Origin of the sequence: Micromonospora sp. NPDC023814 (assembly GCF_040639595.1) — a bacterium.
Taxonomy (GTDB): domain Bacteria; phylum Actinomycetota; class Actinomycetes; order Mycobacteriales; family Micromonosporaceae; genus Micromonospora.
Genome location: NZ_JBFAAF010000033.1, coordinates 1 through 54,614 on the forward strand (window position 1 = coordinate 1; position 54,614 = coordinate 54,614).

Below are 54,614 nucleotides of genomic sequence, written 5' to 3' on the forward strand. Positions count from 1 at the left end.
GACGTGTTAGGTAGTGTCACGATGATCCTCTTCCTGTCTCCCATCGAGCCTAGCTCGCCCGGGAAGGCTGTCTCCTCTCAGCCTGACAGACAGGGCGGCGGCGATGCCGATGTCTGTCCTGACCCTACGAGCTCACATCCGGCCCCTGCCTAACCCAGTCGTCGGTTCGGCTGGCTGCCGCTGCGCGCGTCGTTTGTCCCAGCCGAGAAGACCGGCCCAAGGAGACGTGCCGATTGGTTCGCCACTACGGCTCGTCCACGACTATGCCCGCTTCCCAATCCCTCTTCAGGAAGGCTCGCGCATGTTTGAACAGGATGAGCTGGCCCGGTACGGCTACCGCCAAGAACTAGCCCGGAAGCTGCGGTTCCGAGACCTGATCGCGTACGGGCTGGTGTACATGGTGCCGATCGCGCCGATGGCGATCTTCGGCAGTGTGTACGTCGGCTCCGGCGGGATGGTGGCCCTGGCGTACGCGGTCGGTGTGGTGGCGCTGGTGTTCACGGCGTCCTCGTACGCGCAGATGGTGAAGGCGTTCCCGATGTCGGGCAGCGTCTACAACTACGCCGGCCGCGGCATCAGCCCGCCGGTCGGCTTTCTGGCCGGCTGGGTGATCCTCCTCGACTACGTCCTCGTGCCCGGGCTGTTGTATCTGGTGGCGTCGGTGGCGATGCACTCGACCGTGCCGGCGGTGCCGATGTGGTTGTGGCTGGTCGGTTTCGTCGCCGTCAACACGGTCGTCAACTCGGTCGGGATCCGGATGACCGCGGTCGTAACCCGGGTGATGCTGGTCGGCGAGCTGATCGTCCTGGCGATCTTCCTGGCCGTCGCCGGCTGGGCCCTCGCCACGGGGAAGGGCCGGTTCAGCTGGGACGCCTTCTACAACGCCGACACGTTCACCTGGTCCCTCGTCGCGGGTGCGGTGTCGATCGCGGTGCTGTCCTTCCTCGGCTTCGACGGCATCAGCATGCTTGCCGAGGAGACCAAGGGCGGCTCGCGGCAGGTCGGCCGCGCTATGGCCGCCGTCCTGGTGCTGGCCGGCGTGCTGTTCATCGCGCAGACGTGGCTGGCCGCGATGCTCATCCCCGACCCCGGCACCCTCCTGGCGGAAGGCGATCCGAACGGCACCGCCTTCTACGACGCCGCCGCCGTGGCCGGCGGCGGCTGGCTGTCGACCTTGTGTGCCGTGGCGACGGCGATCGCGTGGGGGCTGCCGAACTCGATGGTCGCCCAGGTCGCCACCTCCCGGCTGCTCTATGCGATGGCCCGCGACCGGCAACTGCCGGCGTTCCTGGCGAAGGTGTCGATCCGCCGGAACGTGCCGATCAAGGCGACCCTGCTCACCGGCGTCGTGTCTCTCGCCCTGGGCCTGTACATGGCAACCAGGGCGGACGGGATCACGCTGCTGTCGTCACTGATCAACTTCGGGGCGATGGTCGCCTTCCTCGTCCTGCACGTCTCCGTGGTGGTGCACCACCTCATCCGAGCGCGTAGCGGGAACTGGTGGGCGCACTTGGTGATGCCCGGCATCGGGTTCGTGATCCTCGCTTACGTGGTGGTCAACGCCAACATCGCCGCCCAGCGTCTCGGCCTGGCCTGGCTGGCTCTCGGCGTGGTCGTCCTTGCCGGCCTGTACCTGTCGGGGCGCCGGCCGGTGCTGTCCGGCCTGGCACCCGCCGCGCCGCAGCACCTGCGTGATGTGGAGAGGGTGTGACCGGCATGGAGAAGATCACCTACCGGCCGGCGCGGGACGAGTTCGCCTACACCTTCGGCGGTCGGATGCCGGTTGCGCATGTGCGTTCTGGTGATGTGCTGGAGGTGTTCACGGAGGACTGCTTCGGCGGTCTGGTGCGGGGGCCGGGGGACCTGCCCTCGCAGGTGTGCCGCATGCCCTATCTCAACCCCGTGTCGGGGCCGTTCTTCGTCGAGGATGCCGAGCCCGGCGACACCCTCGCCATCCACCTCGCCTCGATCATGCCGGCCCGGGATTGGGGTGTGTCGTCGACGTTCCCGCACTTCGGTGCCCTCACCTCGACCTCCCACACCGCCACCCTCCAGCCACCCCTGCAAGAGCGTGTGTGGATGTATGGCATCGACCGTCAGGCCGGGACGGTGCGGTTCCAGGCCACCGACACCGACCACACCGTCGACCTGCCCCTGGACCCGATGATCGGCACGATTGGTGTCGCGCCCGGCGGCATGGAGGCCCGGTCCACCGTCGTTCCGGACATCCACGGCGGGAACCTCGACACGCCCCATCTGAGAGCCGGGAGCACCCTGTATCTCGGGGTGAATGTGCACGGGGCGATGCTCGCCCTCGGCGACGGCCACGCCTGCCAGGGCGAGGGCGAGGCCTGCGGCGTCGGGGTGGAGATCGCCACCACCACAACCCTGATCATCGAGGTCATCAAGGGTGCGCCGATGGTCTGGCCGCGCCTGGAGACCAATACGTCGATCATGTCGATCGGGTGTGCCCGGCCGCTGGAGGACGCCTACCGCATCGCCCACCACGACTTGGTCGGCTGGGTCAGCACGCTGACCGGCCTGGGCACCCTCGACGCCTACCAGCTGGTGTCACAGGCGGGCAGGGCGCCGATCGGCAACGTGTGCGACCCGAACTACACGATCCTCGCCGCAGTCGACAAGGCGCTGCTCCCGGCTCCTGCCGCCGCCTATGACGGGGTGCACGCCCGGCTGCGCCAGTCCGCGGCGGGCTGCGGTAGGGGCGACGGCAGATGAGCATGCCTCGACTGCCGCTGCGCGACGAGCTGTTCCTGCTCGGCCACAACGACGACACCGGCCAGCCGCACATCCACCGCCAAGCCCTCGCCCTCGGTCTCGCCGGCGCGGTACTTATCGACCTGTTCCTGGCCGGACGGATCGTCCTCGGCCCGAACGACGACCGCCCCGCCGCGGACCGGTGGCTGCGTATGCACCTCGACCGACCGGTCGGTGACCTCATCGCCGACGCCGCGCTGACCTCCATCCGCTACGCCCGCACCGCCCCACGGGTGAAGGTGTGGCTACGCGGTTTCGCCGACGACCTGTACGAGCGCACCCGCGCCGGCCTGGTCGCCGCAGGCGTCCTGCGGCACACCGCCCGGCGTCGCTTCGGCGGCATCGTCCGCACCGACACCTACCTCGCGACCGATAACAAGTGGGCGGTCGTCGCCCGCGCCCGCCTGCGCTACCTCGCCGCCGGCCGGGAACAACCCGACAACCACACCGCCGCCCTCGCCGGCCTCGTCGCCGTCCTCGGCCTGGCCGCCCACCTCTACCTCGACGACGACACCACCACGCTGACCGCGCACCTGAAGACCATCGCCGGCCAGCACCACCGCCCGGTCCGCGACATCACCGCCACCGTCGACGCCGCGGTCGGTGACCTCGCCACCGCCACCTACCGCTAACCCATCGGAGCACAACCATGTCCTCGCGCAGTCGTGTTCGTGCTGCCCGCTGGTCGGACCGAGAGGCCGTCGCCGGGCTGATCGCCGACGCCCTGAACCCCACCCCGCTCGCCGCCTGGCTGGTACCCGACCCGGCACGACGGCGCCAGGCCCTGGCCGCCGTCGCCGTGATCTGGGTGGAGCACGCGATGTTCTTCGGCGACATCCACCTCACCGACGACCTCACCGCCACCACCGTCGGCTTCCACCGCTACCGGCCCATCCCACCACCGGCCAACTACCACACCCGACTCCGCGAGGCCGCCGCGGCGCACGCCGACCGGTTCGAGTTGCTGGACACGCTCGTTGCCGACAGGCAGCCCACCGAGCCGCACTACCACCTGGCGATGCTCGCCGTGCACCCCGACGCCCGCCACGCCGGGTTGGCCAGGGCGATGCTGCGCTACCACCGTGACCGCCTCAACCGCGTCGACCTGCCGTCCTGCACCACCATCCTCACCGGCGGCGACCGTCTGCTCGCACGCTACGGCTACGCACTCCGACCCGCCGTCACCCTGCCCGACGGCCCGACCCTGCACCCGATGCGCCGCAACACCCACCGCGACAACCCCGCGATGCCCATCAACGCCACCCGCCCCGACGCCCACTGGCACGACCTCCACGCCTAACCGCCGGCCGGACCCGGCCGAAACCCCGGGACGGACCGACCACAGCCATCCCACGGACACGACATCACCCCATGGCCTTCCCCCGCAGATACCCGCCAGACCTCATCGACACCGTCGTCCAGCGCGTCGCCGACGCCCGCGCCATCCGCGCCTACGGCGCCATCACCACCGTCGCCCGGCAAATGAACCTCGACCCCCGCCTCGTGCAGAAGTGGGTCACCAAAGCCACCACACCACCCGCCGCCACACCCGCCGAGGCCGGTGACCCGTGGGAGGTGTACCTGCCGGCGGGGCTGCTGCACTGCCGGTTCTGCCACCAGGACATGAACCCGGCCGAGCCGCCGGACCCCGCGCCCGGCTACCAGTGCCCGGCCGGCTGCCGACCCCGACCCCTCGCCGCTGTCACCCTCGCCGACACCGTCGGTCGGGCGATCCTGCACCACGCACCACGTCTCACACCCCGGACCGGTGTACCGACGCCTCCACACCTGCTCGCCATCCACGCCGAACGGGTCCTCGCCCGCATCACCGCCGGCGCCACCGCCTGGGACCTCACCCTCACCTGGCGGTCCGAACCACTGCGCGCAGTCGACCAGCACGATGCCGAACGCGGACGGCGACTCGCCGCCGCCCGCATGCTCGCCGCCACCGACCCCCTACGCGCCCGGCGGCTCCTGCGCGACACGCTCGCAGGCGTCGACCCCGCCACCGCACCCCCTCACCCGCTACACGCCGAGGCCGCAACCCTCCTGGCCGAACTACTTCTGCGCCTCGACCAGCCCACCGACGCCGTCGGCTGGGCCACCTACGCCCACCACAGCATGTGCCACCTCCACAGGCCAAGCCAGCCGCGCGTCCTGGATGCCCTTCACCTCCTCGCCCTCGCCCACCGGCGGGCCGGACACCCCCAACGCGCCCACCACCTCTACCGGCAACTCGCCGAGCACCTCGCCGCCACCGAAGGCCCGCATGCCCACCGCACCCTCGCCACCCTCGCCAACACCGCCCTCGTCCTGCACGATCTCGGCCACTGCCACGCCGCCCGAGCCCTGCTCGCCGACACCATCACCACCCACCGCCGCCACCACCCCGGCCATCCCGCTACCGCCCGCATGACCCACCACCTGACCCGCATCTGGCGCGACTGCGCCGCCCAGGGCCACCACCACGATCAGGACACCTGACCCCGGCCACGGCGTGCCCGCGAAGATCCAGATACACGAGCGAGCGCCCACGCCAGGCCCACACGCTTCGGGTAACCTGTGGGCCTGCGGGCCGTTAGCTCAATGGCAGAGCTGAGGACTTTTAATCCTTAGGTTCTGGGTTCGAGTCCCAGGCGGCCCACCTATAGCGCATGACCTGGGAAAGCGTAAAACCGGATGGGCGGTACGCGAACCGCCTTGGCGAGGCGCGCTGCGACCTGGGTAAACGTGTCCCGGTGGAGCTGTCGTGGGTCGTGTGGTGACGGCGGGCGGTTCGAGGGCACGTTGATCGGGCGGATCGGCTACTGCTCGGGTGCACTGACGCCGGCGGGCGGCTCGTCGGTAAGCAGCTGGCACTTGACTGAGCCGGCACCGAGCCTCTTCCGCGGCAGAAGTGCGGGTCAAGGGATCGAAGCGGCGGTGTGGTCGCCAGCTTGGTCGAGCGTTTTGGGCTCCTACCAGGCAGTTCAGCCTGATCGCAACGTCGTCTCCGCCGAGGCGTAGCCGACGATCACGCGAGAAGCCCAGAGTCGTGGCGGCTTGGGCCGATTTCGAGGAACAGCTCGTGACGATGAGGGTTCATGTGCCCGGACCGTCCGCGATCGTTCCGGCGCTGTTGATCACCTCGTCCACCCAGCCGTCGTAGCGCAACCGGATCAGCATGATGTGGACTCCGACGCCGAGTGGCCCGTTCCGAAATCCCTCGGTATTCAGCGTTGCTATCTACCGGTACCTAGCGATACTGTCTACCGGTAGCTAGCGTCGCTTGGTAGTGAGGGGATGGTGGCATGGGCAACCAGATGACAGAGATGCTGAAGGGCACTCTCGAAGGCATCGTCCTGGCGATCCTGGCCCGCAGATCCGCATACGGCTACGAGATCACCGCGTGGCTGCGCGACCGCGGATTCTCGGACATCGCGGAAGGCACGATCTACGCGCTGCTCGTCCGCGTCGAGCAGCGCGGATTCGTGGACGTGGAGAAGGTTCCCTCCGAAAAAGGGCCCCCGCGGAAGGTGTATTCGCTCAACGCGAAGGGGCGGGACCAACTCGCCGAGTTCTGGAGGACGTGGAGCGTCCTCGCGGAACGCATCGAGCAACTCCACCACAACGACAACCAAGATGACGAAGGAGCATGAGGGTGGCCGCGAAGTGGATCGAGACGCTCGTCGGGTCGTTTGAGCAGAAGAAGCAGTACAAGCACCACATGGCCCGGATCGAGGCCCTGCCGGAGCCCTATCGCAGCGCGGCCAAGGCTCTTCAGCGGTACCTCATGTACCACGGAGGGATCCTCGACGGCGACACGCTCATCACGATGCTCGGCGACTTCGTCGACCTCTGGGAGCGTGCGGTCGCCGACGGAACGCCGGTCCGCGCGATCGTTGGCGACGACCCAGTCGAGTTCGCCGAGACGTTCCTGCGGGCGTACTCAGGCAAGCAGTGGATAGACAAGGAACGCGAGCGCCTCCGGAAGGCGATCGACACCGCCGCCGGCGACGACGGCGAGGAGAAGAGCGCATGACCACCGAGACGCGCGAACCCGCGATCAGGGTGAAGGCCATCACGAAGTCCTACAAGGACCTGCACGTGCTGCGGGGCGTCGACTTCGACGTGGCAGCCGGTAGCATCTTCGCTCTGCTCGGCTCGAACGGCGCCGGAAAGACCACGCTGGTGCGGATCCTGTCGACGTTGCTGAAGGCGAACACCGGCACCGCGACCGTCCACGGCTTCGACGTCTCCTCGGCCCCGGGCGACGTACGCAAGTCGATCAGCCTGACCGGCCAGTTCGCCGCAGTCGACGAAGTGCTCACCGGCCGGGAGAATCTGGTCCTGGTCGCGAAGCTCCGCCACCTGAAGAACCCGGGTGCGATCGCCGACGACATGCTCGCCCGCTTCTCGCTCACTGATGCCGGGAACCGTCGGGCGGCGACGTACTCGGGCGGCATGCGCCGGCGGCTGGACATCGCGATGAGCCTTGTCGGCAACCCGCCGGTCGTATTCCTCGACGAGCCGACCACCGGCCTCGACCCGCAGGCCCGCATCGAGGTCTGGCAGACGGTGAAGCAGCTCGCCAAGGATGGCACGACCATCCTGCTGACCACCCAGTACCTCGACGAGGCCGAGCAACTCGCCGACCGGATCGCGATCCTGCACAAGGGCACGATCATCCAGAACGGCACTCTCGCCGAGCTGAAGCAGCTCCTCCCGTCCGCCAAGGTCGAGTACGTCGAGAAGCAGCCGACCCTCGAGGACGTCTTCCTCGCCCTCGTTGGCGACACCAGTGACACCGCCGACAAGGCAGCCATGTCCGCAGGAGAGGAATCCCGATGACCGCCCACGTCCTCAGCGACACCGGAACCCTCACCGGCCGCTCCCTGCGTCACATCCTCCGCAGCCCGGACACCATCATCACCACAGCGGTCACCCCCGTCGCGCTGATGCTGCTTTTCGTGTACGTGCTAGGCGGAGCCATCAACACCGGATCCGCCGAGTCGTACATCAACTACATGCTCCCGGGCATCCTGCTCATCACCATCGCCTCCGGCATCGCCTACACGGCGTACCGCCTGTTCCTCGACATGCAGGGCGGCATCTTCGAGCGCTTCCAGTCGATGCCGATCCCACGGCCCTCCGTGCTCTGGGCGCATGTTCTGACCTCACTCGTCGCCAACCTGGCCTCGCTCGTGATCGTCACAGGTGTCGCGCTGATCATGGGGTTCCGCACCGGCGCATCCGTAGCCGACTGGCTCGCCGTCGCCGGCATCCTGATCCTGTTCACCCTCGCCCTCACCTGGATCGCCGTGATAGCGGGCCTCTCCGCCAAGACCGTCGACGGCGCGAGCGCCTTCAGCTACCCGCTGATCTTCCTGCCCTTCATCAGCTCGGCGTTCGTCCCCACCGACTCGATGCCTGGCCCGGTCGCGTGGTTCGCCGAGAACCAGCCGGTGACGTCCATCGTGAACACTCTCCGCACGCTGTTCGCGCAGCAACCCGTCGGCAACGACATCTGGATCGCCCTCGCCTGGTGCGCCGGCCTGCTCGTGGCCGCCTACGCCGCCGCGACAGCGATCTACCGCAAGAAGATCAGCTAGCCGATCGCAAGAAGACAGCGCCGCATCCGCATGGATGCGGCGCTGTTTTCTGCGCAGGTCTGCCCCTGTGCGCGGCACAGTTGATACGCGCAGCTCGCCGAGGGTGCGCCGAGGTGCGGCCACGGAGGCACCCGCCCCGGTCGGGGACGGGCGCTTCCGGGCGTACGGGATGGGCGGTCAGGCCCGTCCGGCGGTCCGGGCGACGAAGGCGCGCCAGGCCGTGGGGGCGAAGGTCAGGGCCGGGCCGGTCGGGTCCTTCGAGTCGCGGACGGCGACCACGCCGGGCAGGTTGTCGGCCACCTCGACGCAGTTCCCGCCGCTCGAACCGCTACGGCTGGACTTGCGCCACCGGGCGCCACTGAGGTCCATGATGGCTCTCCACTTCCTTCATGAGGTCGATGGACTGCCGACGCGGGAGCGCTTCGTTTCGCACGCCCTCCCACTTCGCCAAAAGACTAGCGACATCATCCTTGCTGTCGGCCACCACGCCGCCCAGTTGGTTTTCCAGATGCCCGACCCACCCGCCGTCGGCCGACCGAGCCAGCGCGAAGGGACCGGACAGGCCGATGTGCAGCCCGGTCGCTGCCGGGATCACGTGCACGTGAACGTGGGGCAGTTCCGCCATCGCGACGAGGTGCGCGATCTGCTCGGCCATGATGCCGCTGAATCCGTCGCCCGTCCTGCGCAGTGCGGATTCGTCCAGGACCGCGACCAGTTGCGGTGGGTTCTCGCCGGTCAGAATCTTCTGCCGGTCCATGCGGGTGCTCACCTGCTGGTCGACCTCCGTCGCCGACATCAGGTCGTTGAGGCGCATGACGACGCGGGCGTAGTTCTCGGTCTGCAGCAGGCCGGGGACCAGCAGTGGCTCGAACAGCCGGAGTTGCCGCGCTGCGCGTTCGGCGTCGAGCCAGGGGAGGAACCAGGAGGGCGCGCCGACGCTGGCGACGAGCCGTTCGAAGAGCCCGCCGGTCTTGAGCGCCCGGTCGGCGCCCTTGATGAAGTCCATCGTCAGGGCGCGGGTGCCGCCCTCGACGGCGCTGACGTGCGACGCGCTGAACCCGGCACCCCGGCCGAACGTCTCCTGCGTCATGCCGGCACCACCTCGGGCGCGGCGGATCTCGGCCACGACGAAGGCGGCGAGCGGGCTCGGCACGTCGGCCATTCAGAGCCTCCCAGTTTGAAGATCGACTACCCACGGCGCCACCCGCCGGGCGCGGGTTCGGCCAGCCCCACCCGGACGCCCGCAGAGCCTTCCGAGCGTAGTCGCCTACACAGCAGAGTGTCACCAGCGAGGGCCGCTCGTGGAGCACTGGCCGGGGGCGGTCCTCGCGGGGGCCGCCCCCGGGCGAGCATCCGTCGGCGGCCCCCATCCGAGCACCGGACAGGCAAACAGACAGGGCGACGGACGGGAGGCAGGCGTGACGGGCGACGGGCCGCGCCGGGAGGGCGCGATCGTGACGGGCGAGGTCATCCGCGTGCCGGAGGACTCCTACCGGTTCGGCACCGGGATTCTCACGCTGTACGTCACCGAGATCCTCAGCCGGGGGCCGTTCGAGGGCGCGGAGTGGGTCGAGCTGCGCGGCCGGGAGCTGGCCCTGGACGGCACGCTCCGGCGACGCGAGCGGTACGCCTTCGTCCGGGTGGACCGGGCGACCGTCGTCACGGTGCCGGCGCGGTGACCCGCCGCCGCGACCACCTGCCGTCCCGGCCCACCTGGCGCTGCGCGGCCTGCGGGATCGCCTGGCCCTGCTCGGCGGCGAAGCTGCGGCTGCTCGGCGAGTACCGCACCGACCGGACCGCGCTGCTGGTCTGTCTCGGCACCCTTCAGGCCGAGGCGGCCGGGCAGCTCGCGGAGCTGGACGGCGAGCGGCCGTGCACCGACCTGGCCGAGCGCTTCACCGGCTGGGCTCGCCCGCGCGGGCAGGACGCCCCCTGATCCCGCCCGGGCCGGTCTTCCCGTGGGCCGGCCCGGGCGGTCCCCTCGTCGTGCGGTGGACGCTCGCTTATCGGGTCGAGCGGTCCGGCCATGGCCGGGAGGATCACGCCCCGGTTGACTGGCGGGGACGACGACGGGGGAGGAACACCTATGTCCGAGACGATCCGCACGGCCGCCCTGGCCGGGGCGACCCTGACCACCGGGCTGGTGGCGGGGCTGTTCTTCGCGTTCACCTGCGCGGTCATGCCGGGTCTTGGCGCGACCGACGACCGGACGCTGATCGGCACCATGCAGTCGATCAACCGGAAGATCCTCAACGGCTGGTTCCTGGGCGCGTTCCTCGGCGCGCTGCTGCTGCTCGCCCTGGCCGCCGCCCTGCACCTGACCCGGGGCGGCCCGGCCCTGCTCTGGACCGTCGCCGCGCTGGCCTGCTACCTGGTCACCTTCGTCGTCACCGTACGCCTCAACGTGCCGCTGAACGACCGGCTGGAGGCCGCCGGCCCGGTGGACCGGATCGGCGACCTGGCCGAGGTGCGGGCCTGGTTCGAGGTGGCCTGGGTGCGCTGGAACCTGGTCCGCACGCTCTCCTCGGTGGCCGCGTTCGCCTGCCTGATCGGCGCCCTGCTGACCCGGCGCGGCTGACCCGCCTCGCCGGCTCCTTGCGCGGCTGAGCGCCCCTGCCGGCCCTGGCGCGGCTCGCCGACCCGGCACGCCGGCACCGCCCGTCACCCACTACCGCCACCGCCGGGAGACCAGGAGGCCAGGAGGCCAGGAGGCCGGGAGGTCGGCAGGCATGGGCGGCCCGGCGCGGGGAACCGTGCCCGCATGAGGATCAGCAGCACCCCGGCCGTCGCGGCCTCCGGCGAGGAGACCGGCCCCGACGGCGTACGGGAGCCGGCCGGCGAGGTGCACGCCTGGCTGCCGGGCCAGAACCAGACCGTCTGCGGGCTCCCGCTCAGCCGGACCCGGCTGCGCCGCTTCCCCCACGTGCGGTTCGAGTACCGGTCGACGGACGTGCTCACCGAGGCGGACCCGGTCGGCCGGATCTGCCCGCGCTGCCTGGCCGCCTCCGACGGCCGGCGCCGGGACGAGAAGAAGAGCTGGGTGCGCCACTCGCCCCGCCCCTGACGGTCGCCCCGCCCCTGACGGCCGCCCTGCCCCTGCCGGCCGCCCCTGATGGCTGCCGGGCGCGGCGATTGGCGGGCGGCTGACCGGGTACGGGGTCGGGTATGCGGATCGTGGTGGTGGGCGCGACCGGCAACGCCGGCACCGCCCTGTTGCGCCGGCTGCGCCGGGAACGCGGAGTGGATCTCGTCGGGGTGGCGCGCCGGCTGCCGGGGCCGGACGCCGGTGAGCCGTACGACCAGGTGGAGTGGCACTCCTGCGACGTCGGGCTGCCGGGCGCGGCCGACCAGCTCGCGGAGGTCCTCGCCGGGGCCGACGCGGTGGTGCACCTGGCCTGGCAGATCCAGCCCAGCCACGACCAGCGGGTGCTGCGCCGGACCAACGTCGGCGGCAGTGCGGCGGTGGTCGACGCCGTGGTCCGCGCGAACGTGCCGGCCCTGGTGGTCGCCTCGTCGGTCGGCGCGTACGCGCCCGGCCCGAAGGACCACCCGGTCTCCGAGCGCTGGCCGGCGACCGGGGTGCCCGGCTCGTCGTACAGCCGGGACAAGGCCGAGGTGGAGGCGTTGCTGGACCGGGCCGAGCGGGAGCACCCGGGGCTGCGCGTGGTGCGGATGCGGCCCGGCCTGAACTTCCAGCGGGCGGCGGCCACCGAGATCACCCGCTACTTCCTCGGCCCGTTCGCGCCGGTCCGGCTGCTCCGTTTCGGCCGCATCCCGCTGGTGCCGACGCACCGGCGGCTGCGGATGCAGGCGGTGCACACCGACGACGTCGCCGACGCGTACGCCCGGGCGGTCCTGGGCGACGCGCGCGGCCCGTTCAACGTCGCGGCGGACCCGGTGCTGACCCCGGAGCTGGTGGCCCGGCACTTCCACGGCTGGACGGTGCCCGTGGCCGCCCCGGTGCTGCGCGCCGCCGCCGCGCTCACCTGGCGGGCGCGGCTGCAACCGATCGACGCCGGCTGGGTGGAGCTGGCCCTGAACGCGCCGCTGATGTCGAGCGAGCGCGCCGAGGCGGAGCTGGGCTGGCAGCCGCGGCACGACGCGGTCAGCGCGCTGAAGGAACTCTTCGCCGGGATGGCCGACGGCGCGCGCACCGCCAGCCCGGCGATGTCCGCCGCAGGGGGCCGCCCCGCCGCCCTGCTGCGGGGCCGCCCCGCCGGCCACGGCAACCCCTACTGACGCACGTCGCCCCGACCGGCCCCGGAAATCAGGGGCGGGCGCCCCGCCGGGGGCGGGTCACGGGCGGGAGAGGGCGAAGGCGGTCAGGAATCCGGCCACGGTGACGAGGCCGACCAGCAGGTGGGCGTCCTCGAACGCCTCCGGGACCATGGTGTCGGTGATCATCGCCAGGATGGCGCCGGCCGCCAGCGCGGTGATCGCCGCGAGCGCCGCCGGCGGGGCGTCGCCGAGCAGTGTGAAGCCCGCCACCGCCGCCACGCCGCTGACCAGGGCGATCGCCGACCAGAGCGCGAAGACGTACCGCCGGGAGCGGCCGGCCCGGCGCATGCCGGCCGCGCTGGACAGTCCCTCCGGCACGTTGCTGAGGAAGACCGCGACCACGGTGACCAGGCTGACCGGCCCGCCGGCCAGCAGACTGGCCCCGATCACCACCGATTCGGGTACGCCGTCCAGCAGCGCGCCGACCGCGATCGCGGAACCCGAGCCGGGCCGCTCGCCCTCGGAGGGCTGCCGGTCGCCGGAGCGTTTGCGGTGCCGCGCGCCCCACCTGGCGAGCAGCACGTTCGCCAGGGTGTAGGCGAGCGCGCCGCCGGCCGCGCCGAGCGTCGTGGGCAGCAGGCCGCCCTTCTCGTGCGCCTCCGCGATCAGCTCGAACGAGACGGCGGAGAGCAGCACCCCCGCCCCGAACGCCATGACCGACGCGATGACCCGCTGCGGCACCCGGGCGAACCAGCCCACGGCCGCCCCGAGCAACAGGGCGGACCCGGCCAGCAGCCCCCACCCACCCGCCTGCAACCACTCCGGCATTCCCGGGACCGTACCCCGTCGGCGCGCCCGCCAACCGGAGTCAGAAGTCGGCGAACAGGTATGGCAGGTGACGCGGGAAGAGGCGGCGCAGCTCCGCCGCCGCGTCCGCCGGCACCTCGCCCAGCCCCCGCAGGCCCACCTCCACCGGGTCGAGCACCCCGTATGCCAGGGCCGAGATCCCGGCGGCGGTCAGCGTGGCGCTGGGCGGCTCCCCGGCGGTGGCGGCGGCGCCGGTGACCAGTTCCAGCGCGCCGGTCGTGCCGTCCAGCAGGTACGACCCGGCCAGCCAGCGGTCACCGGTCAGCTCGACGCGCACCCGGCCCGGCCCCGTGGGCAGCCCGGCCAGCGCGTCCACCGACAGCAGCCGGGCCATCGGCGCCGACGAGCCCGGCCGGGCCACCCGCGCCTCGACGTGCACGGCCAGGTCGGTCAGCCACAGCTCCGGCGCCTCGTCGACGGGGAGTTGGACGCTCACCCGTTCCACCTGGTCGACGTGCTGGGCGAAGAACCGCAACAGCAGCGCGCGGGCCACCGGGTCGGTGACGAGCAGGTCGTCGGCGACCAGCGTGCCGCCGTGGTCGTCGATCCGGTAGGTCACCGCGCCCGTGACCGTTCCGCCGACCCGGGCGGTGAGCAGCCACCGCTCGTCGCGGTCGCGCAGCCCGACGTCCCGGTAGTCGGGGAAGATCGCGAAGCCGTGTCGCTCGCGCAGGCAGCGCTCGGTGAACTCGCGCCAGGTCGGGTAGCCCGCGCCGATCCGCTCCCAGCCCACCTCGCCGGGCAGGTCGGCGCGGAGCAGTTCGCCGAGGTCGGCCGGCGAGAAGGTGGCCGTGCGGGCCTTCGGCAGCCCGACGTAGCCGAACCGGGCGTAGAACGACGACCGGAACGGCCAGAGCGCGGTCAGCGCATGCCCCTCGTCGCGCATCTCGTCGAGCAACTGGTGCAGCAGGGCCCGGACGTGTCCCTGCCGGCGGGCCAGCGGGTGGGTGGCCACGCCGGCGACGCCGGCCATCGGCAGCACCGTGCCGCGCAGGTTCTGCCGCATGGGCACCGCCGAGGCGGCGGCCACCGTCGTGCCGTCGGACTCCACGACCAGCGTCCGGTTGCCCTCGTTGTAGGGCAGGTAGTCGCGGTACTCCTCCGCCCGGCCGGCGCGGGCCGGCGACGTCTCGAACGCGTACGCCTGGAGCGGGAAGCTGGTGGTCAGGCGCTCGTCGGAGTGCACCTGGCGGATGGTCATCCGCCAATCCCATCCCGGCTTCCCGGTCGGCGCAACCGTAATCTGGGGAACGGCCGGGCCGCGCCTCGCCGCGAGGGTCGCCGATCGGCACCTGACACCACCCGGACGGCACGATTCCCGCGTACGGGGAACCGGGCCGCGTCAGACGGCGGTGACGTCGGAGACCACGACGGTGACGTTGTCCGGCGCGCCGGCCTGGTGGGCGAGCTTGACGAGCTGCTCGCCGCACTGCTGGCGGTCGGCGTACATGCTCAGCGCCGCGGCGATCGTGGCGTCCTCGACGTAGTCGGACAGGCCGTCGCTGCACAGCAGCAGCCGGTCGCCGGCGGCCACGGTCAGCATCCCGATCGCGGGCGGCGTGTCCGCGCCCTGCACCGCCCGGGTCACCAGCGACCGCTGCGGGTGGTGGCGTGCCTGCTCCGGCGAGAGCGCCCCCTGGTCCACCAGCGCCTGGACGAAGGTGTCGTCCCGGGTGAGCTGGGTGAGCTGGGCGTCGCGCAGCAGGTAGCAGCGGGAGTCGCCGACCTGGGCCAGCACCAGCGCGTCCCCGGCGAGCAGGGCGGCGGTGAGCGTCGTACCCATGCCGTCGCGGGCCGGGTCGACGGTGATGGCGGCGTGGATGCGCCGGTTGGCGGTGCTCACCACGGCCCGCAGCGCGTCGGCGGCCTCGTCGGGGGTGGTCGGCGGGCTCAGCTCGTCGAGGATGCGGATGACGATCTCGCTCGCCACCTCGCCCGCGGGCAGGCCGCCCATGCCGTCCGCGACCGCGACGAGGCGGTCACCGGCGAGGGCGGAGTCCTCGTTGTTGGTGCGGACCAGGCCGATGTCGTTGAGGATGGCCGAGCGGAGGATCAGCGTCATGGGGTCAAGCTTGCCAAGAACACCCTGCCGCCGTCTCTACGCACTACTGCGTAGGGTGTGGGAATGATGCCGGTGTCCATGGTCGGGCGCGCCGGTGAGCTGGCCGAGCTCGACCGGGCGTGGTCCACCGTGGTCGATTCCCGACGCTCCGCGCCGGCCGTCGCGGTGATCACCGGTGAGGCCGGGGTGGGCAAGTCACTGCTGGTCGCGGCCGCCCTGGACGCCTTCGCCCCGCGGCCGGCGGTGGTGCTCTCCGGCGCGGCCCGGGTGCACAGCCCCGCCCCGTACGACTGGCTGGCCGCCGTTCTCACGGGTCGGGACACGAGCGGGCTCGACCTGCCGCCGGACGCGCTGGCCTGGCTGGCCCAGCAGCCCACCGCGCCGCGCGAGCGCTACGCGCCGGGCACCCTGCTCCGGCTCGCGGTGCGGGTCGTCCGGCTGCTGGTCGGCGCCGGCCCGGCCGTGCTGGTGGTGGAGGACCTGCACGCCCTCGACCCGGCCAGCCTGAACCTGGTCGGCGAGCTGGCCACCGCCGCCGACCTGCCGGCGCTGCTGGTCGTGGCCACCCGGCCCGCCGCCGACGCGGTCGCGCCGGACCTCGTGGTCCGCGCGCTGGCCCGGCTCTGCGGCGTCCGGGGCGCCGTCCGCCAACACCTCGGACCGCTGCTTCCGGCCGAGGTCGCCGAGGTGCTGACCCAGGTGTACGCCGACCGGCGCCCGTCCGGTCGCCTGGCGCGCGCGGTCTGGCGGCGCACCGGCGGCAACCCGTACGCGCTGACCGAACTGCTCGCCGCGCACGCCGGCCAGGGGCCCGAGGCGTTGCTCCGCCCGCCGCCGTCGGCACCGCCGGCCCGGTCGGCGCCGGCCCGGTCGACGGCGGTGGCCCGGCCCACGGCGGCCCGCTCGGCACCGGCGCGGTCGGCGGTGGTGGCGCCCCGGCCGGCCGACCCGGTCGACGCCGAGCTGACCGGGCGGGAGATCGAGGTGCTGGGCTGCCTGGTCGCCGGGATGTCCAACAAGCAGGCCGCGCGGGCGCTCGGCATCTCGGTGCGGACGGTCACCGTGCACGTGTCCAACCTGCTGCGCAAGACCGGGTCGGCGTCGCGTACGGAGGCGGCGATCTGGGCCGTGCGGCGGCGGTTGCCGGCGCCGACGCCGGTCGACGGCTGAGCCGCCCCGCGCGACCGGACCGCCAGGCCGGCCGCCCCCACCGCGCGTGGCCGGACCGTTGAGCCGCCGTGCCCGACCCCGCCGCCGGCCGGCCGCCCCGGCGCCGTCGGTGCTGCGGGGTCAGCGGCGGGGATAGCGGAGCAGGAGGCTGGCGGCGACCTCCTCGTCGCCGACGGCGGCGTACACGTGCGGCACGTCCGAGGCCCAGCGCAGGTGCTCGCCGGCGGCGGCCGTCAGCGGCGCGTCCACCGGGCCGGCGCGCAGCACGCCCGCGAAGACGGTGACGTGCTCGGTGACGCCCGGCTGGTGCGCGGGGGAGAGCTGCTCCGGGCCGGGTGCGACCAGCATCCGGTACAGCTCGTAGGTGGCGTCGGTGTCCTCGAAGACCTCCAGCAGGATGGCGGTGACCGCCGCGCCGCGGACGGTCGGTCCGGCGGCCGGGCCCGAGAGCACGGCCGTCAGCGGCACGCCGAGCTGCGCCGTGATCGCGTAGAGCGTCTCCAGGGTCGGGTTGCGGGTGCCGTTCTCCAGCCCGGAGAGGGTCGCCTTCCCCACCCCGGCCAGCCGGGCGAGGGTCGACAGGGACATCCCCCGTTCCTCGCGCAGCGCGCGTACCCGGCGGCCGACGGCGTCGGCGCCCGGATCGGGGTGCGGTGGGCGGGCTGGTGACGGGTGCGGCACCCCGCTATCGTGCTACAGGTTCTTGTTCCGTAAACGGAACGATCGGGGTGGGGGATGGCGGGACGGACACAACCGTTGCTGGCGGGCGTGGTGACCGCGCTGGTGGGGTTCGCCAGCTCGTTCACCGTGGTGCTGGCCGGCCTGCGGGCCGTCGGCGCCACCGACGCGCAGGCCGCCTCCGGGCTGCTCGCGGTCTGCGTCGCGTCCGGAACCTCCGCCGTCTGGCTGGGCCTGCGGCACCGGATCCCGATGAGCGTCGCCTGGTCCACCCCGGGCGCGGCGCTGCTGGTCGCCACCGGCCCGGTGCCCGGCGGGTGGCCCGTCGCGGTCGGGGCGTTCCTCGTCTCGGGCGTGCTGATCGTGGCCGCCGGGCTGTTCCCGGCGCTCGGTCGGGCCGTCGCGGCGATCCCCCGGCCGATCGCGGGCGCCATGCTGGCCGGCGTCCTGCTGCCGCTGTGCACCGCCCCGGTCCGCGCGCTGGTCGAGGTGCCCCGGCTGGCCGCGCCCGTGGTGCTGGCCTGGCTGCTGCTGCACCGGTTCGCGCGCCGCTGGGCGGTGCCGGGCGCGCTGGTCGTGGCGGTGGCGGCGATCGCGCTGACCGCCCCGGTCGCCGGCCTCGGTGGCGCGCGGCTGCTGCCCGCCGTCGAGCTGACCGCGCCGGCCTGGAGCGTCTCCGCCCTGGTCGGCCTGGCGCTGCCGCTCTTCCTGGTCACCATGGCCGCGCAGAACGTGCCCGGGATGGCGGTGCTGGTCGGCTACGGCTACCGGCCGCCGTTCGGGGCCGCGCTGCGGGCGACCGGGCTGACCAGCCTGGCCGCCGCGCCCGCCGGCGGGCACGCGGTCAACCTCGCGGCCATCACCGCCGCGCTGGCCGCCGGCCCGGACGCCCACCCCGACCCGGACCGGCGCTGGATCGCCTCGGTCACCGCCGGCACGGGGCTGGCCCTGCTCGGCCTGGGCGCCGGGGCGGCCACCGCGTTGATCGCGCTCGCCCCGCCGGTGCTGATCGAGGCGGTCGCCGGGCTGGCGCTGCTCGGCGCGCTGGCCACCGCGCTCACCTCGGCGCTGGCCGAGCCGGCCGCCCGGGAGGCCGCGGTGGTCACGTTCGTGGTCACCGCCTCCGGGGTGAGCCTGCTCGGCGTGGGCGGCGCGTTCTGGGGCCTGGTCGCCGGCGGGCTGATGCTCCTGCTCTTCCGCCGTCGCTCCGTCGACCCGGCCGCGTCGCAGCCCGCCCCGCCCGAGCCGGCTACCGGGCCCGAGCCGTCTACCGCGCCCGAGCCGGTGGCCGCGTCGCTCCGGCCGGCTCCGGTCGGGTCGGACTCCCCCGCCGGCGCCGCGTCGCCGCGCGGCGCCCGGGTCGGCGGCGACTGACCCTCCGGGCCCGGGTCGGCGGCGACTGACCCTCCGCGCCCGGTCGGGCTGGATCGTCCACGACATCAGCTCGACAGCGTGCGGGCGTACCGGCCCGGGGCGGGCCGGTGCGTCGGCGTCACTCCTCCGGGGGCAGGGCGCCGGCGGGGACGTCGAGGCGTACCCGGCCGTCGGCGACGGTGGCGATCTGCTCGGCGAGCACGTAGACCGCGCCGGTGCGCGCCAGGTCGGTGGAGACCTTCAGGTAGCCGCTGTGCAGCAGCCGGGCCGCCAGGTCGGCCGGCACGTCCGGCTCCTCGACCGCCGTCGACTCGATCAGCTCGTCCAGGCTGCTGCCCGGATCGGCGGTCGGCGCCTGCACGGTCACCGCGTTCGGGTCGCCCCGCTGCACGAGGTCGACCGTGCCGACCTCGGTGCCGTGGACGTCGACCACCCGCATGCCCGTGGTGACCCGGGAAACCATCGCCTGCTGCTCGGTGCCCTGATTCATTCTGGCGCGGTTCCCGGCCCCCGCTCCGGCTAAACCGCCCGCGCCGCGCCCAGCGCCCGCCGGCCTTCTCACAGCTCGGGGGACCAGGCGCTCGGTGGCCGGGGGGAGAGTTCGCGCCAGCTGCCGGTGCCCTGGAGCAGCGCCCGGACCGTCTCCTCGGCCTCCTCGGCGCTGTCGTACTCGTAGAACTGGGAGACGCCCTCGGAGCCGCCGGCGCGCTGCTCGACGTGCCACCGGTCGGCGTCCACCCGGAGGAACACGTCCCGCCGCGCCAGCCGGCCCCATTTCCCGTTCCACCAGTGCTTCCGCTGCTCCATGGCGGGGACTCTATCGAACATGCGTACGAAAAAGTGCGGCCCCCGCGGGATTCCCGCAGGGGCCGGTGTGCCTGTGCCGGATTCAGCGCGGAGTGGGCGGTTCCGGCCGGCGGCCGAGCACGTCGTCGAGCGCGCCGCGCTGCTGCCCGGGGGTGGTGCGGCCGGCGGCGACCAGGGCGTCCCGGATCTCGGTGAGCAGCTTGACCTCCTCGCTCGGCGCCTTCGGCGGCGGCTCCTCGCCCCGCTTGCGCCGCTCGGCCAGCCTGTTCATCGGGTAGACGACCAGGAAGTAGAGCGCCGCCGCGGTGAGCGCGAAGGTGATGATCGCGTTGATGAAGCTGATCCAGTCGAACTCGACACCCCGGACCTTCCACGCCGCGCCCTGAAGGCCGCCCTCACGGCCCGTGGCCACGAGCGTGATCAACGCGATCAGCGGCTTGAGGAACGAGTTGGTGAGCTGCGTGACCACCGCCGTGAACGCGGCGCCGATGACGACGCCGACCGCCAGGTCGACGACGTTTCCGCGCATGATGAAGTCTTTGAAGCCCTTGAGCATCCGTACTCCCGAGGTGTCCGGTCTTCCGTCCGGCACAACCTATGCCCCGGGTGGCGGCTCCAGAAAAGCACCGGCCTCGATCGCCGCCCGGCCCGGGTCGCCGGCGCGGATCGCCGCGACCAGCCGGGAGTGGTCGACGTAGCGCTCCGGCTCCAGCGCGCCGCCCATCGACTGGGTGATCGTGCTGCGCAGCGCGGCGCCGACCGAGGCGTACAGCTCGGCGAGCATGCCGTTGTGCGCGGCCGCCACCACGGCGGTGTGCAGCGCGGCGTCGGCCTCCACGAACTCGTCGACCCGGCCGCCGAGCCAGGCCGCCTCGCGCACGGCGAGCGCGTCGTCGAGCGCGGCCAGGTCCTCGGGCGTACGCCGCAGCGCGGCGAGCCGGGCCGCCTCCACCTCGAAGGCGCGCCGCACCTCGACGACCTCGGCCGCCCGGTCGACGGTGAGCCGGCGGGCCACCACCGGGGCCAGCTCGTCGGTCGACACCACGTACGTCCCGGAGCCCTGCCGGCACTCCAGCACCCCGGCGTGCACCAGCGCCCGCACGGCCTCGCGGACCGTGTTCCGCCCCACGCCGAGCGCCGCGACCAGCTGCGGCTCGGTGGGGATCCGACCGCCCACCGGCCACTCGCCGCCGAGGATCCGCTCCCTGAGCTGCGCGATGGTCTGCCGAACGCGGTGCCCACGGGGCGGCGCGGTGGCGGAATCAACCGACGGTGGCACTGGTTACAACTCCTGCCCGGAATTCATCCCATGATTGTAGGTTCAACGGTATGACCCCGCCACCGCCCACCGCCACCGCCGGCGTCTCCGCCGCCACCGCCGACCCGATCCCGGCCCCGGACGGCGTGCCGGTCACCCCCACCGTGGAGCGGGCGAAGCCGGGCCGGCCCGCGCACCCGGCCACCGGGGGCGTGCTGGTGCTGGTCGGGATGCTGCTGGTCGCGGTGAACCTGCGGGCCGCCGTGACCAGCCTCGGGGCGCTGCTCGACGAGGTGCGGGACGGCCTGGCGCTCTCCGGGGCGATGGCCGGCCTCGTCACCACCCTGCCCACCATCGCCTTCGCGGGGCTCGGCGCGCTCACCCCGTGGCTGGTCCGCCGGTTCGCCCCGGCCCGGGTGCTGGTGGTCGCGATGCTCGCGCTCGCCGCCGGTCAGGTGCTGCGGGTGGTCACCGACTCCGCCCTGGTCTTCGTGCTCACCAGCGCGCTGGCGCTGGCCGGCATCGCGGTGGCGAACATCCTGCTGCCGATGCTGGTCAAGCAGCACTTCCCGCACCGCACCGGGCTCGTCACCGGGGCGTACACGATGGCGCTCACCGCGGGCACGACGGTGGCCGCCGCGTCGGCGGTGCCGGTGGCGCACGCCTTCGGCTCCTGGCGGGTCGGGCTCGGGGTCTGGGCCGGGCTGGCCGCGGTGGCCGTGCTCCCGTGGGTGCCGCTGGCGCTGCGGGCGCGGGCCGCCGCGCGGCGGGCCACCCCGACGGAGGCCGTCGCGCCCCGCATCCGGATCCGGCCCGGCCGCACCCGGCTCGGCTGGGCGATGGCGGTCTACTTCGGAGCGCAGTCGCTCAGCGGGTACGCGATCATGGGCTGGCTGGCCCAGCTGTTCCGGGACGCCGGCTACCACCCCGAGACGGCCGGGCTGCTGCTCGCCGGGGTGACCGCCCTCGGCGTGCCCATCGCCCTGCTGATGCCGACGCTGGCCGGCCGGCTGCGGACGCTGCGCCCGCTGGTGCTCTCGCTGACCGTCGCGTCGACCCTGGCCTACCTGGGGCTCGCCCTGGCCCCGCATGGCGCGGCGCTGCTCTGGGTGGCCCTGCTGGCGATCGGGCAGGGCGCGTTCCCGTTGATCCTGACGGTGATCGGCCTGCGGGCCCGGACCGCCGAGGGAACCGTCGCGCTGTCGGCCTTCGCGCAGAGCACCGGCTACGTCATCGCCGCGCTGGGGCCGCTGCTGGTGGGCATCCTCTACGAGGCGACCGGCGGATGGACCGCTCCGATCGGGTTCCTGCTGGCGGCGCTGGCCGTGCAGACCGCCGCGGGCCTGGTGATCGCCCGCCCCCGGCACATCGAGGACGAGGCGTGAGGAGGAACGGTCAGGAGGAGGCCGGCGTGGGGTCGCCCGCCACCGCCTGGTCGACCGTCGGGTAGGTGTGCAGCACCTCGACGAGGCCGCTCACCTCGAGGATGCGGAGCACCCCCCGCTGCGGGGCGGCCAGCCGCACCACGCCCCCGGCCTCGTCGCAGCTGTTCTTGGCGCGGACGAACACCGACAACCCGGTGGAGTCGCAGAACGAGACGTTCGCCAGGTCGAAGACGAGCCGGCTGTGGCCCTTGTCGAGCAGGTCGGTGATCTGGTCCTGCAACTGCGGCGCGGTCGCCATGTCCAACTCGCCCGCGACCGACACGACGACCACGTCGCCGCGCTGTTCCGTGTGCACCGTCAAGGACATTCGCCAGACCTCCCGTTATCGGGGAAACGGTATCCCACGAACGGGGTGGTACGCAGAACGGGAGACCGTATCCGGTGGCCACCGTCATTCGCTTGCCGTGCGGCAACTAGCGACCCGGCCTCCGGTGATAGAGTCCGCCGGTCCAGGTCGAAGGGGGTTGCCATGGCGCTGAGCGCCGAGGAGCGCGGCCGGCTCGCGAGTCTGCTGACAGGTCATGCCGAGCGGATCACCCAGCGCTGGACGGAGATCGTCGCCGGGTCGCTGCGCGGGCGACTCAGCCAGGGGGAACTGCGCCGGCAGGTGCAGGAGCTGCACGGCAGCATGGTGACCGCGGCCGAGCACGGGGCCGTCGACCTCGACGCCGAGCAGGCCACCGAGCTGCGCGCCGTGCTCGCCGAGCTGTCGCGGGGCCGGGCCCGGCAGGGCTTCTCCGCCTCGGAGACGGCGATCAGCGTGTTCGCGCTCAAGGAGGCGCTGCTGGAGCTGATGGAGGCCGAGGGCGGCTCCGGGACGCTCCGCGACTACGTCGCCTTCTCCGGGCTGATCGACCAGATGGGCCTGTTCACCTTCGAGAGCTTCGTCCGCACCCGCGAGAGCCTCATCGCCGACCAGGCGGAACAGCTGCTCGAACTCTCCACCCCGGTGGTGAAGCTCTGGGAGGGCGTCGTCGCCGTGCCGCTGGTCGGCACCCTCGACTCGGCCCGCGCCCAGGTGGTGATGGAGCGGCTGCTCCAGACCCTGGTCGACACCGGCTCGCCGTACGCGATCATCGACATCACCGGCGTACCGGCGGTGGACACCCAGGTCGCCCAGCACATCCTGAAGACCGTGGTGGCCGCCCGGCTGATGGGCGCGGACTGCATCATCTCCGGCATCCGGCCACAGATCGCGCAGACCATCGTGGCCCTGGGCATCGAGTTCGGCGACATCGCCACCAAGGCCAGCCTCGCCGACGCGCTGCGGCACGTGCTCCGGCTCACCGGGGTCGAGACCGGCCGCCGGCTGCCGCGCCGGGAGGCGTGATGGAGCGGGTGCCGATCCTCAAGATCGGCGAGATCCTGCTGGTTTCCATCCAGGTCGACATGTCCGACCAGACGGCGGTCCAGCTCCAGGAGGACCTCGCGGAGCGGATCGTCGCGACCGGCTGCCACGGCGTGATCATCGACATCACCGCCCTGGACATCGTGGACTCCTTCGTCGGGCGGATGCTGTCGACCATCGCCTCGATCTCCAAGGTGCTCGACGCCGAGACGGTGGTGGTCGGGATGCGGCCCGCCGTCGCCATCACCCTCGTCGAGCTGGGCCTGTCCCTCAACGGCATCCGGACGGCGCTCAACGTCGAGCGGGGCATGGAGCTGATCGCGGCGGCGCGCGCGGACGAGTACGAGTTCGCGTTCGACGACGAACCGGACGCCGATACGACGGCCTCGTCATGACCGCGGGCGTCGACCTGGGCCAGCCGCAGGCGCAGGCGATCCGCAGCGACGAGGACGTGGTGCGCGTCCGGCAGCTGGTGCGTATGGTGGCGGTGGCGGTCAAGCTCTCGCTGGTCGACCAGACCAAGGTGGTCACCGCGGCGAGCGAGCTGGCCCGCAACACCCTGGTGTACGGCGGCGGCGGCACGGTCGAGGTGGGCACGGTGGACAACGGGACGCGGCGGGGCGTACGCATCGTCTTCGCCGACTGCGGCCCGGGCATCGCCGACCTCGACCTGGCACTGACCGACGGCTACACGACCGGGGGCGGGCTCGGCCTCGGGCTCAGCGGCGCGCGCCGGCTGGTCGACGAGTTCGACATCCAGACCGCGGTGGGTGAGGGCACCCGCATCACGGTCACCAAGTGGTCCAGATGACCGAGGACGTGGTCCCCGACCGTGGCATCTGGTTCCGGGTGGAGACCGGCAGCGCCGCCAGCGCGGTGCGCCGGGCCGCCGAGCGGCTCGGCGACCAGCTCGACCTGGGGGAGGCCCGCACCGACCTGGCGATCGTCGCCGCCGAGCTGACCAGCAACCTGGTCAAGCACGCCGAGGACGGCATGCTGCTGCTGCGGCCCGCCCGGCACGAGCGGGAGGCCGGTGTGGAGCTGGTCGCGATCGACGCCGGGCCGGGCATGGCCGACCTGACCGCCTCCTCGCAGGACGGACACTCCACCACCGGCACGCTCGGCATCGGTCTCGGCGCGATCGTCCGGCAGGCCAGCTGGTTCGACGGCTACTCCCGACCGGGGCGGGGCACGGTCCTCGCCGTCCAGGTCTGGCCGGACCGCGCCGGTGGACGGGAACGGCCCTGGGCCGGCGCGCTCACCCGGCCGCTGACCGGGGAGTCGGTCAGCGGCGACGGGTACGCCTGGCGGATCGTGGAGGGCCGGCGGCAGGTGCTGGTCTGCGACGGCCTGGGGCACGGGCCGCTCGCCGCCGCCGCCACCGACGCCGCGCTCGACGCGTTCCGCCGGGCGCCGGCGGGGCCGCCGGCCGCAGTGGTCCAGCACCTGCACCGGGCGATGTCCCACACCCGGGGCGCGGCGCTGGCCGTCGCGGAGCCGGACCCGTCGGCCGGGGTGCTGCGCTACGCCGGGCTGGGCAACATCTCCGCCGCGGTCATCGGCGCGGCCGGCCAGCGCCGGGGTCTGATCTCGCTGCCCGGCATCGCCGGGCACCAGCGTCCCCCGGTCCGGGAGTACGACTACCCCTTCGAGGCCGGCGCCCTGCTGGTGATGCACAGTGACGGCGTGGTCGACCGCTGGCAACTCGCCGACTTCCCCGGTCTCGCCGACCGGTCGCCCGTCGTGGTGGCCGCGTCGCTGCTGCGGGACGCCGGCACCCGCCGCGACGACGCGTGCGTCCTGGTCGCCCGGGCGTGGTCGTGACCGGGGTGGCGCCGCTGCTCCAGATGGTGCTGCGGGTCGAACACGACATCTTCGTGGTCCGGCAGCGGGGCCGTGAGGTCGCCGCCGCGGTCGGGCTGGAGCACCAGGACCAGGTACGCATCGCCACGGCGCTCAGCGAGGTGGCCCGGGACCTGCTGCGCGCGGTCGGCGGGGCGGACGTGACATTCACCCTGCTCCACGACGCCGTTGGTGGTGGGCGGCACCTGCGGGTGGACCTCCTCCCGGTGCGCCCGCTGCCCGACGGACGGTACGAGCCGCAGTCGGGTGCGGTGGCGCGGTTGGTGGACATGTTGGGCGTCGTGACCGGGGAGGGGGATACGGTCGTGAGGATGTCCCGACGTGTCCCGGTCACCGCCGAGGTGCTGACCCCGGAGCGTCTCGCCGAGCTGCGCGCCGAACTCGGCCGGAACGCCCCGGGCAGCGCCCTCGACGAGCTGGCCGCCCAGAACGCGCAACTGATCGCCGCCCTCGACGAGGTACGCAGCCAGCGCGACGAGCTGGCCGTGCTCAACGAGGAACTGGCCGAGACCAACCGCGGCGTGATGGCGCTCTACAACCAGCTCACCGAGGAACTGGAGGAGACCAACCGCGGCGTGGTCGCGCTCTACGCCGAGCTGGACGAGAAGTCCGCCCAGTTGCGGGCGGCCAGCGAGTCGAAGAGCCGGTTCCTGGCGAACGTCAGCCACGAGCTGCGCGCCCCCGTCACCGCGATCATGGGACTCGGCCGGCTGCTGGACGACTCCGCCTCCGACCCGCTCACCGCCGAGCAGGCCCGCCAGGTCGGGCTGATCCGCTCCTCGGCGAGCGACCTGCTCACGCTGGTCAACGAGCTGCTCGACCTGGCCAAGGCCGAGTCCGGCCGGATCGAGCCCGACTGGGCCGAGGTGGACCTGCGGCCGCTCTTCGGTCAGCTGCGCGGCACGCTGCGGGCCCTGGCCACCCGGCCGGAGGTCGAACTGGTGGTGGAGGAGCCGCCGGTCCCGGCCACGCTGCGCACCGACGAGATGCTGCTCGCCCAGGTGCTGCGCAACCTGCTGCACAACGGGCTCAAGTTCACCGAGCGCGGGGAGGTCTGGCTGCGGGCGGAGCGGCGGGACGACCGTTGGCTGCTGTCCGTCTCGGACACCGGCCCGGGCATCGCGCCCGAGCAGCACGACCGGATCTTCGAGGAGTTCTACCAGGTGCCCGGCGCGACCCGGGTGGGCGGCACGGGCCTCGGCCTGCCGTACGCGCGGCGGCTGGCGACCCTGCTCGGCGGCACCCTGGAGCTGGCCAGCGAGCCCGGGCGGGGCAGCACGTTCACCGTCAGCCTGCCTGTGGGCGGAGCGTGACGGTGGAGGGCGGCCCGGCGACCGTGCTGGTGGTCGACGACAGTCGCACCAAGCGGTACCTGCTGGTCAGCTGGCTCTCCCGCGCGGGTTTCAGCGTGCTGGAGGCGGAGACGGGCGGCGAGGCCCTGGCCCGCGTCGGCGTGGACCCGATCGACCTCGTGGTGCTCGACGTGCGGCTGCCCGACCTGAGCGGGTTCGAGGTCTGCGAACGGATCAAGGCCGCGCACCCGGCGATGCCGGTGATCCACGTGTCCGCGCACGCGGTGGACGTCGTGGACCGGGCGCAGGGGCTGACCCGGGGCGCGGACGCGTACCTGGTCGAGCCCATCGAGCCGGAGGAACTGGTCGCCACCGCGCACGCGGTGCTGCGCTACTACCGGGCGCGGCAGCGGGCGGAGCTGCTCGCCGAACGGCTGCTCGGGCTGGCCGACACCACGGTGGCGATGCACTCCGCGCCCAACTTCGCGCGGCTGGTGGAGGCGGCGGCGGCCGGGGCGGCCCAGATCTTCAAGAGCCCCGCCGCCGTGGTCGCCGAGACGTTCGACGGCGACGGCGTCGCCGGGATCGCGGGCGGCCCCGGCGGCACGGCCACGATCGTCCCGTGGGCCGTGGACGACAGCGGCGTGCCGATCGGGACGACGGTCCGGGTGGACGACCCGGCCGGCTGGGGCCTGGTCGACTGGCCGGCGGGGGACACGGTCACGGTGGCCGCCGCCCGGCTCCGCGAGGACCGCCCGCCGCTCTACGTCGTCGTGCCCACCGCCACGCAGACCGCCCGCACCCCCGTGCTGGTGCAGCTCGCCCAGGCCGTCGCGTCGGCGGTGGAGGCGCAGCGCTCCTTCGACGAGGAGCACCGCATCGCGGTCACCCTCCAGCGCAGCCTGCTGCCGCGCCGGATTCCCGAGATCAACGGGCTCGACCTGGCCGTGCGCTACGAGCCGGCGAGCGCGCAGACCGAGGTGGGCGGCGACTTCTACGAGCTGGTGATGCTCGACGGCCACCTGCTGCTGGCGATCGGCGACGTGGCGGGCCACTCGCTGCACGCCGCGACCGTGATGGCCGAGCTGCGGCACGCGGTGCGGGCGTACGCGGTGGAGGGACACCAGCCGGGCGAGATCCTGGAGCGGGTCAACGAGCTGATGCGCACCCTGCTCCCCACGGAGCTGGCCACGATCTGCGTGCTGCTGCTGCACCCGCCCACCGGCCGGGTCCGGCTGGCCAGCGCCGGCCACCTGCCGCCGGCGCTCAGCCTGGACGGCAAGGTGGAGTTCGTGCAGCACACGGCGCCGCTGCTCGGGGTCCGCGCGCAGCGACCGCCCGACCTGGAGTTCGTGCTGCCGGCCGGGGCGACGCTGGTGTTCTACACCGACGGCCTGATCGAACGGCGGGACACCACGATCGACGACGGGCTGGCCGCCCTGGCCGCGGCCGCCGGGCGGATCGACGACGACCTGGACCGGTTCTGCGAGCGGCTCCTGGTCGAGCTGGCCCCGCCGGAGATCCACGACGACGTCGCCGTGGTCGCCCTCCGCCGCCGCTGACGTGTAAGGAAGGGCACCTTGTTAACGCCTGGCGCTGTGGAAGGGGCCCTTCCTAACTCCGGCAGCCGCGCCCGGGTCAGCCGACCGAGCGGGCGTACGCGGCAGGCGACACGCCGAGAACGGCGGTGAACTCGCGGATCAGGTGGGCCTGGTCGCTGTAGCCGAGGTCCGCCGCGAGCGCCGCCCAGTCCGGCGGGCCGCCCGCGGCCTGCTCGACGGCCTCCTGGAGCCGGTACCGACGGATCACCCACTTCGGGCCGACGCCGACGTGCGCGAGGAACAGGCGTTGCAGCCGGCGGACGGAGAGCCCGTGCCGCCGGGCGAAGTCGTCCACTCGCAGCACCGTCCGGTCGGCGCGGATCGCCTCGACCAGGCCGATCACCTCGTCGGTGACCGGGTCGGCCGCCGGTGCCCAGCCGAGCAGCAGGTCGTCCAGCGCTCGGCAGCGCTCGGCGTCCGTACCGTCGCAGCGGCCGGCGGGCGGCGGCCCCTCTGCGGCCGACGTGGCGGCGACCAGGGCGGCGGCCGGCGGCCAGCGGCCGGCGAGCGACGGGACCGGCCACCGCCGCCCGGTCAGCTCGGCGACCGACCGCCCGCGCCAGAACGGCCGGAAGCCGCCCGGCCGGAACTGGACCCCGCTGGCCCGGCCGAGGCCGGACAGCGTGATCGAGAACAGTTTCGGCCCCACGCCGGCCACCTCGGCGGTCTCCGGGCCGTCGCCGTCGCGCCGGAACACCACGTTCACCGCCGGGTGCGGCACGACCTGCTGCGTGAGCGGCTCGGTCAGCTCCCAGTCGACGAGCCAGTAGTGCTCGACGTACGGCCGGAGCGCCACGGCGGGCAGGTGCCGGCGGAAGCGGACCTGGCGCAGCAGCCGGGCCGGGTCCAGGATGCCCCGGCTGTCCCCGCGCGGCTGCTGTCGCATTTCTTCAAGACCATCCTCATACGCTGGCCGTATGGCAACCCAGACTAGTGACCTGCTGGCGGTGGCCGCGCCGCCGACCGTGGCGGTGGTGCGCGGCATCGCCGACGACCAGCTCGACCTGCCGACGCCCTGCCGCGAGTACGCGGTGCGCGACCTGCTCGACCACCTGTTCCAGGTGGTGGTGAACTTCCAGGCCCTCGCGGCGAAGCGCCCCGTCGAGTGGGCGGACAAGCCCGGCCATCTCACGGACGGTTGGCGCGACCGGTTCGAGGCCGAGACGCGGCGGCTGGTCGACGCCTGGTCCGACCCGTCCGCCCTGGAAGGCGTCTCGCCGGGGATGGGCATGCCGCAGAGCACGGTCGGCGGCATGGTGCTGCTGGACCTCACGGTGCACGGCTGGGACCTCGCCGTCGCCACCGGCCAGCCGTACCGGCCCGCCCCGGAGGCGACAGCCGCGCTGCACGAGCTGGTGGGGCAGCTCGGGCCGCAGGCCCGGAAGATGGGCGTCTTCGCGGAACCGGTGTCGACCGCCGCCGACCTGCCGGAGTTCGACCGGCTGCTCTGCCACACCGGCCGCGACCCCGGCTGGCCCCCGACCGCCTGAGCCTCACCGGCCCGCGCGGCTCGCCGACGCACGGGCCTCCTTACCGCCCGGCCTGCTGTTCCTCGTGTGCAGTGGTGGAGAAACTGTGGGGAACCTGAGCTGTGTAACGCTGGCGGCGACGTGGGCGCTGTTTGCTCTGGAGGCCCGGCCGGACGGGCCCTGGCCTGGGCCGGAAGGCCCGTCGCGCGTGGCAGCGGGAGTTCAACAGATGCACAACCAGCCAGGCGGAGCGCCGCCGGTGTTCGTCGACCGGACCGGGCGTCGCCGCCGGCTCACGGTGATCGCCGGCACCGCGATGGGTCTGGGCCTGCTCACCAGCCTCGGCCTGATCGCCGCCGGCCTCTTCATGGACTCGTCGGTGTCGCTGCCCGGCTGGTCGGACAGCCGCCCGGCGGCACCGCTCGAAGCCGAGGTGGACGGCCGTGGCGAGCTGGGCGGCGCGTCGCCGACCGGCCCCCGTCCGTCACCCTTGACCAGCACCTCGGCCCCGGTGCCCACCCGCACGACCGGCACCGCCCCGGCCACCGGCGCTCCCACCGCCCGGCCGACCCGGTCCGAGCAGCCCGGCCAGGGTGACGAGCGGCGCACCGCCAAGCCCAGCCGGTCCCCGGGCAAGCCGAGCTAGCGGTGGCGCGGCACATCGCCCGCCGCGACCCGCGGGCACACTGGATCCTGCTCCTGCTCGGGCTGGCGCTGCTGCTCGCGGCGCTCACCGTCGACGGCCTGGTGACCGGGCTCGCGGGCGGCTCCGGCGGGGCGCGGGCCGACACGTCCGCCGGGCCGGCGGTGCCGAAGGAGGTCGCCACCGGCGGGCCGGTGCTGCGGCTCGACCAGGATCGGCCGGTCAGCCGTGTCATGCCCGACCGGACGATCGCGCTGACCTTCGACGACGGGCCGGACCCGCGGTGGACGCCGCAGGTGCTCGACGCGCTGCGCCGGCACGGCGCGCGCGCCACCTTCTTCGTGGTCGGCGCCCGGGTCAACGAGCACCCCGAGTTGGTCCGGCGGATCCTCGCCGAGGGGCACGAGCTGGGCTCGCACAGCTTCACCCACGCCGACCTCGGCGCTGCCGCCGACTGGCGGCGGGACCTGGAACTCTCGCTCACCCGCAAGGCGGTCGCCGGGGCGGTCGGCCGCGAGGTCACCCTGCTCCGGCCGCCGTTCTCGTCGCACCCGTCGGCGCTGACCGGCCCCGAGTACGCCGCGCTGCGTGCCGCCGCCGGCACCGGCCACGTCGCCGTGCTCGCCGACCGGGACACCAGGGACTGGCAGCGGCCCGGCGTGCCGGCCATCGTCGAGGCCGCCACCCCGGAGCGGGGGCGCGGCGCGGTGGTGCTGATGCACGACGGCGGCGGCGACCGGGCCCAGACGGTGGCCGCCCTCGACCGGCTGTTGCCCGCGCTGACCCGGCAGGGCTACCGGTTCACCACGGTCTCGGAGGGGATCGACGCACCGGCCTCCATGGTGCCGGCGGGCGGGGGCAGCCGGCTCGGCGGCCACGCCCTCCGGTGGACCCAGACCGGCGCCGGCTGGCTGGCCGGGGCGATGGACCTGCTGCTCGGGCTCGCGCTGGTGCTGGGCGTGGCCCGGCTGGTCGTGCAGGTGATCTGCGCCCAGGTGCACGTGCGGCGGGTCCGCCGACCGGGGTGGGCGCGGCCGACGATCACCGCGCCGGTGTCGGTGATCGTGCCCGCGTACAACGAGGCCGCGAACATCGCCGCGACCGTCCGGTCGCTGGTGGCCAGCGACTATCCGGCGCTGGAGGTGATCGTCGTGGACGACGGGTCCAGCGACGACACCGCCGGAATCGTCGAGCGGCTCGGCCTGCGCGGGGTGCGGGTCGTCCGGCAGGCCAACGCCGGCAAGCCGGCGGCGCTGAACACCGGCATCCGGGTCGCCCGCGCCGACCTGCTGGTGCTGGTCGACGGCGACACCGTCTTCCAGCCGGACACCGTGCGCCGGCTGGTGCAGGGCTTCGCCGACCCGACGGTGGGCGCGATCTCCGGCAACACCAAGGTCGCCAACCGGCGCCGGCTGCTCGGCCGCTGGCAGCACCTGGAGTACGTGATCGGCTTCAACCTCGACCGCCGGATGTACGACGTGCTGGAGTGCATGCCGACCATCCCCGGCGCGATCGGGGCGTTCCGCCGCGAGGTGCTGTTCGCCGTCGGCGGGGTGCCCGCGGACACGCTGGCGGAGGACACCGACCTCACCATGAAGGTGCTGCGGGCCGGCTGGCGGGTGGTCTACGAGGAGGCCGCCATCGCTTGGACCGAGGCGCCCTCCTCGCTGCGGCAGCTCTGGCGGCAGCGCTACCGCTGGTGCTACGGCACCATGCAGGCGATGTGGAAGCACCGGCACGCACTGCGCGAGCGGGGCGCCGGCGGCAGGCTCGGCCGGCGCGGCCTGCCGTACCTGACCGTGTTCCAGATCGTGCTGCCGCTGGCCGCCCCGGCGGTGGACGTCTACGCCGTCTACGGCCTGCTGTTCCTGCCCTGGTCGACGCTGGTGCTGGCCTGGGCGGGGCTGCTGCTGCTCCAGGCGGGCACCGCCGCGTACGCGCTGCGGCTGGACCGGGAACGCCCCGGCCCGCTGTGGAGCCTGCCGTTCCAGCAGTTGATCTACCGGCAGCTGATGTACCTGGTGGTGGTGCAGTCGGTGGTCACCGCGCTGATCGGCAACCGGCTGCGCTGGCAGCGGATGGTACGCACCGGCGAGGCCGCCGCCCTGATCCCCACTCCCCGCTGACCCGGCTGACCGGGACCGGCGGGCGGAGACGTCGTAGCCGGCGCAGTGCCGGCCGCCAGGACCGTCAGCGCGGACCGAACAGGCCGGCGGACCAGGAGAGGGCCAGCCCGAGCACCGCCGAGCAGCAGCAGACCAGCAGGGTGGCGGCGACCACCGCGAGGATCACCCAGGTCGGCCCGCGCCGGGCCACGCCCGGCTCCGCTGCCGCGTCGCCCCGGTCGCCGTCTCCGTCCGGGGAGCCGGGCGGATCGTCCTCCGCCCGGCTCCCGTGCGTTCCGGTCACCCCGCCGCGGCTCAGGCGCGGCCGAGGCGGTCGAGGATCCAGGCGTTGATGAACGCCTCCTCGCGCCACGCGTCGTAGCGACCGCTCGGCCCGCCGTGGCCGGCGCCCATCTCGGTCTTGAGCAGGTAGTCGCCCTGCGGGGCGACCGCCCGCAGCCGGGCGATCCACTTCGCCGGCTCGTGGTAGAGCACGCGGGTGTCGTTGAGGCTGGTCACCGCCAGGATCGCCGGGTAGTCCACCGCCCGCACGTTCTCGTACGGGGTGTAGGACTTCATGTACGCGTACACCTCCGGGTCGTCGAGGGGGTTGCCCCACTCCTCCCACTCGGTGACGGTCAGGGGCAGCGACGGGTCCAGGATCGAGGTGAGCGCGTCCACGAAGGGCACCTGCGCGACGATCCCGGCGAACGCGTCCGGGGCGAGGTTGGCCACCGCGCCCATCAGCAGCCCGCCGGCCGAGGCGCCCCGGGCGACGAGCCGGTCGCCCGCCGTCCAGCCGGCCTTGACCAGGTGCCGGGCGCAGGCGACGAAGTCGGTGAAGGTGTTCTTCTTGGCCAGCAGCTTGCCCTGGTCGTACCAGCGGCGGCCCAGTTCGCCGCCGCCGCGGATGTGCGCCACGGCGAAGATGACGCCCCGGTCCAGCAGGGACAGCCGGGCGATGGAGAACCACGGGTCCATGCTCGCCTCGTACGAGCCGTAGCCGTAGATGACGCAGGGGGCGGAGCCGTCCTTCGGCGTGCCGGCCCGGCAGACCAGCGAGATCGGCACCCGCGTCCCGTCGTCGGCGAGCGTCCAGTCGCGGTGCTGCTCGTAGTCGGCCGGGTCGTACGCCCGCCCGTCCGGCCCGGGCTTCACCGGCTTCTGCCGGCGCAGCACCATCTGCCGGGTGACCAGGTCGTAGTCGTAGACCGAGTCGGGGGTGACCAGCGAGGTGTAGCGCAGCCGGATCTGCCTGGTCTGGTATTCCGGGTTGCTGTCCAGGCCGACGCTGTAGAGCGGCTCCGGGAAGTCGATGTCGAAGGCGTCGCCGCCGCCGATCGGCAGCACCCGCAGCCCGGTCAGCCCGTTGCTGCGCAGCGAGACGACCAGGTGGTCGGCGAAGGCATCCACCGCCTCCAGCCGGGTGCCGGGCGAGTGCTCGATCAGCGGCACCCAGTCGCCGGGCGCGTCCGCCGAGGTGTACGCCAGGGCGAAGTCCTCGGCGCCGTCGTTGTGCAGGATCAGGAAGCGGTGGCCGTGGTGCTCGACCGTGTATTCCACGCCCTGCCGGCGGGGCGCCACGGACGCGGGCGCGCCGGTCGGGTTGCCGGCCGGGATCACCAGCACCTCACTGGTGATCTTGCTGTGGATGTCGACGAGGACGAACTTCTCGGAGCGGGTCAGCTCGACGCCGACCCAGAAGCGCTCGTCGTCCTCCTGGTGGACCACCACGTCCTCGCTCGACGGGGTGCCCAGGGTGTGCCGCCAGACCCGGTTGGGCCGCCACGCCTCGTCCACGGTCACGTAGAACAGCACGGAGGCGTCGGCGGACCAGGCGGTGCCGTAGAACGTGTCGGGCACCTCGTCGGGCAGCAACTCGCCGGTGGAGAGGTCCTTGACCCGCAGCGTGAACCGCTCGTCGCCGGAGAAGTCCGTCGAGTATGCGAGCCACCGCCCGTCGGGGCTGACGTCGAACGCGCCGAGCGCGAAGAAGTCGTGCCCCTCGGCGAGCAGGTTGCCGTCGAGCAGCACCTCCTCGCCCTCCAGCGGCGCGCCGTCCGCGCTGACCGGCGGGTCGGTCTCGCCGTCCCGGACGGCCCGGCGGCACTGCACGCCGTACTGCTGCCCCTCGACCGTGCGGGTGTAGTACCAGTAGCCGCCCTTGCGGCTGGGCACCGACAGGTCGGTCTCCTGGGTGCGCCGGCGGGTCTCCTCGAACAGGTCGGCGCGCAACCCGTCGAGATGCGCCGTCCGGGCCTCCGTGTACGCGTTCTCGGTGGTCAGGTAGGCGATCGTCGCCGGATCGTCCTTGGCGGACAGCCACGCGTACTCGTCGGTGACGGTGTCGCCGTGGTGGGTGCGCTCGCTGGGCACCCGCTTCGCCGTGGGCACGGGGGTCTCGGTGGTCACGGCGTCACGTTACCGGCGCGGGTCGCCCCCCGGGTGGCCTCGTCGGTCGACCCGCCGCCACATCTTTCGAACATGTGTACGATGACCGGCATGGCGGCAGCAGCGAGTTCCACCGACCGACCCGGAGCCCTCGACATCACCCGGCGGTTGACGGAGATCTGCGGCCCGCCGTTCGCCCGCCTCGCCGGCCCGGCCGACGAGGTGGCCGGGCGCCCGGCCCGCTGGGTGGCCGTGCCCGGCGGTCCGCACGCCGCCGCCGAGGTGCTGCGGCTGGCGGCCCGGCACGACCTGACCGTCGTCCCGCGCGGCGCCGGCACGAAGATCGACTGGGGCGCCGCCCCCGACCGGGTCGACATCATGCTCGACACCGGCCGGCTCGCCGGGATCGGGCACCAGCCGACCGGCGCCCCCACCGTCGAGGTCGGCGCGGGCACCCCGTTGCGCGCGGTGCAGGCCGCGCTCGAACGCACCGGGCAGCGGCTCGCGGTCGACGCCCCCTCGCCCGGCGCGACCCTCGGCGGCGTGCTCGCCGCCGGCGAGGCGGGCCCGCTGCGGCACCGCCACGGCAGCCCGTGCGACCAGCTCCTCGGCGTGCGCTACCTCGACGCCGACGGCGAGTTGGTCAACGCCGGCGGCGGCGTCGACGGGCTGGAGCTGGCCCGGCTGCTCTGCGGCTCGCAGGGGGCACTCGGCGTGCTGGTCTCCGCGACGCTGCGGGTGCAGGCCGTGCCGGCCGGCCGGATCTGGGTCACCCGGCCGGTCTGGACCCCGCTCGAGGTGCACGACCTCGTCCGCACGGTGCTCGCCGCGCGCCTCGACCCGGCCGCGGTCGAGCTGGACCTGCCGGCCGGCGCGGGACCCCGGCCGCGCCAGGACGGCCGGGCCGAGTCGATGGCGCGACACCCGTCCATGGCGGGGCGCGCCGCGCTCGGCCCGGCCGGTGCCGGCCGGCTCGCGGTGCTGCTGGAGGGCGGCCCGGCCGACGTCGCCGAGCGGGCCGACCGCCTGGTCACGCTCCTCGGCGGCAGGTCCGGGGTCAGCCACTCGGCGCCGGAGTGGTGGCGCCGCTACCCGTTCGGCCCGGGCGACACGGCGCTGCGGATCGAGGTGCCGATCGCCGACCTGCACGCCGCCGTCTACGCGCTGCGCGACGCCGCCGGCGCTCCCGTCCCGGTGCGCGGCTCCGCCGGCCTGGGCGTGGTGCACGCGGCCCTGCCCGGCACGATGGCTCCCGACCGGGTGGCCTCGATCCTGGCCGCCGTCCGCGGGGTGCTCCTCGCCCGGCAGGGGCGGTGCGTGGTGCTCTCCGCGCCGCCGGCCGTCCGGCGGGCCGTCGACCTGTGGGGCGAGCTGGCCGGGCTGCCCCGGCTGCGCGCGGCCAAGGAGCACCTCGACCCCCACCACCGCCTCGCCCCGGGCCGCCTCCCCGGCGGCCTCTGACGAGGCCGCGTCGTCAGGCGGCGTCGTTGCGGAGCACCAGGATGGCGATGTCGTCGCGGGGCGCCTCGGCCGAGAAGCCGAGCGCGGTCGAACGGAGCCGGGCGGCCACCACGTCGGCCGAGTAGCCGGCGAGCGGGGCGGCGGCGTCGCGCAGCCGGTCGGTGCCGAACAGCTCCCGGCCGCGGCGCCGCTCCGTGACCCCGTCGGTGTAGAAGACCAGCGAGTCGCCCGGCTCGAGCGGGATCTCCGCCGTCGGCGAGGTGATCGAGTCGAGCAGCCCGAGCGCCGTGCCGCCGGCGCCGACGAAGGCGGCCCCGCCACCGGAGCGCAGCAGCACCGGCCGGTCGTGGCCGGCGAGGTGCAACGACACGTCGAGCTGCGTGCCGTCGCCCGGCCCGACCGCCGCGAGGGCCAGCGTGCAGTACCGCCCGCCACCCCGCTCGACCAGCGTCTCGTTGACCCGGGCCAGGGCCTCCGGCAGCGGCTTGCCGTCGCCGACCAGCACCCGGATCACGTCGCGGACCAGACCGGTCACCGTGGCCGCCTGCACCCCCTTGCCCGAGACGTCGCCGACCACCACCAGCCAGCGCCCGTCCGGCAGCGGCACCACGTCGTAGAAGTCGCCGCCGACGTCGGCGTCGTCGCCGGTCGGGACGTACTCGGCGGCGAAGCCGATGCCCTCGACCACGGGCAGCACCGGCGGCAGCAGCGACTGCTGGAGGGTCTGCGCGACCCGGCGGCGCTCGGCGTGGATCCGGGCGTTCTCGATCGCCAGCGCCGCCCGCCGCGCCACGTCCTCCAGCACGGCGACCTCGTCCGGGTCGTGCCGGTGCCGCTGGTGCCGGCCGACGGCCAGCGTGCCGAGGCGCTGCCCCCGGGCGATCAGCGGCACCGCGAAACCCTCCATCGGCGCGCCGAGCGGCATCTGCGTGCCGTTGCGGGACGCCTCCCGCAGCCGGGCCTGGACCGACTCCGGGCCGGTCTCCTGGAGCACCTTGTGCAGGTGGGGCAGCACCGACTCGTCGGCATGGCTGGCCGCCGCGAGGCGCAGCCGGCCCCACTCGTCGGTGGTGTGCACCGCGCACCACTGCCCGAGCCGGGGCACCACGAGCTGCGGGATGAGCGCCATCGTCAGCTCGACGTCCAGGGACTGCGCGAGCAGTTCGCTGGCCTCCGCGAGGAAGGTCAGCCAGGCCTGGCGGCGGACGTCCGCCCGGCGCAGCCGGTCGTTCTCCAGGTGCAGCGAGAGCCGCTCGGCCATCAGCACCGCCAGCGGCCGGGCGTACGCCGACGGCGCCGCGTCCAGCTCCAGTTCCCCGCTGTACGGCCGGTGCACCGCCAGCGGCACCCGGAGCAGCTCGTTGCCGGGCCGGGGCTGGCGGCCGTACCGGGCCAGCACCTGTGCGCCCTGTCCGTCCCCCCGGTCCAGCCGGACCACCCCGCCGGCCGCGCCGACCATCTCGGCGACCCGGGTGAGCAGGCCGGTCGCGAAGTCGGGCAGCGGGTCCTCGGCGTACGGGTCGGGGGTGGTCTGCATCAACTCGCTCATCGCCCCCGCGCTCGGCGCGGAGCTCTCCGCCGTCGCGGCGGCGCCACCCCCGGCGGCCGCGGCGCTCGGCGCCGTCCCCTGCCCGGCGTGGGTCTCCCCGTCGCCGCCCGGGTCGGGCCGGTCCAGCCGGAACCAGACGCCCTTTCCGGTCGGCAGGTAGGTGGTGCCCCAGCGGCTGGCGAAGTGGTCGACCAGCAGCAGGCCCCGGCCGCGCTCGGAGACCTCGTCGATGTCCGTGGTGTCGTTGCGGACCCCGACGGTCAGCTCGTCCACCGGGCCGGCCGCGAAGTCGGAGACGGTGACGGTGAGCCCGTCCGGGTCGGCGACGACCTCGATGTCCAGTTCGGTGCGGGCGTGCTCCACCGCGTTGGTGGAGAGTTCCGTGGTCAGCAGCAGCGCCTCGTTGACCAGCTCGTCCAGGTGCGCCTCGGTGAGCACCGACCGCACCAGCGCCCGCGCCGCCGCGGGCGTACGCCGGTCGGCGGGGAGCCGGACGCGCCGGACGTGCTCGTCTCGGCCCCTGGCCTCCGCGGGCCCCGTCTCCGCTGACACCCCCGTATCCTCCACCGCCGTCCGCTCGGCTGCCAAGCCGGTGCCGGACGAGCGGGACGGAGGGCGTCGGGCCGGCGTGGCGGCCGGCGGCGGGACGGGCGGAACGGGATGGTTGTCGCGTGTGGCGATCGACCGCGCAGACGGGGCGGAACGGGATGGGCGGGACGGTTGCCGCGCGTGGCGAGCGGTCGCGCAGACGTGGCGGGGGCGACGTCGCGGGCACAATGATGGGATGGCCTGCGTCGCAGGAGTCGGTGGCCCCGAGCTGAGCGAGGAATGATGACCACGGCGAAACAGTCGGTGACCGCGGATCCATCCGCGCCCGACCACGAGGCGCTCCTCGTCGAACTGACCGAGGCGCTGCGGCGGGTCGGCCGCGGCGACCTCAAGGTCCGGCTGCCCCGACGGGCGGGCCGGGCCGGCGAGGTCGCGGACGCCTTCAACGAGGTCGTCTCGCTCCAGGAGCGGCAGTACCTCGACCTGCGGCGGATCAGCCGGATCGTCGGCCGGGACGGCCGGCTCACCGAGCGCCTGGACGACGAGGGGCTGGACGGCTCCTGGGCGGAGGGGCAGCGGGCCGTCAACTCGTTGATCGACGACCTCGGCCGGCCCACCACCGAGATCGCCCGGGTCATCGTGGCGGTCGCCGAGGGCGACCTGTCCCAGCACATGGCGTTGGAGATCGACGGCCGGCCGCTGCGCGGGGAGTACCTGCGCATCGGGCGCACCGTGAACACGATGGTCGACCAGCTCTCGTCGTTCGCGGACGAGGTGACCCGGGTGGCCCGCGAGGTGGGCACCGAAGGCAAGCTGGGCGGCCAGGCCGACGTGCGCGGCGTCGCCGGCACCTGGAAGGACCTCACCGACTCGGTGAACACCATGGCGTCGAACCTGACCGGCCAGGTGCGGTCGATCTCCCAGGTGGCGACGGCGGTGGCCAAGGGCGACCTGTCGCAGAAGATCACGGTCGGGGCGCGCGGCGAGGTCGCCGAGCTGGCCGACACGATGAACTACCTGACCGACACCCTGCGGCTCTTCGCCGAGCAGGTGACCCGGGTGGCCCGCGAGGTGGGCACCGAGGGCAAGCTGGGCGGCCAGGCCGACGTGCCGAACGTGGCGGGGACCTGGAAGGACCTCACCGACAGCGTCAACTCGATGGCGTCGAACCTGACGTCGCAGGTGCGCAACATCGCCCAGGTCTCCACGGCGGTGGCGCGGGGCGACCTGTCGCAGAAGATCACCGTGGCGGCGCAGGGCGAGATCCTGGAACTCAAGGACACCGTCAACACGATGGTGGACCAGCTCTCGTCGTTCGCCGACGAGGTGACCCGGGTCGCGCGGGAGGTGGGCATCGAGGGCAAGCTGGGCGGCCAGGCCCAGGTGCGTGGCGTCTCCGGCACCTGGCGCGACCTGACGGAGAACGTCAACCAGCTCGCCGGCAACCTGACCAGCCAGGTCCGCAACATCTCCCAGGTCTCCACCGCCGTCGCGAAGGGCGACCTGTCCCAGAAGATCACGGTCGACGCGCAGGGCGAGATCCTGGAGCTGAAGAACACCGTCAACACGATGGTGGACCAGCTCTCGTCGTTCGCCGACGAGGTGACCCGGGTGGCCCGCGAGGTGGGTACGGAGGGCAAGCTGGGCGGTCAGGCCCAGGTGAAGGGCGTCTCCGGTACGTGGCGGGACCTGACGGACAACGTGAACTCGATGGCGTCGAACCTGACGTCGCAGGTGCGCAACATCGCCTCGGTGACCACGGCGGTGGCGAAGGGCGACCTGTCCCAGAAGATCACCGTGGACGCCCGCGGCGAGATCCTGGCGCTGAAGTCGACGGTCAACACGATGGTGGACCAGCTGTCGTCGTTCGCCGACGAGGTGACCCGGGTGGCCCGCGAGGTGGGTACGGAGGGCAAGCTGGGCGGTCAGGCCCAGGTGCGTGGCGTCGCCGGCACCTGGCGGGACCTGACGGACAACGTGAACTCGATGGCGTCGAACCTGACCGCCCAGGTGCGCAACATCGCCCAGGTCTCCACCGCCGTCGCGAAGGGCGACCTGTCGCAGAAGATCACGGTCGACGCGCAGGGCGAGATCCTGGAGCTGAAGTCGACCGTGAACACGATGGTGGACCAGCTGTCGTCGTTCGCCGACGAGGTCACCCGCGTGGCCCGCGAGGTGGGCACGGAGGGCAAGCTGGGCGGTCAGGCCCAGGTGAAGGGCGTCTCCGGCACGTGGCGGGACCTGACGGACAACGTGAACTCGATGGCGTCGAACCTGACGTCGCAGGTGCGCAACATCGCCTCGGTGACCACGGCCGTCGCCAACGGCGACCTGTCGCAGAAGATCACGGTCGACGCGCAGGGCGAGATCCTGGAGCTGAAGAACACCGTCAACACGATGGTGGACCAGCTCTCGTCGTTCGCCGACGAGGTCACCCGCGTCGCCCGCGAGGTGGGCATCGAGGGCAAGCTGGGCGGCCAGGCGCAGGTGAAGGGCGTCTCCGGCACCTGGCGGGACCTCACCGAGAACGTCAACCAGCTCGCCTCGACCCTCACCACCCAGCTGCGCGCCATCGCGCAGGTCTCCACCTCGGTGACCCGGGGCGACCTGACCCAGCGGATCGCGGTCAAGGCGCAGGGCGAGGTCGCCGAGCTGAAGGACAACATCAACCAGATGATCGTCACCCTCCGGGAGACGACCAAGAAGAACGCCGAACAGGGCTGGCTCGACTCGAACCTGGCCCGCATCGGCGGACTGCTCCAGGGCCAGCGCGACCTCGGCGAGGTCTGCCGCATGATCATGATGGAGGTGACCCCGCTGGTCGACGCGCAGCTCGGCGCGTTCTTCCTGGCGGACACCTCCGAGGGCGTGATGCGGCTGCGGCTGACCGCCTCGTACGGCTACGTCGCCCGGGGGCACGACGTCACGTTCGGGCCCGGCGAGGGGCTGGTCGGCCAGACCGCCCTCTCCCGCCGGACGATCCGGATGGGCGGGACACCGGACGGCAGGCTCATGCTCCGCTCCGGGCTCGCCGAGACCCCGCCGGCCGACCTGGTCGTGCTGCCCGTGCTCTTCGAGGGCGAGCTGCTCGGGGTGATCGAGTTCGCCAGCGTGACGCCCTTCTCCGAGCTGCACCTGTCCTTCCTGGAGCGGCTGGTGCTCACCACCGGCATCGCCGTCAACACCATCCAGGCCAACCGGCGTACGGAGGAACTGCTCGCGCAGTCCCAGCGGCTCGCCCACGAGTTGCAGGAGCAGTCGGCCGAGCTCCAGCGCACCAACGCCGAGCTGGAGGACAAGGCGCAGCTGCTCTCCGAGCAGAAGGGCAACATCGAGACTAAGAACCGCGAGATCGAGCTGGCCCGGCTCGGCCTGGAGGAGAAGGCCCAGCAGCTCACCCGGGCGTCGGCGTACAAGTCGGAGTTCCTGGCCAACATGAGCCACGAGCTGCGTACGCCGCTGAACTCCCTGCTGTTGCTGGCCCGGCTGCTGGTCGAGAACTCGGAGCAGAACCTCACCCCGAAGCAGATCGAGTTCGCCCGGACCATCCACGGCGCCGGCTCCGACCTGCTGTCGCTGATCGACGACATCCTGGACCTGTCCAAGATCGAGGCGGGGCGGATGGACGTCGAGCCCACCGAGGTGCGGTTCGACGAGATCCGCAGCTACGTGGAGCAGGCGTTCGCGCCGCAGGCCGACGAGAAGGGCCTGGACTTCCAGGTGCGGATCAGCAAGGACCTGCCGCCGGCCCTGGTCACCGACGCCCAGCGGCTGCAGCAGATCCTGCGCAACCTGCTCTCCAACGCGGTCAAGTTCACCGACAACGGCGCGGTGACGCTGCGGATCGCGCCGGCGCCCGAGAACACGGCCTTCGACGTGCCGGCGTTGACCAACGCGCAACAGGTCATCGCGTTCACGGTGGTCGACACCGGGATCGGCATCTCCGACGACAAGCTGTCGTTGATCTTCGAGGCGTTCCAGCAGGCCGACGGCACCACCAGTCGCCGCTACGGCGGCACGGGGCTGGGGCTGTCCATCAGCCGGGACCTGGCCCGGCTGCTGGGCGGCAGCATCGCCGTGTCGTCGGCGCCCGGGCAGGGCTCGACGTTCACCCTCTTCGTGCCGGACGTGCTCGCGCCGGACGCGGTGGTGGCGCCGCTCCCGCCGTCGCCGGCCCGGGCCGGGCTGCCGTCGTCGCTGCTGATGCCGCCGCCGGAGCTGCCCGAGCCGGCCTCCACGCCGGCCACCCAGCGGCTGGAGGGAGCCACCGTGCTGATCGTCGACGACGACGTCCGGAACGTCTTCGCGCTGACCAGTGCGTTGGAACTGCACGGGCTCACCGTGTTGTACTCGGACAACGGGGCGGACGGCGTCCGCCTCCTGGCCGAGCATCCGGAGGTCGACATCGTCCTGATGGACGCGATGATGCCCGACCAGGACGGTTACGAGACGACCCGGCAGATCCGGCGCAACCACCGGTTCGCCGACCTGCCGATCGTCTTCCTGACCGCCAAGGCCATGCCCGGCGACCGCGAGTCGGCGCTGGCGGCCGGGGGAACCGACTACATCACCAAGCCCGTCGACCTGGACGAGTTGATCGAACTCATGGCGTCCTGGATCAGCGGCAGCCGAACCGAGGAGAGTTCGTGACCCAGATGGCCAAAGCGCTCCTGGTGGACGACCGCCGGGAGAACCTGATGGCGCTGGAGGCGATCCTCCAGGGGCTGCCGGTCCAGTCCGTCGCCGTGGAGAGCGGTGAGGCGGCACTCAAGCAGCTGCTGGTCGACGACTTCGCGGTGATCCTGCTCGACGCCCAGATGCCGGACATGGACGGCTTCGAGACGGCGAGCCACATCAAGCGGCGTGAGCGTACGCGGCACGTGCCGATCATCTTCCTCACCGCCGCGGACCGGGACGCCCAGCTCGCGCTGCGCGGCTACGCGGTCGGCGCGGTCGACTACCTCACGAAGCCGTTCGACCCGTGGGTGTTGCGGGCCAAGGTGTCGGTCTTCGTGGAGCTGTGGGTGAAGACCCGGCAGCTCGCGGCCCAGTCGGATCTGGTGCGGGAGCGCGACGCGCAGTGGCGGGTGCTCACCGACGCGGTCGACGAGGCCACCGCGATGCTGCGGACGGACGACCCGGACGCCCGCGACCGCGCCGTCGACCTTCTCGAACAGGCCCGCTGGGGCAACACCTCCTGACCCACTCCGCCCCACTCCCCCCGCCCGCACCCCCGGCCCCGCGTCGATCTTGCACTTCCTGCACGGGCAAAGAGCGCAAAAGCGGACAATCTAAGGGCCGAAAGTGCAAGATCGCCGGGCCGGGGCCGGGGCGAGGGGTGGGGGGAGTGGGTCAGGCCGTGGTCTGGTCGTTGCGGATCATCAGGGCGCTGCGGAGGCCGGTGATGTCCAGGACGCGGAGCAGGAAGTCGCCGACGTTCGTCAGCATCAGGAGGCTCTGCGCGTGGCTGGCCTTCCGGCTGAGCACGACGAGGGTGCCCAGGCCCTGCGAGTCGCAGAAGGTGACGCCGCCGAGGTCGAGCACGATCCGCGGCGGCGGATCGGCGAGCACCTCGTTGATGACGGTCGACAGCTGGGTGGCCGTGAGCATGTCGATCTCACCGGCCAGGCGCAGCACAGCTTCGTCGCCCGTCCGGTGTAGCGTGATGGACAGTTCGGCACGATCCACCGGGTCAGCCTAGCGCGATCCCGGCGACCCGGCCTGTCGAGCCGGGGTGCCGCACCCGTCGAGCGGGAGCACCGCCGACCCGGAGCCCTGGAAGGGCGCGGCGAGACCGCTCGGGAGGCCGGGGCGGGTGAGCCGGGTAACCCCGGTGCGGGGTGCCTGCCGATTCGCCGCCCGGCGCTGACACAATGGCGGCATCGTGACCGATATGTTTCCCGCCGGATCCGGCCGTTACCCGGCCGACGCGCCGGCCTCCGAGGCCCTGTTCGACCGCGCCAAGGCCATCGTGCCCGGCGGGGTGAACTCCCCCGTGCGCGCCTTCCGTGCCGTCGGCGGCACCCCGCGCTTCATGGTCCGGGGGGAGGGGCCCTGGCTCTACGACGCCGACGACCGGCGCTACGTCGACCTGGTCTCCTCCTGGGGCCCGCTGATCCTCGGCCACGCGCACCCCGAGGTGGTGGACGCGATCCGGGCCGCCGCCGCGAGGGGCACCAGCTTCGGCACCCCCACCCCGGGCGAGGTCGAGCTGGCCGCCGAGATCGTCGACCGCACCCCGGTCGAGCAGGTCCGGCTGGTCAACTCCGGCACCGAGGCCACCATGTCGGCGATCCGGCTGGCCCGGGGCTTCACCGGCCGCCCCCGGATCGTCAAGTTCGCCGGCTGCTACCACGGGCACTCCGACGCGCTGCTGGCCGCCGCCGGTTCGGGCGTGGCCACCCTCGGCCTGCCCGACTCGCCCGGCGTGACCGGCGCGGCGGCGGGCGACACGATCGTGCTGCCGTACAACGACGTCGCCGCCGTGGAGCAGGCGTTCGCCGCCGAGGGCCAGCACATCGCCGCGATCATCACCGAGGCCGCCGCCGGCAACATGGGCGTGGTCGCCCCGCGCGACGGGTTCAACCAGCAGCTCGCCCGGATCGCGCACGCGCACAGCGCGCTGCTCATCGTCGACGAGGTGATGACCGGGTTCCGGGTGTCCCGCGCCGGGTGGCACGGCCTCGACGCCTCCGACGCCGACCTGTGGACGTACGGCAAGGTCATGGGGGGTGGGCTGCCGGCCGCAGCGTTCGGCGGGCGCGCGGAGATCATGGAGCGACTGGCCCCCGCCGGGCCCGTGTACCAGGCCGGCACGCTCTCCGGTAACCCCCTCGCCTGCGCCGCCGGCCTGGCCACCCTGCGGCTGGCCGACGACGCGCTCTACCGCCGGCTCGACGAGGCGGCCGCCGTCGTGAGCAAGCTCGCCGCCGACGCGCTCGCCGCCGCCGGGGTGCCGCACCGGCTGTCGTACGCGGGCAACATGTTCTCGATCTTCTTCACCGACGCCGACGTGGTCGACTACGACAGCGCCCGCACCCAGCAGGTGCCGGCCTTCAAGGCGTTCTTCCACGCGATGCTCGCCGGCGGCGTCTACCTGCCGCCAAGCGCGTTCGAGGCGTGGTTCGTGTCGGCGGCGCTGGACGACGCCGCTCTGGAGCAGATCGCCGCCGCCCTGCCGGTGGCGGCCAACGCGGCGGCAGCGGCGGGTCACGGGGGGTAGCGGTGAGCGCGAGGAGTGAGCCGGGTCTGCGAGCCCCGCAGTCGCGAACGAAGGGGGCGTAGCGGTGAGCGCGAGGAGTGAGCCGGGTTTGCGAGCCCCGCAGTCGCGAACGAAGGGGGCGTAGCGGTGAGCAAGACGGTGGTCCACGTGCTGCGGCACGGCGAGGTGCACAACCCGGAGGGCATCCTCTACGGCCGGCTGCCCGGCTTCCGGCTCTCCGAGCTCGGCGTGCAGATGGCCAAGGCCGCCGCGCAGGGGCTCGCCGAGCGGGAGGTCGTGCACGTGGTGGCCAGCCCGCTGGAGCGCGCCCAGCAGACGGCGGAGCCGATCGCCGCGCAGTTCGGGCTGCCGGTCGGCGTGGACGAGCGGCTCATCGAGAGCGCCAACTGGTTCGAGGGCAAGAAGGTCTCGCCCGGCGACGGCTCGTTCCGCGACCCGCGCAACTGGTGGGTGCTGCGGGACCCGGTCACCCCGTCCTGGGGCGAGGCCTACCGCGCGATCGCGGAGCGGATGTTCGCCGCCCTGCACGCCGCCCGGGTGGCCGCCGAGGGGCGCGAGGCCGTGCTCGTCTCGCACCAGCTCCCCATCTGGACGCTGCGCCGCCACGTCGAGCGCAAGCGGCTCTGGCACGACCCGCGCCGGCGTCAGTGCGGGCTGGCCAGCCTCACCTCCTTCCACTTCGACGGCGCCAAGGTGGTCGGCATCGGTTACTCCGAGCCGGCCGCGCACCTGATCGCGATGTCGACGACCGCCCGGACGGCCAAGGGGGCCTGATGAACGCCCGGAGGTGGACCGCGGGTCTGCTCGCCGCCGTCACGACGGTGGCACTGGCCGGCTGCTCCTCGAAGAGTCAGGAGGACGCCTGCGGCACCAACTCCGAGGGCGTCATCGAGTGCGCGCCCGACGAGCGCTCCGCGGCCCCGAAGATCTCCGGCGAGCTGCTCACCGGCGGCAGCTACGACGCGGCGAAGGACCGCGGCCAGGTCGTCGTGGTCAACTTCTGGGGCTCGTGGTGCAACCCGTGCCGGGCCGAGGCGGACGACCTGGAGAACACCTACCAGGCCACCAAGGGCTCCGGGGTTACCTTCCTGGGCGTCAACATCCAGGACAGCCGGGACAAGGCGATCGCCTTCGAGGAGCGGTTCGGGGTGACCTACCCGAGCCTGTTCGATCCGCCCAGCCGGGTCGCGCTCGCCCTGGACATCCCGCCGAACACCATCCCGGCCACCATCGTGCTCGACCGGGACGGCCGGATCGCCGCCGTCATCCGCGCGGCCGTGAGGCAGGAGGGCCTCCAGCCCATCGTCGAGCGGATCGCGGCCGAGCAGCCCGCCCCCAACGGTTCCCGCTGATGGGCGAGACGTTCCGGGAACTCGCCCAGTCCGGTCCGCTGCTGCTCGCCATCGGCGCGGCCGCGCTCGCCGGCCTGGTCAGCTTCCTCTCCCCGTGCGTGCTCCCGCTGGTGCCGGGCTACCTGTCGTACGTCACCGGCCTCGCCGGGGCGGATCTGGAGGGCCGGCGGCCCGCGCCGTCGCCCACGGAGCCCACGGGTGGTGGCGGGGTGGCGGTGCGGGAGCGCACCGCGCCGGCCGCCGCCGCCGTGAAGGGCCGGGTGCTGGCCGGCACGCTGCTGTTCATCGCCGGCTTCACCGTCGTCTTCACCGCCACCGCGATCCTCTTCGCCGGCGTCGGCCGGGTCTTCTTCGAGTACGAGCGCACGCTGGAGATCGTCATCGGCGCGCTGATCGTCGTGCTCGGCCTGAGCTACGTCGGGGTGGTCCCCGGGCTGCAGCGGGAGTTCCGGATCCACCGGCTGCCCGCCGCCGGGCTGCTCGGCGCTCCGGTGTTCGGCGCGGTCTTCGCGCTCAGCTGGGTGCCCTGCGTCGGCCCGACGCTCGGCGCGGTGCTCGGCATGGCCGCCGTCGAGGGGCAGACCGACCGCGCCGTGGTGCTGGCCGTGGCGTACTGCCTGGGGCTGGGGATACCCTTCGTCGTCTTCGGGTTGGGCTTCCAGCGCCTGCTCGGGGTCTTCCGCGCCGTCCGGCGCCACAGCCGCTGGATCACCCGGGTCGGCGGCGCCCTGCTGATCCTGATCGGCCTCGCGCTGGTCACCGGCGGGTGGACGAATTTCGTGATCTGGTTGCAGACCACCGTCGGGGTGGGCGAGGTGAGCATCTGATGACCGTCGTGGACGAGCGGCCGGCGACGCCGGCCGAGGCGCCCCGGCGTCGCCCCAACCGGCTGCTGGCCCTGCTGCGCAACTCGTGGCGGCAGCTCACCAGCATGCGTACGGCGCTGGTGCTGCTGTTCCTGCTCGCGATCGCCGCCATCCCCGGCTCGGTGCTGCCGCAGCGCGGGGTCAACCCGGAGGACGTGCGGGACTACTTCACCGCGCACCCCGACCTGGCCCCGGTGCTGGACCGGATCGGCGCCTTCGAGGCGTTCGGCTCGGTCTGGTTCTCCGCGATCTACCTGCTGCTGTTCACCTCGCTGATCGGCTGCATCACCCCCCGGCTGCGCGACCACGTCCGGGCGCTGCGGTCGAAGCCGCCGGCCGCCCCGAAGCGGCTGGACCGGCTGCCGCAGCACGCGGTGCTGCCCGCCCCCGAGGGCGGCGCGGCGGCGATCGCCGAGGCGCTGCGCCGACGGCGCTGGCGCGTGGTGGTCCGTGGCGACGAGGTCTCCGCCGAGAAGGGCTACCTCAAGGAGACCGGCAACCTGCTCTTCCACACCACGATGGTGGTCGTGCTGGTCGGCGTCGCGCTCGGCTCCTGGTACGGCTGGAGCGGCAACAAGCTGCTGGTCGCCGGCAAGGACAACGCGTTCTGCAACACCCGCCAGCAGTACGCCGAGAGCAAGATCGGCCCCCGCGTCGGCAGTGAGGACCTGGCCGACTTCTGCGTCCAGCTCGACGACTTCGAGGCCCGGTTCCTGGAGACCGGCCAGCCGGAGTCCTTCAACGCCAAGGTGACCGTCGACGAGGACGGCGGCGAGCCGCGGCAGGCGGAGTTCTCGGTCAACTCCCCGCTGCGCCTCGACGGCGCGAACGTCTACCTGCTCGGCCACGGCTACGCCCCGGTGATCCGCTACACCGACCGGTTCGGCCGCAGCCAGACCAGCGCCGTGCCGTTCCTGACCACCGGCGACATCGGGCTGACCAGCGAGGGGCTGGCGGCCTTCCCGGACGCCAACGTCGACCCGGCCACCGGCAACCGGGACCCGAACCTCCAGATGGCCTTCTCGGGTCTCTACCTGCCGACCGCGCCGGCTTCGGCGCCGTTCGCGCGCTCCGAGTACCCGACCGAGCGCAACCCGGCGCTGAACCTCGTCGCCTACCGGGGCAACCTGGGGCTGGACGCGGGCATCCCCGGCTCGATCTACGAGCTGGACCAGCGGCAGGTGCGGGCCGGCAAGGTGAAGGAGGTCGGCACGAAGCTGCTCCGCAAGGGCGAGACCTGGACGCTGGACGACGGCAGCACGGTCGAGTTCCTGGACAGCCTGCCGTACATCACCCTGTCGGTCCGGTACGACCCGGGCTCCACGCTGCTGCTGGTCAGCTCCGGGGTGCTGCTGGTCGGGCTGATGGGCTCGCTGTTCGGCCGGCGCCGCCGGGTCTTCTTCCGGGTGCTGCCGACCGACCCCGCGGGTGGATCTCCGACGGGCGGTAGTAGTTTGGTCGAGGCCGGTGGCCTGCCGCGCACCGACCATCCAGGGTTCGCCGACGAGTTCGCGCAGCTCGTCGCCGCGGTCAGCGGTGACGGGGGGCCGGGTGGGCGGGCCGGTGTCGATCGCGCCGGCGACGAGCGGGCCGGATCGCGAGAAGGAGCCGAGTGATGTCCGCACTCTCCGACCAGCTGGTGTCGTTCGCGATCCTGGCGTACCTGGTCGCGATGATCAGCCACGCCGTCGAGTACGCGCTCGGCAACGCCCGCGCCCGCGTCGCGGCGCCCGCCCGCGAACTGGTCGGGGCCGGCGTCGGCGCGGCCGGCGGCGGCAGCGTCCCGCCCGAGCCGGTGGCGAGCGGCCCGACCGCCGCCGAGCGCACCGCGCACCGGGCCCGGCTGGCCGGCCGGATCGCGGTGGGCCTCACCGCGCTCGGCGCGCTGCTGCACCTCGGGGCACTGGTCGCCCGTGGTGTCGCCGCCGACCGGATGCCCTGGGGCAACATGTACGAGTTCGTGCTCACGGTCTCGTGGATCGGCGCCACCGCCTGGCTGGTGGTGCTCTGGAAGCTGCCGATGCTGCGTCGCCTGGGGCTGTTCCTCACCCTGGTGATGGTGCTGCTGCTGGCGACCGCCGAGCTGGTGCTCTACGTGCCGATCGTGCCGCTGGTGCCGGCGCTCAACTCGTACTGGTTCGTCATCCACGTCTCGACGGTCATCTTCGCCTCCGGCATCCTCCTGCTCGGCGCGGTCCCCGCGGTGGCGTTCCTGATGCGCTCCGGCTACGAGCAGGGCAGGCGGAGCTTCCCGTACACCCTGGCGAAGCGGGTGCCGGCGGCGGCCGCCCTGGAGCGGCTGACCTTCGTGCTGCACGCCTTCGCGTTTCCGATCTTCACCTTCGCGGTGATCGCCGGGGCGATCTGGGCCGAGGCGGCCTGGGGCCGGCCGTGGGGCTGGGACCCGAAGGAGACCTGGTCGTTCATCTCCTGGGTGATCTACGCCGGCTACCTGCACGCCCGGGCCACCCCGAGCGTGAAGCGGAACGTGGCCACCTGGCTGGCCGTGGTCGGCTTCCTCACCATGCTGATGAACCTGTTCGGGGTGAACATCTTCTTCGAGGGCCTGCACTCCTACGGCGGCCTCGACTGATTCCTCCACCGCCGCAGTTTGTAGAACTACACTTCTAAGAACTGTAGTTCTACAATCTGGGGTGCTGGTGGGGCTCGTCAAGCCGGCGGACATCTTCGACCGCGACATCGAATGGGCCGAGTTGGCCCGGTTCGCCACCGACGCACGGCCGGGAGCCACCCTCGGGGTGGTCAGTGGGCGCCGTCGACAGGGCAAGACCCTGCTCCTCTACGAACTGGCCAGGGCCACCGACGGTTTCTACTTCGGCGCCACCGAGGCGACTCCTGTCGAGTCGCTGCGGCGACTCGGCGAGGCGCTCGGGCGGCACACCGGCGCTCCCGGCCCGGTGCACCTGGCTGACTGGCCAAGCGCCGTCGATGCCCTGCTGGCGCTGGGGCGGGACCGGCCGGTGACGGTGGTTCTCGACGAGTTTCCCTACCTGGCCCGGTCCAGCCGCGACCTGCCGTCCATCCTTCAGCACGCGTTGACCCCCGGCCGTCCCGAACGCACCGGGTCGCGGACCCGACTGCTGCTGTGCGGGTCGGCGCTCTCGTTCATGGGTGGGCTGCTGGCCGGTTCGGCGCCACTGCGCGGTCGGGCCGGGCTGGAACTCCCCGTCGCCCCGCTGGACTATCGAGCCGCTGCGGCGTTCTGGGGGATCACCGAGCCGTCGCTGGCCGCCCGGGTGTTCGCCATCGTCGGCGGTACGCCTGCCTACCGACGGGAGTACGTCCAGGATGATGTCCCCGACGGTCCGGACGACTTCGACGACTGGGTGGCCCGCGCCGTGTTGAATCCGGCCCGGCCGCTCTTCCGGGAAGCGCGTTACCTCCTTGCGGAAGACCCGGACCTGCGGGACGTCGCCCTCTATCACTCGGTGCTCGCAGCCGTGGCCGAGGGCAACGCCACCCGTGGCGGCATCGCCGGCTTCATCGGACGTAAGGCGACTGATCTGCAGCACCCCCTCACCGTGCTGGAGGACGCCGGGCTGCTGCTCCGCGACCCGGACCCGCTGCGCAGTGGCCGGAGCCGTTACCGGATAGCCGAGCCGTTGATCAACTTCTACCAGGCGGTCATGCGACCGGCCTGGACCGCCCTTGAGCAGCGACGGGGTCCGGACGTCTGGCGCCGCTCCCAGCGCCGGTACACCAGCGCCGTCCTCGGGCCCGGCTTCGAGGAGACCATCCGACAGTGGGCGATGCGGTTCGCCGCTCCGGAGACGTTCGGAGGTGTCGTCGCCGACGCAAGCGCGGCGGTCCTCACCGATCCGTCCAGCCGGACCAGCCACGAGTTGGACCTGGTCGCGCTGGGGGAGCCGCCGCTCGGCGACGGCCCACGCCCCCTGCTCGCCATCGGTGAGGTCAAGTGGGGTCGTGTGCTGGGCCGGCCTGACCTGGACCGACTGGAACGGGGCCGCGAACTGCTCCGCGCGCGTCCCCATTTCGACGCCTCCGACAGTCGGTTGCTGCTGGCCAGCGGTGCGGGTTTCACCGACGACCTGTGCCATATCGCCCAGCGCCGGTCGGATGTGATCCTGGTCGATCCGGCCCGGCTCTACGCCGGCGACTGACGGTCGCTCGACGAGCGGGCCGGCGGGTCGACGCCGGGCCGGCGTCGGTGGTCGCTTCTCGCCGGTGACCGGTCGGGTCAGCCGCCGAACCAGCCGGGCACGTCGAGGCGGAACAGGTTGGCCGGGGCGACCGCCCGCAGGTCGTCCTCCATCGCGGCGACCCGTTCCGGGCCGAGGGTGTCGGCCCACCGCTGCCGGAGCTGGTCGAAGACCACCGCCGAGCGGCGCAGGCCGTCCAGGCCGCGCGGGGTCATCCGGACCAGCTTGCGCCGGGCGTCGCGCGGGTCGTCGGCGCGTTCCAGGTAGCCGAGCGCGACGAGTCGGTCGACCGTCTTGCCGGCCGCCTGCTTGGAGATGCCGAGCCGCTGGCCCAGCTCGGTGGCGGTGGTGCCCTCGCCGCCGACAGCCTGGAGCACGAAGCCGTGCAGTGGGCGCAGCTCCGGGTGCCCCTGCCGGGCCAGCTCCGCGTGCAGGTCGTCGATGAGCGTACGGAAGCCGGCGAGCAGCAGCAGGGGCAGCAGGAAGCCGGGTCGATCGGGGTCAGTTGCCATGTTCGACAACCACGTTTACCATTTGGACAACCACGTTGACGATCGTACGTCACCGCCGGTGCCGTTCCGCCCTGCCGCGCCCGGCGACGCCTGTTGCTCCCGACGAAAGGTCACCCCGTGCCCGTCTTCACGCCCCACACCCCCGAGACCGCCCCCGCCGCCGCGCGCCCGACCATCGAGGCGGTACGCCACAAGCTCGGCCACCTGCCCGCCGCGGTCGGCCTCATGGCCGAGTCCCCGGAACTGCTCAAGGGGTTCCTCACCGTCAACGGCATCTTCGAGGGCTGCGCGCTCGACCCGGTCGAGCGGGAGGTGGTCGTGCTGACCGTCGCCACCCGCAACGAGTGCCACCTCTGCGTGGCCATGCACACCGCCACGCTGACCCGGCACGGCGCCGCGCCCGGGCTGATCGAGGCGCTGCGCGCCGGCACGCCGCTGCCCGACGACCGGCTGGAGGCGCTGCGGCGCTTCACCCTCGCGGTGCTCGACCACCGGGGCGCGGTGCCCGAGGAGGGGACCCGCGCCTTCCTGGCGGCCGGCTACCAGCCCCGACACGCCCTGGACGTGGTGCTCGGCGTGGGGACGTACACCATCTCCACCTTCGCCAACCGGCTCACCGGCGCGCCGCTCGACCCACCCGTGGCCGCGTACGCCTGGCAGCCCGCCGGCTGACGGAACGCCCGGTCAGCGTTCGGCGGCGACCCGGTCGAGCCATTCGCCGACCAGCGCGTCGAACAGGCCGGGCTGCTCGACGTTCAACGCTGCGGACCTGCGACGCGGCATGCCGGCTCCCCTTCACGCTCCTGCACCGACCACGCATGCTGCCGCCCGGCACCGACGGATCCGTCCCCGCCGGGTGGTCGGTGTGGCGGAACGCACACGGGGCAGTCGACATCACCCGACCCGGCTGGGGTGGCCGGGGTGCCGGTGCGGGAGACTGGCAGGCATGGCGGCTCGTGGCTTCCCGTACACCGATCTCAAGGACTTCCTCGCGGCGTTGGAGCGCGCGGGCGAGCTGCGGCGGGTGAGCGTCCCCGTCGATCCCACCCTGGAGATCAGCGAGATCGTCACCCGGACGGTCCGCGCGGACGGCCCCGCGTTGCTCTTCGAGCGGCCGGCCCGGGGCGAGATGCCGGTGGCGATCAACCTCTTCGCCACCGAGAAGCGGATGGCGATGGCGCTCGGCGTCGAGTCGCTGGACGAGATCGGCGCCCGGATCGGCGCGCTGGCCAAGCCGGAGCTGCCGGTCGGCTGGTCCGGCATCCGGGAGGGCCTCGGCAAGGTCATGCAGCTCAAGTCGGTGCCGCCCCGGAAGGTGAAGACCGCCCCCTGCCAGCAGGTGGTCTACCGCGGCGACGACGTCGACCTGAACCGGCTGCCCGGCCTCCAGGTGTGGCCCGGCGACGGCGGGATCTTCCACAACTTCGGGCTGACCCACACCAAGCACCCCGAGACCGGCAAGCGCAACCTCGGCCTCTACCGGCTCCAGCAGCACAGCCGCAACACCCTCGGCATGCACTGGCAGATCCACAAGGACTCCACCGCCCACCACGCGGTCGCCGAGCGGCTCGGCCAGCGCCTGCCCGTCGCGATCGCGATCGGCTGCGACCCGGTGATCTCGTACGCGGCCTCCGCGCCGCTGCCCGGCGACATCGACGAATACCTGTTCGCGGGCTTCCTGCGCGGCGAGCGGGTGGAGATGGTCGACTGCCTGACCGTGCCGTTGCAGGTGCCGGCGCACGCCCAGGTGGTGCTGGAGGGCTACCTGGAGCCCGGTGAGCGGCTGCCCGAGGGCCCGTTCGGCGACCACACCGGCTACTACACCCCCGTCGAGCCGTTCCCGGTGCTGCACGTCGAGGCGATGACGATGCAGCGCGAGCCGGTCTACCACTCGATCGTGACCTCGAAGCCGCCGCAGGAGGACCACGGCCTGGGCAAGGCCACCGAGCGGATCTTCCAGCCGCT

Annotated in this window: 55 protein-coding genes and 1 tRNA gene (1 of these 56 running past the window's edge); 39 read left to right on the top strand and 17 right to left on the bottom strand. The window is 73.2% G+C overall.

Going from position 1 to position 54,614, the window contains the following annotated elements; genetic code table 11:
• The first annotated feature begins 301 nt into the window (after window positions 1–301).
• From AB0G14_RS19105 to AB0G14_RS19150, 10 genes are all read left to right on the top strand, one after another.
• Window positions 302–1,711: an APC family permease gene (locus AB0G14_RS19105; protein ID WP_357699068.1), complete on the top strand. Its 1,410-nt coding sequence runs from the start codon at window positions 302–304 to the stop codon at window positions 1,709–1,711.
• Window positions 1,708–2,736 (top strand): acetamidase/formamidase family protein, encoded by a 1,029-nt coding sequence (locus tag AB0G14_RS19110; protein WP_357699070.1) that lies wholly within the window; start codon window positions 1,708–1,710, stop codon window positions 2,734–2,736. The genes AB0G14_RS19105 and AB0G14_RS19110 overlap by 4 nt, the downstream gene beginning before the upstream one ends.
• Window positions 2,733–3,407: a GPP34 family phosphoprotein gene (locus tag AB0G14_RS19115; RefSeq protein WP_357699072.1), complete on the top strand. Its 675-nt coding sequence runs from the start codon at window positions 2,733–2,735 to the stop codon at window positions 3,405–3,407. Before AB0G14_RS19110 ends, AB0G14_RS19115 begins: the two co-directional genes overlap by 4 nt.
• A gap of 17 nt (window positions 3,408–3,424) precedes the next feature.
• Complete coding sequence (locus tag AB0G14_RS19120; protein ID WP_357699074.1) at window positions 3,425–4,075, top strand: N-acetyltransferase; 651 nt, start codon at window positions 3,425–3,427, stop codon at window positions 4,073–4,075.
• A 71-nt stretch (window positions 4,076–4,146) separates the two neighbouring features.
• Window positions 4,147–5,259: a tetratricopeptide repeat protein gene (locus tag AB0G14_RS19125; protein WP_357699076.1), complete on the top strand. Its 1,113-nt coding sequence runs from the start codon at window positions 4,147–4,149 to the stop codon at window positions 5,257–5,259.
• An 88-nt stretch (window positions 5,260–5,347) separates the two neighbouring features.
• A tRNA-Lys gene (locus tag AB0G14_RS19130) sits at window positions 5,348–5,419 on the top strand.
• A gap of 646 nt (window positions 5,420–6,065) precedes the next feature.
• Window positions 6,066–6,413, top strand: coding sequence for a PadR family transcriptional regulator (locus tag AB0G14_RS19135; protein ID WP_357699078.1), 348 nt, complete (start codon window positions 6,066–6,068; stop codon window positions 6,411–6,413).
• A complete protein-coding gene (locus AB0G14_RS19140; protein WP_357699080.1) occupies window positions 6,410–6,796 on the top strand; it encodes a DUF1048 domain-containing protein in 387 nt (128 codons plus the stop codon). Before AB0G14_RS19135 ends, AB0G14_RS19140 begins: the two co-directional genes overlap by 4 nt.
• A complete protein-coding gene (locus AB0G14_RS19145) occupies window positions 6,793–7,605 on the top strand; it encodes an ATP-binding cassette domain-containing protein (RefSeq protein ID WP_357699082.1) in 813 nt (270 codons plus the stop codon). The genes AB0G14_RS19140 and AB0G14_RS19145 overlap by 4 nt, the downstream gene beginning before the upstream one ends.
• Window positions 7,602–8,366 (top strand): ABC transporter permease, encoded by a 765-nt coding sequence (locus AB0G14_RS19150; protein WP_357699084.1) that lies wholly within the window; start codon window positions 7,602–7,604, stop codon window positions 8,364–8,366. The genes AB0G14_RS19145 and AB0G14_RS19150 overlap by 4 nt, the downstream gene beginning before the upstream one ends.
• Window positions 8,367–8,543: 177 nt before the next feature.
• Here AB0G14_RS19150 and AB0G14_RS19155 read toward each other — a convergent pair whose 3' ends face one another.
• Together AB0G14_RS19155 and AB0G14_RS19160 are read right to left on the bottom strand one after the other, a co-directional pair.
• Complete coding sequence (locus AB0G14_RS19155) at window positions 8,544–8,735, bottom strand: DUF397 domain-containing protein (protein WP_357699086.1); 192 nt, start codon at window positions 8,733–8,735, stop codon at window positions 8,544–8,546.
• Entirely contained in the window at window positions 8,695–9,528 is an 834-nt protein-coding gene (locus AB0G14_RS19160) for a helix-turn-helix transcriptional regulator (RefSeq protein WP_357699088.1), read from the bottom strand. Before AB0G14_RS19160 ends, AB0G14_RS19155 begins: the two co-directional genes overlap by 41 nt.
• A 256-nt stretch (window positions 9,529–9,784) precedes the next feature.
• Here AB0G14_RS19160 and AB0G14_RS19165 point away from each other — a divergent pair, with 256 nt between their 5' ends.
• The 5 genes from AB0G14_RS19165 to AB0G14_RS19185 all read left to right on the top strand — a co-directional run bounded on the left by AB0G14_RS19165 (window position 9,785) and on the right by AB0G14_RS19185 (window position 12,605).
• Window positions 9,785–10,045 (top strand): hypothetical protein, encoded by a 261-nt coding sequence (locus tag AB0G14_RS19165; protein ID WP_357699090.1) that lies wholly within the window; start codon window positions 9,785–9,787, stop codon window positions 10,043–10,045.
• Window positions 10,042–10,302: a flavin reductase gene (locus AB0G14_RS19170; RefSeq protein WP_357699092.1), complete on the top strand. Its 261-nt coding sequence runs from the start codon at window positions 10,042–10,044 to the stop codon at window positions 10,300–10,302. Before AB0G14_RS19165 ends, AB0G14_RS19170 begins: the two co-directional genes overlap by 4 nt.
• Before the next feature lie 150 nt (window positions 10,303–10,452).
• Window positions 10,453–10,944, top strand: coding sequence for an anthrone oxygenase family protein (locus AB0G14_RS19175; protein WP_357699094.1), 492 nt, complete (start codon window positions 10,453–10,455; stop codon window positions 10,942–10,944).
• A 183-nt stretch (window positions 10,945–11,127) separates the two neighbouring features.
• Window positions 11,128–11,430 carry a hypothetical protein gene (locus AB0G14_RS19180; RefSeq protein ID WP_357699096.1) on the top strand — a complete coding sequence of 101 codons (303 nt, stop codon included), beginning with the start codon at window positions 11,128–11,130 and terminating at the stop codon, window positions 11,428–11,430.
• Between the two features lie 101 nt (window positions 11,431–11,531).
• Window positions 11,532–12,605: an NAD-dependent epimerase/dehydratase family protein gene (locus AB0G14_RS19185; RefSeq protein WP_357699098.1), complete on the top strand. Its 1,074-nt coding sequence runs from the start codon at window positions 11,532–11,534 to the stop codon at window positions 12,603–12,605.
• 57 nt (window positions 12,606–12,662) lie between these two features.
• Here the strand turns inward: AB0G14_RS19185 and AB0G14_RS19190 are convergent, their stop codons facing one another.
• From AB0G14_RS19190 to AB0G14_RS19200, 3 genes are all read right to left on the bottom strand, one after another.
• Complete coding sequence (locus AB0G14_RS19190; protein ID WP_357699100.1) at window positions 12,663–13,412, bottom strand: ZIP family zinc transporter; 750 nt, start codon at window positions 13,410–13,412, stop codon at window positions 12,663–12,665.
• A gap of 40 nt (window positions 13,413–13,452) precedes the next feature.
• Entirely contained in the window at window positions 13,453–14,652 is a 1,200-nt protein-coding gene (locus AB0G14_RS19195) for a GNAT family N-acetyltransferase (protein WP_357699102.1), read from the bottom strand.
• A gap of 141 nt (window positions 14,653–14,793) precedes the next feature.
• The gene (locus AB0G14_RS19200; protein WP_357699104.1) at window positions 14,794–15,513 is read right to left on the bottom strand and encodes a protein phosphatase 2C domain-containing protein; all 720 of its coding nucleotides are present in this window, start codon (window positions 15,511–15,513) and stop codon (window positions 14,794–14,796) included.
• A 63-nt stretch (window positions 15,514–15,576) separates the two neighbouring features.
• Between AB0G14_RS19200 and AB0G14_RS19205 the strand changes: the two genes are divergently transcribed.
• Entirely contained in the window at window positions 15,577–16,683 is a 1,107-nt protein-coding gene (locus tag AB0G14_RS19205) for an AAA family ATPase (RefSeq protein WP_357699106.1), read from the top strand.
• A 120-nt stretch (window positions 16,684–16,803) separates the two neighbouring features.
• On the opposite strand, the gene AB0G14_RS19210 is transcribed toward AB0G14_RS19205, so the two are convergent.
• Window positions 16,804–17,364: an XRE family transcriptional regulator gene (locus AB0G14_RS19210; protein WP_357699108.1), complete on the bottom strand. Its 561-nt coding sequence runs from the start codon at window positions 17,362–17,364 to the stop codon at window positions 16,804–16,806.
• A gap of 54 nt (window positions 17,365–17,418) precedes the next feature.
• Between AB0G14_RS19210 and AB0G14_RS19215 the strand changes: the two genes are divergently transcribed.
• Entirely contained in the window at window positions 17,419–18,735 is a 1,317-nt protein-coding gene (locus tag AB0G14_RS19215) for a benzoate/H(+) symporter BenE family transporter (protein ID WP_357699110.1), read from the top strand.
• 118 nt (window positions 18,736–18,853) lie between these two features.
• Here AB0G14_RS19215 and AB0G14_RS19220 read toward each other — a convergent pair whose 3' ends face one another.
• The 4 genes from AB0G14_RS19220 to AB0G14_RS19235 all read right to left on the bottom strand — a co-directional run bounded on the left by AB0G14_RS19220 (window position 18,854) and on the right by AB0G14_RS19235 (window position 20,821).
• Complete coding sequence (locus tag AB0G14_RS19220) at window positions 18,854–19,225, bottom strand: hypothetical protein (RefSeq protein WP_357699112.1); 372 nt, start codon at window positions 19,223–19,225, stop codon at window positions 18,854–18,856.
• Window positions 19,226–19,293: 68 nt separating this feature from the next.
• Window positions 19,294–19,542 (bottom strand): hypothetical protein, encoded by a 249-nt coding sequence (locus tag AB0G14_RS19225; RefSeq protein WP_357699114.1) that lies wholly within the window; start codon window positions 19,540–19,542, stop codon window positions 19,294–19,296.
• Window positions 19,543–19,624: 82 nt separating this feature from the next.
• The gene (gene mscL / locus AB0G14_RS19230) at window positions 19,625–20,098 is read right to left on the bottom strand and encodes a large conductance mechanosensitive channel protein MscL (protein WP_357699116.1); all 474 of its coding nucleotides are present in this window, start codon (window positions 20,096–20,098) and stop codon (window positions 19,625–19,627) included.
• A gap of 39 nt (window positions 20,099–20,137) precedes the next feature.
• On the bottom strand, window positions 20,138–20,821 hold the full coding sequence (locus AB0G14_RS19235) for an FCD domain-containing protein (protein WP_357699118.1): 684 nt from the start codon (window positions 20,819–20,821) through the stop codon (window positions 20,138–20,140).
• A gap of 209 nt (window positions 20,822–21,030) precedes the next feature.
• Here AB0G14_RS19235 and AB0G14_RS19240 point away from each other — a divergent pair, with 209 nt between their 5' ends.
• Window positions 21,031–22,185, top strand: coding sequence for an MFS transporter (locus AB0G14_RS19240; RefSeq protein ID WP_357699215.1), 1,155 nt, complete (start codon window positions 21,031–21,033; stop codon window positions 22,183–22,185).
• 10 nt (window positions 22,186–22,195) lie between these two features.
• Here AB0G14_RS19240 and AB0G14_RS19245 read toward each other — a convergent pair whose 3' ends face one another.
• Window positions 22,196–22,552, bottom strand: coding sequence for an STAS domain-containing protein (locus AB0G14_RS19245; protein WP_357699120.1), 357 nt, complete (start codon window positions 22,550–22,552; stop codon window positions 22,196–22,198).
• Between the two features lie 162 nt (window positions 22,553–22,714).
• Here AB0G14_RS19245 and AB0G14_RS19250 point away from each other — a divergent pair, with 162 nt between their 5' ends.
• Genes AB0G14_RS19250 through AB0G14_RS19275 form a run of 6 tightly spaced genes read left to right on the top strand, consistent with a single transcriptional unit; the run spans window position 22,715 to window position 28,310 of the window.
• The gene (locus AB0G14_RS19250; RefSeq protein WP_357699122.1) at window positions 22,715–23,575 is read left to right on the top strand and encodes an STAS domain-containing protein; all 861 of its coding nucleotides are present in this window, start codon (window positions 22,715–22,717) and stop codon (window positions 23,573–23,575) included.
• Complete coding sequence (locus AB0G14_RS19255) at window positions 23,575–23,988, top strand: STAS domain-containing protein (RefSeq protein ID WP_357699124.1); 414 nt, start codon at window positions 23,575–23,577, stop codon at window positions 23,986–23,988. The genes AB0G14_RS19250 and AB0G14_RS19255 overlap by 1 nt, the downstream gene beginning before the upstream one ends.
• Complete coding sequence (locus AB0G14_RS19260) at window positions 23,985–24,404, top strand: ATP-binding protein (RefSeq protein WP_357699126.1); 420 nt, start codon at window positions 23,985–23,987, stop codon at window positions 24,402–24,404. The genes AB0G14_RS19255 and AB0G14_RS19260 overlap by 4 nt, the downstream gene beginning before the upstream one ends.
• A complete protein-coding gene (locus AB0G14_RS19265) occupies window positions 24,401–25,417 on the top strand; it encodes a SpoIIE family protein phosphatase (protein WP_357699128.1) in 1,017 nt (338 codons plus the stop codon). The genes AB0G14_RS19260 and AB0G14_RS19265 overlap by 4 nt, the downstream gene beginning before the upstream one ends.
• A gap of 23 nt (window positions 25,418–25,440) precedes the next feature.
• Complete coding sequence (locus AB0G14_RS19270; protein ID WP_357699217.1) at window positions 25,441–26,769, top strand: sensor histidine kinase; 1,329 nt, start codon at window positions 25,441–25,443, stop codon at window positions 26,767–26,769.
• 2 nt (window positions 26,770–26,771) lie between these two features.
• Window positions 26,772–28,310 (top strand): SpoIIE family protein phosphatase, encoded by a 1,539-nt coding sequence (locus AB0G14_RS19275; RefSeq protein WP_357699130.1) that lies wholly within the window; start codon window positions 26,772–26,774, stop codon window positions 28,308–28,310.
• Window positions 28,311–28,386: 76 nt separating this feature from the next.
• On the opposite strand, the gene AB0G14_RS19280 is transcribed toward AB0G14_RS19275, so the two are convergent.
• A complete protein-coding gene (locus AB0G14_RS19280) occupies window positions 28,387–29,235 on the bottom strand; it encodes an AraC family transcriptional regulator (RefSeq protein WP_357699132.1) in 849 nt (282 codons plus the stop codon).
• A 31-nt stretch (window positions 29,236–29,266) separates the two neighbouring features.
• On the opposite strand from AB0G14_RS19280, the gene AB0G14_RS19285 reads away from it, so the two are divergent.
• The 3 genes from AB0G14_RS19285 (at window position 29,267) to AB0G14_RS19295 (ending at window position 32,587) form a co-directional block, all read left to right on the top strand.
• Entirely contained in the window at window positions 29,267–29,839 is a 573-nt protein-coding gene (locus AB0G14_RS19285) for a TIGR03086 family metal-binding protein (RefSeq protein WP_357699134.1), read from the top strand.
• Window positions 29,840–30,047: 208 nt separating this feature from the next.
• Complete coding sequence (locus AB0G14_RS19290) at window positions 30,048–30,464, top strand: hypothetical protein (RefSeq protein WP_357699136.1); 417 nt, start codon at window positions 30,048–30,050, stop codon at window positions 30,462–30,464.
• 2 nt (window positions 30,465–30,466) lie between these two features.
• Window positions 30,467–32,587, top strand: coding sequence for a bifunctional polysaccharide deacetylase/glycosyltransferase family 2 protein (locus AB0G14_RS19295; RefSeq protein WP_357699138.1), 2,121 nt, complete (start codon window positions 30,467–30,469; stop codon window positions 32,585–32,587).
• A 64-nt stretch (window positions 32,588–32,651) separates the two neighbouring features.
• On the opposite strand, the gene AB0G14_RS19300 is transcribed toward AB0G14_RS19295, so the two are convergent.
• Both AB0G14_RS19300 and AB0G14_RS19305 read right to left on the bottom strand, forming a co-directional pair.
• On the bottom strand, window positions 32,652–32,870 hold the full coding sequence (locus AB0G14_RS19300) for a hypothetical protein (RefSeq protein ID WP_357699140.1): 219 nt from the start codon (window positions 32,868–32,870) through the stop codon (window positions 32,652–32,654).
• A gap of 11 nt (window positions 32,871–32,881) precedes the next feature.
• Complete coding sequence (locus tag AB0G14_RS19305) at window positions 32,882–34,978, bottom strand: S9 family peptidase (RefSeq protein ID WP_357699142.1); 2,097 nt, start codon at window positions 34,976–34,978, stop codon at window positions 32,882–32,884.
• A gap of 90 nt (window positions 34,979–35,068) precedes the next feature.
• Between AB0G14_RS19305 and AB0G14_RS19310 the strand changes: the two genes are divergently transcribed.
• The gene (locus tag AB0G14_RS19310; RefSeq protein WP_357699144.1) at window positions 35,069–36,418 is read left to right on the top strand and encodes an FAD-binding oxidoreductase; all 1,350 of its coding nucleotides are present in this window, start codon (window positions 35,069–35,071) and stop codon (window positions 36,416–36,418) included.
• A gap of 13 nt (window positions 36,419–36,431) precedes the next feature.
• Here the strand turns inward: AB0G14_RS19310 and AB0G14_RS19315 are convergent, their stop codons facing one another.
• The gene (locus tag AB0G14_RS19315; protein ID WP_357699146.1) at window positions 36,432–38,519 is read right to left on the bottom strand and encodes a SpoIIE family protein phosphatase; all 2,088 of its coding nucleotides are present in this window, start codon (window positions 38,517–38,519) and stop codon (window positions 36,432–36,434) included.
• 279 nt (window positions 38,520–38,798) lie between these two features.
• On the opposite strand from AB0G14_RS19315, the gene AB0G14_RS19320 reads away from it, so the two are divergent.
• A complete protein-coding gene (locus AB0G14_RS19320) occupies window positions 38,799–43,166 on the top strand; it encodes a HAMP domain-containing protein (protein WP_357699148.1) in 4,368 nt (1,455 codons plus the stop codon).
• Window positions 43,163–43,717, top strand: a complete 555-nt coding sequence (locus tag AB0G14_RS19325; protein WP_357699150.1) for a response regulator — start codon at window positions 43,163–43,165, stop codon at window positions 43,715–43,717. Before AB0G14_RS19320 ends, AB0G14_RS19325 begins: the two co-directional genes overlap by 4 nt.
• A gap of 151 nt (window positions 43,718–43,868) precedes the next feature.
• On the opposite strand, the gene AB0G14_RS19330 is transcribed toward AB0G14_RS19325, so the two are convergent.
• Window positions 43,869–44,204: an STAS domain-containing protein gene (locus AB0G14_RS19330; protein ID WP_357699152.1), complete on the bottom strand. Its 336-nt coding sequence runs from the start codon at window positions 44,202–44,204 to the stop codon at window positions 43,869–43,871.
• Window positions 44,205–44,400: 196 nt separating this feature from the next.
• Here AB0G14_RS19330 and hemL point away from each other — a divergent pair, with 196 nt between their 5' ends.
• The 7 genes from hemL to AB0G14_RS19365 all read left to right on the top strand — a co-directional run bounded on the left by hemL (window position 44,401) and on the right by AB0G14_RS19365 (window position 52,098).
• Window positions 44,401–45,738, top strand: coding sequence for a glutamate-1-semialdehyde 2,1-aminomutase (gene hemL / locus AB0G14_RS19335; protein ID WP_357699154.1), 1,338 nt, complete (start codon window positions 44,401–44,403; stop codon window positions 45,736–45,738).
• A gap of 126 nt (window positions 45,739–45,864) precedes the next feature.
• Window positions 45,865–46,512 carry a histidine phosphatase family protein gene (locus AB0G14_RS19340; protein WP_357699156.1) on the top strand — a complete coding sequence of 216 codons (648 nt, stop codon included), beginning with the start codon at window positions 45,865–45,867 and terminating at the stop codon, window positions 46,510–46,512.
• Complete coding sequence (locus AB0G14_RS19345) at window positions 46,512–47,090, top strand: TlpA disulfide reductase family protein (protein WP_357699158.1); 579 nt, start codon at window positions 46,512–46,514, stop codon at window positions 47,088–47,090. The genes AB0G14_RS19340 and AB0G14_RS19345 overlap by 1 nt, the downstream gene beginning before the upstream one ends.
• On the top strand, window positions 47,090–47,917 hold the full coding sequence (locus tag AB0G14_RS19350; RefSeq protein ID WP_357699160.1) for a cytochrome c biogenesis protein CcdA: 828 nt from the start codon (window positions 47,090–47,092) through the stop codon (window positions 47,915–47,917). Before AB0G14_RS19345 ends, AB0G14_RS19350 begins: the two co-directional genes overlap by 1 nt.
• Window positions 47,917–49,572, top strand: coding sequence for a cytochrome c biogenesis protein ResB (locus AB0G14_RS19355; RefSeq protein WP_357699162.1), 1,656 nt, complete (start codon window positions 47,917–47,919; stop codon window positions 49,570–49,572). Before AB0G14_RS19350 ends, AB0G14_RS19355 begins: the two co-directional genes overlap by 1 nt.
• Complete coding sequence (ccsB, locus tag AB0G14_RS19360; protein WP_357699164.1) at window positions 49,572–50,549, top strand: c-type cytochrome biogenesis protein CcsB; 978 nt, start codon at window positions 49,572–49,574, stop codon at window positions 50,547–50,549. The genes AB0G14_RS19355 and ccsB overlap by 1 nt, the downstream gene beginning before the upstream one ends.
• Before the next feature lie 61 nt (window positions 50,550–50,610).
• The gene (locus AB0G14_RS19365) at window positions 50,611–52,098 is read left to right on the top strand and encodes an ATP-binding protein (RefSeq protein ID WP_357699166.1); all 1,488 of its coding nucleotides are present in this window, start codon (window positions 50,611–50,613) and stop codon (window positions 52,096–52,098) included.
• Window positions 52,099–52,175: 77 nt separating this feature from the next.
• Here the strand turns inward: AB0G14_RS19365 and AB0G14_RS19370 are convergent, their stop codons facing one another.
• Window positions 52,176–52,649 (bottom strand): MarR family transcriptional regulator, encoded by a 474-nt coding sequence (locus AB0G14_RS19370; protein ID WP_357699168.1) that lies wholly within the window; start codon window positions 52,647–52,649, stop codon window positions 52,176–52,178.
• Window positions 52,650–52,766: 117 nt separating this feature from the next.
• Here AB0G14_RS19370 and AB0G14_RS19375 point away from each other — a divergent pair, with 117 nt between their 5' ends.
• Together AB0G14_RS19375 and AB0G14_RS19380 are read left to right on the top strand one after the other, a co-directional pair.
• A complete protein-coding gene (locus tag AB0G14_RS19375) occupies window positions 52,767–53,321 on the top strand; it encodes a carboxymuconolactone decarboxylase family protein (protein ID WP_357699170.1) in 555 nt (184 codons plus the stop codon).
• Window positions 53,322–53,595: 274 nt separating this feature from the next.
• Window positions 53,596–54,614 carry the 5' portion of a menaquinone biosynthesis decarboxylase gene (locus AB0G14_RS19380; RefSeq protein WP_357699172.1) on the top strand. 442 nt of this gene lie beyond the right edge of the window, so 1,019 of the gene's 1,461 nt are visible here — the first part of the coding sequence; the start codon lies at window positions 53,596–53,598; its stop codon lies off the right edge, out of view.

What these genes read in the sequence shown, in the direction of transcription:
- AB0G14_RS19120 (WP_357699074.1), top strand. Translation starts at nt 3,425, where the DNA reads ATGTCCTCGCGCAGTCGTGTTCGTGCTGCCCGCTGGTCGGACCGAGAG.
- AB0G14_RS19145 (WP_357699082.1), top strand. Translation starts at nt 6,793, where the DNA reads ATGACCACCGAGACGCGCGAACCCGCGATCAGGGTGAAGGCCATCACG.
- AB0G14_RS19225 (WP_357699114.1), bottom strand. Translation starts at nt 19,542, where the DNA reads ATGGAGCAGCGGAAGCACTGGTGGAACGGGAAATGGGGCCGGCTGGCG.
- AB0G14_RS19350 (WP_357699160.1), top strand. Translation starts at nt 47,090, where the DNA reads ATGGGCGAGACGTTCCGGGAACTCGCCCAGTCCGGTCCGCTGCTGCTC.
- AB0G14_RS19200 (WP_357699104.1), bottom strand. Translation starts at nt 15,513, where the DNA reads ATGACGCTGATCCTCCGCTCGGCCATCCTCAACGACATCGGCCTGGTC.
- AB0G14_RS19205 (WP_357699106.1), top strand. Translation starts at nt 15,577, where the DNA reads ATGATGCCGGTGTCCATGGTCGGGCGCGCCGGTGAGCTGGCCGAGCTC.
- AB0G14_RS19140 (WP_357699080.1), top strand. Translation starts at nt 6,410, where the DNA reads ATGAGGGTGGCCGCGAAGTGGATCGAGACGCTCGTCGGGTCGTTTGAG.
- AB0G14_RS19280 (WP_357699132.1), bottom strand. Translation starts at nt 29,235, where the DNA reads ATGCGACAGCAGCCGCGCGGGGACAGCCGGGGCATCCTGGACCCGGCC.
- AB0G14_RS19115 (WP_357699072.1), top strand. Translation starts at nt 2,733, where the DNA reads ATGAGCATGCCTCGACTGCCGCTGCGCGACGAGCTGTTCCTGCTCGGC.
- AB0G14_RS19250 (WP_357699122.1), top strand. Translation starts at nt 22,715, where the DNA reads ATGGCGCTGAGCGCCGAGGAGCGCGGCCGGCTCGCGAGTCTGCTGACA.
- AB0G14_RS19135 (WP_357699078.1), top strand. Translation starts at nt 6,066, where the DNA reads ATGGGCAACCAGATGACAGAGATGCTGAAGGGCACTCTCGAAGGCATC.
- AB0G14_RS19155 (WP_357699086.1), bottom strand. Translation starts at nt 8,735, where the DNA reads ATGGACCTCAGTGGCGCCCGGTGGCGCAAGTCCAGCCGTAGCGGTTCG.
- AB0G14_RS19310 (WP_357699144.1), top strand. Translation starts at nt 35,069, where the DNA reads ATGGCGGCAGCAGCGAGTTCCACCGACCGACCCGGAGCCCTCGACATC.
- AB0G14_RS19345 (WP_357699158.1), top strand. Translation starts at nt 46,512, where the DNA reads ATGAACGCCCGGAGGTGGACCGCGGGTCTGCTCGCCGCCGTCACGACG.
- AB0G14_RS19220 (WP_357699112.1), bottom strand. Translation starts at nt 19,225, where the DNA reads ATGAATCAGGGCACCGAGCAGCAGGCGATGGTTTCCCGGGTCACCACG.
- AB0G14_RS19190 (WP_357699100.1), bottom strand. Translation starts at nt 13,412, where the DNA reads ATGCCGGAGTGGTTGCAGGCGGGTGGGTGGGGGCTGCTGGCCGGGTCC.
- AB0G14_RS19180 (WP_357699096.1), top strand. Translation starts at nt 11,128, where the DNA reads ATGAGGATCAGCAGCACCCCGGCCGTCGCGGCCTCCGGCGAGGAGACC.
- AB0G14_RS19240 (WP_357699215.1), top strand. Translation starts at nt 21,031, where the DNA reads ATGCTGCTGGTCGCGGTGAACCTGCGGGCCGCCGTGACCAGCCTCGGG.
- AB0G14_RS19125 (WP_357699076.1), top strand. Translation starts at nt 4,147, where the DNA reads ATGGCCTTCCCCCGCAGATACCCGCCAGACCTCATCGACACCGTCGTC.
- AB0G14_RS19265 (WP_357699128.1), top strand. Translation starts at nt 24,401, where the DNA reads ATGACCGAGGACGTGGTCCCCGACCGTGGCATCTGGTTCCGGGTGGAG.
- AB0G14_RS19260 (WP_357699126.1), top strand. Translation starts at nt 23,985, where the DNA reads ATGACCGCGGGCGTCGACCTGGGCCAGCCGCAGGCGCAGGCGATCCGC.
- AB0G14_RS19245 (WP_357699120.1), bottom strand. Translation starts at nt 22,552, where the DNA reads ATGTCCTTGACGGTGCACACGGAACAGCGCGGCGACGTGGTCGTCGTG.
- AB0G14_RS19255 (WP_357699124.1), top strand. Translation starts at nt 23,575, where the DNA reads ATGGAGCGGGTGCCGATCCTCAAGATCGGCGAGATCCTGCTGGTTTCC.
- AB0G14_RS19175 (WP_357699094.1), top strand. Translation starts at nt 10,453, where the DNA reads ATGTCCGAGACGATCCGCACGGCCGCCCTGGCCGGGGCGACCCTGACC.
- AB0G14_RS19160 (WP_357699088.1), bottom strand. Translation starts at nt 9,528, where the DNA reads ATGGCCGACGTGCCGAGCCCGCTCGCCGCCTTCGTCGTGGCCGAGATC.
- ccsB (WP_357699164.1), top strand. Translation starts at nt 49,572, where the DNA reads ATGTCCGCACTCTCCGACCAGCTGGTGTCGTTCGCGATCCTGGCGTAC.
- AB0G14_RS19195 (WP_357699102.1), bottom strand. Translation starts at nt 14,652, where the DNA reads ATGACCATCCGCCAGGTGCACTCCGACGAGCGCCTGACCACCAGCTTC.
- AB0G14_RS19185 (WP_357699098.1), top strand. Translation starts at nt 11,532, where the DNA reads ATGCGGATCGTGGTGGTGGGCGCGACCGGCAACGCCGGCACCGCCCTG.
- AB0G14_RS19270 (WP_357699217.1), top strand. Translation starts at nt 25,441, where the DNA reads ATGGTGCTGCGGGTCGAACACGACATCTTCGTGGTCCGGCAGCGGGGC.
- AB0G14_RS19215 (WP_357699110.1), top strand. Translation starts at nt 17,419, where the DNA reads ATGGCGGGACGGACACAACCGTTGCTGGCGGGCGTGGTGACCGCGCTG.
- AB0G14_RS19355 (WP_357699162.1), top strand. Translation starts at nt 47,917, where the DNA reads ATGACCGTCGTGGACGAGCGGCCGGCGACGCCGGCCGAGGCGCCCCGG.
- AB0G14_RS19285 (WP_357699134.1), top strand. Translation starts at nt 29,267, where the DNA reads ATGGCAACCCAGACTAGTGACCTGCTGGCGGTGGCCGCGCCGCCGACC.
- AB0G14_RS19370 (WP_357699168.1), bottom strand. Translation starts at nt 52,649, where the DNA reads ATGGCAACTGACCCCGATCGACCCGGCTTCCTGCTGCCCCTGCTGCTG.
- AB0G14_RS19320 (WP_357699148.1), top strand. Translation starts at nt 38,799, where the DNA reads ATGACCACGGCGAAACAGTCGGTGACCGCGGATCCATCCGCGCCCGAC.
- mscL (WP_357699116.1), bottom strand. Translation starts at nt 20,098, where the DNA reads ATGCTCAAGGGCTTCAAAGACTTCATCATGCGCGGAAACGTCGTCGAC.
- AB0G14_RS19105 (WP_357699068.1), top strand. Translation starts at nt 302, where the DNA reads ATGTTTGAACAGGATGAGCTGGCCCGGTACGGCTACCGCCAAGAACTA.
- AB0G14_RS19290 (WP_357699136.1), top strand. Translation starts at nt 30,048, where the DNA reads ATGCACAACCAGCCAGGCGGAGCGCCGCCGGTGTTCGTCGACCGGACC.
- AB0G14_RS19150 (WP_357699084.1), top strand. Translation starts at nt 7,602, where the DNA reads ATGACCGCCCACGTCCTCAGCGACACCGGAACCCTCACCGGCCGCTCC.